The sequence below is a fragment of the Rubrivivax sp. JA1026 genome, assembly GCF_011065555.1.
Classification (GTDB): domain Bacteria; phylum Pseudomonadota; class Gammaproteobacteria; order Burkholderiales; family Burkholderiaceae_C; genus Rubrivivax; species Rubrivivax benzoatilyticus.
Genome location: NZ_JAALCQ010000004.1, coordinates 274,243 through 328,330 on the forward strand (window position 1 = coordinate 274,243; position 54,088 = coordinate 328,330).

Sequence of the window (54,088 nt, forward strand, 5' to 3'; positions counted from 1 at the left end):
ACGCCCGAGTTCGAGGACCGGCTGCGCGCCGCGGTGCGCGTGGCCAACGGCCAGTCGACGCTGGCGCTGGACCCGGCCGATGCCCAGGCGGCGATGCAGCGCCTGGCGCAGGCGGTGCGCACCAGCCGGCCGGCGGCGCTGCTGACCGCCGTCGACCTGCGCCGCCACGTGCGCAAGCTGGTCGAGGCCGAGTGCTTCGACACCCCCGTGCTGAGCTACCACGAGCTGATGCCGACGCTGCGCCTGGAGGTGCTGGCGCGTGTCGGCGACGAGCCCGCCGTGCAGCTCGAGGCAGCGTGAGCCGCCGCCCCCCGACGAGCCTCTCCCCCGATGAACCCCATTCCACGATCGCTGCCCGCCCGTCTCGCCGCGCTGCTGCTGGCCGGCACCTGCCTGGCCGCCCAGGCCGCGCCGATCCCGTTTGCCGAACGCCAGGTGCGGCTGACCGCGCGCGAGCAGCCGGTAGCGCAGTTCCTCGAGGACCTGTTCGGCCAGGTCGACGTGCCGGTGGCCGTCAGCGAGCAGGTGCGTGGTGCGGTCAACGGCGCCTTCGAAGGCGACGCCGAACGCGTCTGGGCCAAGGTCGCGCGCAGCTTCAACCTCGTCGGCTACTACGACGGCACGGTGGTGCACGTCTACGTGCCCGCGGAGCTGGGCACGCGCACGCTGCCGATGTCGCGCGAGGCCGCGGCGCGCGTGCGCCGCAGCGCGCAGGAGCTGAACATGCTGGACGCGCGCCACACGCTGCGCGCCACCGCCGAAGGCACGCTGGTGGCCGCCGGCACGCGGCGTTTCCTCGATCAGGTCGAGGAGCTGGCGCAGGGCCAGCGCGCCCAGGCCGCGGCGGCGGCGCCGCAGGGCTTCGAGGTGCACTTCCTGCGTTATGCCTGGGCGCACGACGTGGCGGTGAGCTTCGGCGGGCGCGACGTCGTCGTGCCCGGCGTCGCGTCGATCGTGCGCGCGCTGATGACCAGCCAGGCGCGCAGCCGCATCGAGATCAGCAGCCACGAGCGCCCGGCCCCGAGCACCGTGCCCAAGCTGCGCGGCCAGGGCCTGGCGGCGCACGCCGCGCCCGAGCCGCAGCCGCCTTCGGCCGCGGCGCTGCTGGCCGCCTACGGCGCGGCGCCGGGCACGCTGCCGGCCGCCGCCGCGGCCGAGCCCGCCGCGCTGCGCCTCGTCGACCCCTCGCTGGCGCGCGTCGAGGCCGACACGCGGCTCAACGCCGTCATCGTGCGCGACGACCCGCAGCGCCTGCCGCAGTACCGCCAGCTGATCAGCGCGCTCGACGTCGAGCCGCAGGCGCTGGAGATCGAGGCGCGCATCGTCGACATCGACACCGACCGGCTGCGCGAGCTGGGCATCAACTGGCGGCTGTCCAGCGGGCGCTCGTCGCTGCTGTTCGGCAACGGGACGAACAGCGACACGCTGCTGTCGGGTTCGCAGCGGCCCGAGGACATCACGCCGCAGGGCAAGGGCGGCTTCCTGTCGGCCGTGCTCGGCGGCGCCGACGAGCTGGCGCTGCGCATCAACGCGCTGCAGGACCAGGGCGCGGCCAAGGTCGTGTCCAGCCCGCAGGTGCTGACGCTGTCGGACGTCGAGGCGGTGTTCGACACCAGCCGCACCTTCTACGTGCGCGTCGCCGGGCGCGAGGACGTCGACCTGTTCTCGGTGTCGGCGGGCACCACGCTGCGCGTCACGCCGCACGTCTTCCGCGACGAGCACGGCGTGCGCATCAAGCTGCTGGTGGCGATCGAGGACGGCGCGCTGTCGCAGCAGCAGGTCGACCAGATCCCGGTCGTCGAGCGCGCCTCGATCAACACCCAGGCGCTGATCTTCGAGGGCGAGAGCCTGCTCGTCGGCGGCCTCACGCGCGAAGCCAGCAGCAACGGCGTCACCAAGGTGCCCTTTCTCGGCGACATCCCGGTGCTGGGCAACCTGTTCAAGAGCAGCGTCGACAGCCTGCGCCGCACCGAACGCCTGTTCCTGATCTCGCCGCGCCTGGTGCCGGCGCGGCGTGTCGCCGCCACTGCACCCGAGGGCGCCGCGCCGCCCGCCACGGAGAACCGCCGATGAACACGCCGCCCGCCCCCGCCGCCCACGAGCTGCGTGTCCTCGACGGCCCGCAGCGCGGCGCCTGCGTCGTGCTCGAGCCCGGCCGCGCCTACCGCGTCGGCCGGCGCTGGGGTTGCGACGTGCTGCTGCGCCCGCAGGCCGGCAACGACGGCGCCGAGCTGACGCTGACGCTGCAGCCCGACGGCCGGCTGCATCTCCAGGTGCAGGCCGGGCGCGTGCGCTGCGGCCGGCGCGAGCTGGAGCCCGGCCAGGCGCTGGCGCTGTCGGCGCTGCAGCCGCTGGAGATCGACGGCGTGCGCCTGGCCGCCGGCCCGCTGGGCAGCCCGGCGTGGGTGGCGCTTCTCGAAGGCGGCTTGCCGCCGCCGCCCGCGCCCGAACCGGCGCGCCCTGACGAACTCCGCCAGCGCCTGCACCGCTGGGGCCGCTGGCTGCGCCTGGGCGGCGCGGCGCTGGCCGCGACCTCGCTGTCGATGTTCGCGCTGGCGATGGTCGCCACGCCGGCGGCGCCGACGCCGGCGCAGCAGGCGCGCCAGGCGCAGGCCCTGCTCGCCTCGGCCGGCTTCACCGCCGTCGAGGTCGCGCCCGAGTCCGGCGGCCTGCTCGTCAAGGGTTACCTGGAGACCCAGGCCCAGCGCACACGCGCCGAGCAGTTGCTCGCCGGCCAGGGGCTGGCGGCGCGGCTGGACGTCTGGGTCAACGAGGCCATCGCGCACGCGATCGAGGACGTCTACCGCGTGCACGGCGTCAAGGCCGAGGTGCAGCCCAGCGGCGCCGGCGCGATGCGCGTGCACACCGCGCTCACCGACCCGGCGCCGCTGGCCGCCATCGAGCGCCTGGTGCGCCGCGACGTGCCCGGGCTGCACAGCCTGCAGCCCGTCAACGAGCCGCCGCAGCGCACGCCCAGCCCGGTGCCGGCGCTCGACGACCCCGGCAAACGGGTCGCCTCGATCGTCGCCGGGCCCGAACCCTATGTCGTCACGGTCGACGGCACGCGTTACTTCGTCGGCGCGATGCTGCCCACCGGACACCGCATCGAGCAGATCGACGGCAGCCGCGTCGAGCTCGAACGTGAAGGCGAGCGCTCGGCCATCGCCTTCTGATCCCCGTCCCCACCCAGGAGCCCACCATGTCGCAAACGATCCCGCCCACCTCCCTCGCCGCCAGCACCACCAGCACCGGCCAGGGCACCGGCAGCAAGTGGTACGAGCTGATGGCCGAGGCCTGGGGCAAGGCCCTGGACAGCAAGGCCACCGAGATGGAAGGCACGGCCGACCTGATCAACGGCGGTGACGACCGGCCGGCGACGATCACACAGCTGACGGCGCAGTCGCAGCAGATGGCCTTCCTGGCGCAGAGCGCGCACACCGCGATCTCGTCGGTGGGCACGGCGCTCGAGACCATGGCCCGCAAGCAGTGAGCCGCGGAGCACGCCGATGACGACGATCGCCGTCCTCCCGCCCGCCGCCGCCGCGGCGACCGGCGCCACGCCGCCGGTCCAGGCCGGCTACGGCGTCTCGCTGACCGACCTGTCGGCCTTCAACGCCTCGCTGGCACGCGCCGGGCAGCCGCTGCAGGCGCAGCCGGCGCAGGCCACCGGCGAAGGCATGAAGCTGCTGTTCCGGCCGCTGGAGCAGATCAACGGCGAGGCCGCCGCGCTGTCGCGCCACGCGCGCGTCGCGATGCAGGCCGGCGCCGACATGACGCCCGGCGAGATGGTGATGCTGACCGTGCGCTGCCAGGAGTTCCTGTTCCACAGCCAGCTCACGGCCAACGTCGCCAACCGCACCTCCGACGGGCTGCAGCAACTCTTCCGCCAGCAGGCCTGAGGCCGACGATGCCGCATCCCCCCTTCCCCGCCCGTACCCGCGCCCGGCTGCGCCGCCTGGCGCTGCTGCTGGCCGCCACCGCCGCGCTCGCCGGCTGCGGCCGCGAGGAGCTTTACGCCCAGCTCGACGAGCGCGAGGCCAACGAGATGGTCGCGCTGCTGACGCACGCCGGCATCGACGCCGCCAAGCAGCGTGTCGACGGCGGCCAGTTCGCGCTGCGTGTCGGCGGCGGCGAGTTCGCGCGGGCGGTGCAGGTGCTGCACGCCGCCGGCTACCCGCGCGAGGGCCACGAGAGCCTGGGCACGATGTTCAAGAAGGAAGGTTTCGTCACGACGCAACTCGAGGAGCGCGCGCGTTTCATGCATGCGCTGTCGCAGGAGCTGGCCGGCACGCTGCAGAACATCGACGGCGTCGTGCTCGCGCGGGTGCATCTGGCGGTGCCCGAGAAGCGGCGCTTCGCCGAGAAGCCCGAGCCGTCGGCGGCGGCGGTGTTCCTGAAGGTGCGCCCGGGCGTCGACCTGGCACCGCAGATCGGCTCGATCAAGGCGCTGGTCGTCAACGCGATCGAGGGCCTGCCTTACGAGCAGGTGACGGTCGTCACCTTCCCGGCCGAACCCTGGCCCGGGCCGGCGGCGCCGGCCGCCGCGACGGCGCTGGACGGGCTGGGCCGGCCGCTGCTGTGGGCCGCGGCGCTGGGCGGCAGCGCGCTGGCGATCGGCGGCGGGCTGTGGTTCTGGCAGCGCCGCCGCGGCGGCGCACGGCACGAGATCGCGCCGCTGCAGGCGGTGGCAGGCAGCCCGCATGACTGAAGCGCCCGTCTCCGCCGCGCTGGCCCGCGCCGCACGCGCTGCCGCGGCGGCCACGAAGCTGCCGCGCGGCGGCGCTGCGCCAGCCTGGGACACGCTCGCCGCCTGCCCCGACTGGGTTCTGGACCTGCCGGGCAGCCGCGCCACGCTGCGGCGCCTGGGCGCGCTGTGGCATGCCGGCGCGCTGCAGCGCTGCATCGACGGCCGCCAGCTGCAGGCCGCGCAAGACTGTCTCGGCGCCGCGCTGCTGCAGGCCCTGCTGGACGCCGAGCTCCCCGGGCCGGGCGCCGCGACGCTGCCCGCCGGCGAGGCGCTGGACGAAGCCTTCACCGAATGCGGCCGTGCGCTGGCCCGCGCCGCGCTGCCCGACGCGGCGCTACGGGCCGCACTCGCACCCGCCGAGGTGGGCGCGCTGGAACGCCTGCCGCAGCAGGCTGCCGCCGCCTGGGCCGAGGCCGCCGAGCGGCTGCCGGCAGCTCTGGAGCTGCCCCGATGAGCTGGATGGCCGTGCACCTGCAGCCGCGGCTGAGCCTGGCGACCGACGCCCTGCTGCTGCCGCCGCACGAGGCCGCCGCCTTCGCCGACGCGGTGGCGCTGGCCGAGTCGCTGGCGGCCTTGCACACCGCCGAGTCCGAGCGCATCGCCGCGGCCGAACACGCCGGCCATGCCGCCGGCTTCGCCGCCGGCCGCGCCGAAGCGCTGGCCCAGGTGCAGGAGCAGGCCGCGGCGCAGCTCGCCGGGCAGGCCCAGGCCCTGCTGCACCGCCACGACGAGACGATGGCCGCGCTGGAGCAGCGCGTCGTCGCGCTGGCGCTGCTGGTGCTGCGCCGCGTCGCCGCGTCGCTGCCGGCCGACGAAGTGGTCGCCGCGCTGGCGCGGCAGGTGCTGGCCCAGGCCGACGAGTCCGGCCGCGGCGAAGGCCATGTGCTGCGCCTGCACCCGACGCTGGTCGCGCCGGTGCAGGCGCGGCTGGACGCCGAGGGCGTCGCGCTGCGCTGCCGCGCCGACGATCGCCTGGCGCCGCTGGACTGCGAGCTCGACACCCCGGGCGGGCGCCTGCTCGCCGGGCTGGAGACGCAGCTGCAGCGGGTGCAGGCCGCGCTGCAGCAGGTGGTGGCACGATGAACGCGCCGCCCGCCTGGCCCGACGCCGGCCTGCAGCGTGCGCTGGCCGAGCTGCAGCCGGTGGCCGCACGTGGCCGCGTCGTGCAGGCCGTCGGCACCATGCTGCGCGCCACCGGGCTGCCGGCGCACCTGGGCCAGCAGTGCCGCATCGTCGACCCGCGCCACCCGCAGCTCGCGCCGCTGCGCGCCGAGGTCGTCGGCCTGGCCGACGGCTGCGCGATGCTGGCGCCCCTGGGCGAGCTGCGCGGCGTCGCGCTGGGCGCCGAGGTCGAGCTGCTGGAGCAGCAGGCGCGTGTGCCCTGCGGCCGCGGGCTGCTGGGCCGCGTGCTCGACGCCTTCGGCGAGCCGCTGGACGGCCGGTCGCTGCCGCCCGGCCTGGCCGGCTGGCCGCTGCGCAACGCCAGCCCCAACCCGCTGGCCCGGCGCCCGGTCGACCAGGCGCTGGCCACCGGCGTGCGCGCCATCGACCTCGCGCTGACCGTCGGCGTCGGCCAGCGCGTCGGCGTCTTCGCGATGGCCGGCGGCGGCAAGAGCACGCTGCTGGCGATGCTGGCGCGCGGCGCGCAGGCCGACCTGAACGTCATCGCGCTGGTCGGCGAACGCGGCCGCGAGGTACGCGAGTTCATCGACGACAGCCTGGGCGCCGAAGGTCTGGCGCGTTCGGTCGTCGTCGTCGCGACCTCCGACCGCCCGGCGATGGAACGCGCGCGCGCCGCCGAGACCGCGACCGCCATCGCCGAAGGTTTTCGGGCCGGCGGCGCTCACGTGCTGCTGATGATGGACAGCGTCACGCGCTACGCCCGCGCGCTGCGCGAGATCGGCCTGTCGGTCGGCGAGCCGGCGGTGCGCCGCGGCTACCCGCCCAGCGTCTTCGCCGAGTTGCCGCGGCTGTTCGAACGCGCCGGCCACGACGCCCAGGGCGCGATCACCGCCTTCTACACCGTGCTCGCCGAGGACGAGGACGGCAGCGACCCGGTGGCCGAAGAGGTGCGCTCCATCCTCGACGGCCACGTCGTGCTGAGCCGCGCGCTGGGTGCCGCCGGCCACTACCCGGCGATCGACCTGCTGGCCAGCGCCAGCCGCGTCTTCCCGCGTGTGACCGCCGCCGCGCACCAGGCCGCGGCGCGCGAGCTGCGAGCGCTGCTCGCGCGCCACGCCGAGATCCGCTTCCTGCTGCAGGTGGGCGAATACCAGGCCGGCAGCGACGCGCTCGCCGACCGCGCGATCGAGCGCATGCCGCGGCTCGAAGCGCTGCTGCGCCAGGCGCCCGACGAGCACACGCCGCCCGCCGAGGCGCTGGCCCGGCTGCAGGAGGTGCTGGCATGAACGACGAACGCCAACGCCGCGAGCAGGCGCGCCAGCTGCAGCGGCTGCGGGCGCTGCGCGCCGAACGTGCGCAGCGCGAACGCGCCGAGGCGCAGCGCGCCCAGCAGCAGGCGCTGGCCGCGGTGCGCGCCGCCGAAGCCGAGTTCGACGCCCGCCGCCAGGCACTGAAGGCGCTGCTGGCCGCGCGCAACGGCGGCGCCGTCGCGCCCCGCTGGCAGGCCTGCGCCGAAGCCCGGAGCGCAGCGCTGGACGAAGCCGCCGAACGCGCCGAGTACACGCTGCTCGACGAGCAGGAGGCGCTGGACGCGGCCGACCGCCGGCTCGACCGCGCCCGCGCCGCCTGGCGCGAGGCGCTGTCGCGGCGCCAGGCCGCCGACGAAGCCGGCCGCGACGCGCTGGCCGCCTGGCGGCGCGCGCTCGAAGCCGCCGCCGAACGCGAAGACCCCGCGCCCCGTATCCAGACCCCTTCGTTTCTTCCGGGAGCCCCACGATGACCCCACGTCCTGCCCGCACCGTCTATCTGGTCGACGACAACGCCGAGTTCCGCAGCAGCGCCCAGTGGTGGCTCAGCGGCGCCGGCTACCGCGTGCACGACTTCGGCGATGCGCAGACGGCGCTGGACGCGCTGGACCGCCTGGCCGCCGAGCGCCCCGACGAGCTGCACCGCGCCTGCCTGCTGCTGGACGTGCGCATGCCGGGCCTGAGCGGCCTGGACCTGCACGACCGCCTGGCCGACCGCGGCCTGACGCTGCGCCTGGACCCGGCGGCCGAGCCGCCCGCCGCGCCGCCGGCGGCGCCGCCGCTGCCGGTGGTCTACATGACCGGCCACGGCGACGTGCCGCTGGCCGTGGCCGCGATGCAGAAGGGTGCGGTGACGATGCTCGAGAAGCCGTTCGCCGACGACGCGCTGGAGCAGGCGCTGGAGCGTGCCTTCGCGCTCGCCGAGTCGGCCTGGGCGCGGTGCCAGGTGGCCGCGCTGTTCGCGCTGCCGCCGGGCGACGGCGCCGTGCCGCCGCCGACGCCGCGCCTGCCCGAGCCCGACCCGGCCGAGACCGGCCGGCGCGAGTACCAGCGCCGGCTGGAGTCGCTGTCGCCGCGCCAGCGCCAGGTGCTGCAGGGCATCGTCGCCGGCAAGCTGAGCAAGCAGATCGCCTGGGAGATCGGGCTCAGCGGCAAGACGGTGGAGTTCCACCGCAAGTGCCTGATGGAGCGCATGCAGGCACGCAACGCGATGCACCTGCTGCGCATGGCGGTGTCGCGCAGCGTCGACGTCGCGGACACGCTGGTGGCCTGAGGCGCCGGGGCCGTGCGCCCCGCTCCTGCGATGCAGAAGCCGCTGGCATGCGGCAGGACCAAACCCGCGTCACTCGAGGTAGAGCCCCTGCGGTCCCAGCCGAAGGCCCGCCGGATCGACTCCCAGCAAAGCCCGCAGGTTCGCTTCGCCGGCGGCGCGCATATTGGCTTCGACGCCAGGATCTGGCGTCCGCTTCAATGCCACCTGGGTGGCGGCCAGGAACATGCCCAAGGTCGCCAGCTGGTAATAAAGATCCTGGCGATCCGCCTCGGGGACACGCGCGAAGCCCTCGTTGCCGCTCAGAACAGTCCGCATTTGCCGGACCAGCGGCCCGAACTGGCGGTCAGGAAAGTCGGCATTGCGATACGCCATCAAGGAGCCTGCCAACATCGCGGCCACTGCACCGGCCGTGTCGCCACTCACCAGACCGAACCGTGACTCGATGTCGGCCTAGCGCCGAGAAAGGTCGTCGAACAGTTGCAAAGCCGCAGAGCGTTGCGCGACTGGGTAACTTGCAGCGAGCTTGGCGAGGCTGGCACGTCGAACCTGTTCAGACGGCCGCAGCACTGTGGTAGACCCGGCGACGGGCTGTTCGGCGGCCGAGGTCTGCTTCAGACCGCGGGCCAGACCTTCCTCATCCCCGGCCTGGCCCGTCGCTCTTTTCATCAGCAGCGAGTAATTGAGCCGACCGATCACCAAGTTGTTGGCATTCATCGCTCCGATCAGGGTCCAGCTGGGAATCGACCCCATGGTCGTCTGGGCCTGGGCTGACGGCTGGGCCAGCAAAAGCACGACGGAGATAAGAGCAAGCAGAGCAGGCTTGGAAATAGTGCTCAACCAACGGGGTCGTTGACCAGCGTCTGCGTCTGGTCGCCGGTGGAAAAGAGTGTTGGACACCGGCGCGGAGAAACGAGGCATGAGGCTGCTGTCAGGCATTGTTCTGTCTCCCTGGAGTGGCTGAACAGGCACACGCCGGCCACCCGCCTGACGGGGCGGGCTGCCACCGGCGTCACGGATCAGTCGAGTTGCAGCCCGCCCGGCCCGAAGGAGACGCGCTCGGCGTCGGCCTTGAAGAACTGGCGCAGATAACCCCGCGCGGCCTCGCGCAGGCGCTGCTCGGTGGCGGCGTCGGGCTGCTGCTGCAAGGCCATCTGCGTGCCGGCCATCAGCATGCCGAGGATGGCCATCTGCTCGTACATCTCGCGCCGGTCGAGCATCGGCGCGTCGGCGAGTTCGGGCTGGGCCGCCAGCAGCGAACGCATCTGCGCCACCACCGGCGGGAAACGCTCGTCAGGGAACGAGCGGTTGTGCAGCCCCATCCAGCTGGCGACGAGGAACGACGCGAGCGCGCCGCCCAGGTCGCCGTGCGGGATGTCGAACTGCTTCTCGATGCCGCGGTAGCGCACCAGCAGGTCCTCGAACAAGGCCTTCGCCTTCGCCTGCTGGCCCGCCGGGTAATGCGCCGCGAGCTTGGCCGGCATCGTCGCCGGGCCGCGCGTGGGCACCAGAAGCGCCGCGGCCGAGTCGGGCTCGCGCGCGGCTTTCGTCGCCGCCCGCAGGCGCTGCGGCGTGTGCAGGTCGTTGACCAGCGTCTGCGTCAGGTAGCTGGTAGACAGGAAGTTGGACATCGGCGCGCCGTAGTAGGCGTAGTCCGGGCTGTAGTACTGCGCGGCGGCGGGGGCAGCAGCAAGCGCCGCCACCCACGCCAGAACCACTCCGGCCCGCCAGGCCGCCGAGCCAAAGCGTGGCGCATCGCCAACCACCTTCGAGGCCCGCGCGCGGGCACGCTCGTGAAACATCGACACGCTCCTTGACGGAACCGGGAAGGCCGGGGCCGCCCTCACGACCGGTCCAGGGTTCAGTTCACTATCAGTCCCTCGGGGCCGAGTTGCACGCGCTCGGCGTCGACCGCCAGGAACTGTTCGAGATAGCGCTTGGCCGCCTGTCTGAGGTTCGCCGCCGCGACACGGTCGGGCCGGCGGTCCAGCGCCATCCGGGTCGTGGCCATGAACATGCCGAGGATCGCCAACTGCTCGTAGGTGTCCTGGCGGGCCGGGGCGGCGGCCTCGCGCAGCTGCGGCAACGAAGCGAGGATCCGGCGCGACTCATCGACGAGCGGCGGGAAGTCGCGGTCCGGAAAGGGCTCGCCTCGATACGCCATCCAGCTGCCGGCGATGAAGGCGGCCACGGCGCCGGCCAGGTCACGAGGCGGGATGCCGAACTGGCGTTCGATGCCGTGGTAGCCCGTCAGCAACTCGGCGAAGAAACGTTCGGCTTCGGCCCTGGCCTCGGACGGATAACTTTGCGACAGCTGGCGCGGCATCCTGCTGGGGCCATCGGGCACCACGGTCGAGACCTGAGCCGCTCGTTTGCTGTCCGCGGAAGGCCGCGCGCCGGGCACCGAGGCCTGCAGGATCTGCTGGTTCAGCACGCCGCCGGTGATCATCAGCGGCGTGCCGGTGTAGGTCGGGATGTGGATCTGCGCCGCCACGGGCGCGCAGCACAGCACCGAGACGAGCGACAAGGCCAAGGCCCACGAAGCCCGTGTCCAGCCCGTGCACGAGCGTAGGTGCCTCATCGTGTCCAGCCCCGCAGGTCGCAGCCCAGCACCTTGCGCCGCCCGTCTGCGCCGGTGACGGTGAACGAAGCCGCCGCCGCGCCGACGCGGCGCGAGGTCGACGGCGCGACGTAGAGGTCGCAATTGCCGATCGGGATGCCCGAGCAGCCGGTCGAGGTGCAGGCGTTGGCCGGGTCCATGTCGTACGCGAAGAAGGCGCCATCGGGAGACCAGACCCCGTACGAGCTCAGCCCGGTGTCGGTCAGCTGCTCGAGGCCGCTGCCGTCGATCGCGGAGATCCAGAGGTCGGTCGACCGGACGCCGCCGCCCTCCCAGAGCACGTTCCAGCGCGTGATGATGCGCTGTCCCGCGGGGTCGACCCAGAGGCCCGCCGGCGTGCGGCCGCTGACGCTCAGCTGCGCGACCGCGGTGTCCGGCAGCGCCGGCGTGCCGATGCGCAGGCGGCCGTCGGCGCCGAGGTGGAGCACACGTCCGTCGGGCAGCCAGTCGGCCGCCGCATGGACACCCGGATAACTGGCCAGCGTGACGCGGCCGTTGAAGTCGATCGCGATCAACACGACCTGATCCGAGCCGACGCCCCCGGCGGTCGGCGACCAGGTGAGGATCATGCGGCCCAGTTGCCCGGGCGACGGCCGCACGCGCCGGACGTAGCCGTCGAAGGTGGCGGCGTCGACGCGCTTGCCGTCGCGGGTGTAGATCGACACCGTCGAGAAGTCGTCGTCCAGGTCATACTCGTAGGTGATGAAGTGCTGGCCGTCAGGGGTCGGCACGGCGGTCTCGACTCCGGAGACACGGACCGTCTTCGCCCCCGACAAGTCGGAGACCTGCAGGCCGTTCACCGCGTCCAGGCCGAAGAAGTCGTGCCACAGCAGGCCCGACGTGGTGACCTCGCCGCCGGAGCCGTTGTCGGGGTCGTTCCCGCCGCCGCCTCCTCCGCCGCCACCGCAGCTGGCGAGGTGCAGAAGCGCCGCCACGGCGACGCCGCCCAGTGCGTAACGCAGGCGTCCAAGACCCTGAGACGCCTTCCGCCATTCACGGCTATCGCTCATCCGATGTCCTCGCGGGTTCCGGTTGATCGAACTGAGTCCGATGCCAGAGCGCGGCTGGCCCCAGCGACCGGCTGCTGCCGGCGGTCCCCTGCCGCGGAGCGGAGGCGACCGGGTGCCGCACCGTCTCAGCGCGTCCAGCCGAGCAGTTCGCAACCCAGCGTGTGGTCACGGGCGCTGCTGCTGCGGTTGCGGACCTTGAACATCGCCGCGGCGCCGGGCGCTGCCGGCAGCGGGTTCAGATTGCGGCCGCTGGCCGGCGCGTACCAGATCTCGCAGGTGCCCATGCACGCCGAGCCGCTGCACACCGTCCCGGTATCGACGTCGAAGGCGACACGCTCGCCGTCCGGCGACCAGCGGCCATAGGACGTCAAGCCGGTGGCTGTGAGCCGCTCGAGCGCGCTGCCGTCGACGCCGCCGACCCACAGGTCCAGATCGTCGACGTTGCCGGCGCCGGTGTAGGACACCAGCGTGACCAGGTAGCGCAGGCCCAACGGGTCGACGGCGAGGTCGACGAGGCTGCGGCCGCCGAGGTTCAGCTTCGCCACCGTGCTGCGGCTGCCGCCGACCTGGCCGACCGACAGCGTGCCGTCGGCCGCCAGATGCAGGTAGCGCCCGTCGGGCAGCCAGTCGACGACGGTGCCGACACCCGAGATGCGGTCGAGCTCGCGCAGGTTGGCCAGATCGACGAAGACGTAGTCGGTCGCGCTCAGCGAACTGGTGTAGTCCTCGGCCTGCGACACCAGCAGCACCGCCTTGTTGGCCGGCGACGGTCGCAGGTCGGCCGCGTAGCCGCTGATCACGGCCGAGTACAGCGTCGTGCCGTCGCTGGTGCGCTTGATGCGCAGGACGGTGTCGCCGTCGCGCTCGTCGTCGTAGTTGTAGATGGCGTACTGCGTGCCGTCGGGCCAGGGGCGGGCCACCTTGTCGGCGTCGACCAGCGTCGGCGCGGCGCCGCCCAGGTCGGCGATCTGGGTGCCGTCGAGGAAGTCCAGCGCGTAGTTGCTGTGCCAGAGGCGGCCGGAGAGTTCGGACGTGCCACCGGATCCACCGGAGCCGCTGTCGTCGTCGCCTCCCCCTCCGCCGCCGCCACCGCCGCAGGCGGCCAGCGCGGCCGTCAGGAGCACGGCGATCGCCAGGCGCCAACGGGCGCACCATGAGCGTCCGGTCGGCGCGGAGAAACGAGGCGTGAGGACGCTGTCAGACATCTTTGGGTCTCCCTGGGTATCAATAACGGGGCATGGGCGACGGGGGCGGCGTGTAACAGAGAAGCAGCGGCAAAATAGTTGACCGTGCTCGTCCGCCCATCAGGCGTCTGCATGGAAGGCGCTCCCGGCCCCGCTCCGCTGCGGGATGGCCAGTCCGACACCGGCAGCAACGCACCCCACAGCCACGGTCAAGGACTCGTCCTCCGGGGTTCGAACATCCCGCCGCCGACGAGCCAATGCTCATTCCAGGGACAGCCCCTTGGGACCGAGACTCACGCGGTCGGCGTCCACTGAGAGAAACTGCTCAAGATAGTCTTTGGCCGCCTGGCGGACTTTCGCTGCCGTGGCGCGGTCTGGTTGCCGGTCGAGCGCCATCTGCGTCGTGGCCATGAACATGCCAAGGATCGCCAACTGTTCGTAGGTCTCCTGGCGGGCCGGGGCGGTGGCCTCGCGCAACTGCGGCAACGAAGCCAGTATCCGGCGCGACTGCTCAACAAGCGGCGGGAAGTAGCGGTCGGGAAAGGGCCGGCCTCGATACGCCATCCAGCTGCCGGCAATGAAGGCGGCCACGGCGCCGGCCAGATCGCGGCGCGGGATCCCGAATCTTTGTTCGATGCTCTGGTAACCCGTTAGCAACTCTGCGAAGAATCGCTGGGCCTCGGACCTGGCCTCGGGCGGATAGCTTTGCGCAAGTTGGCGCGGGACCTGGCTTCGTCCTTCGGGAACGAGGGTCGAGACCGGGTCAGCCCGGTCCACGTGGGCCGACGGCCGCGCGCCGGGCACGGAGGCATGCAAGATCTGCTGGTTCAGCACACCGCCCGTAATCATCAGCGGCGTACCGGTGTAGGTCGGAATATGGATCTGGGCAACGGCCGGCCGGCAAACGAAGCTCATCGTGAGAGCGACGGCGGCCGTCGGCATGAAGTAAGTCCAGAACGACCTGTCGACGTTGCGCACCGCTTCCCTCCTCGGCTTTTCCACTCTGACAGGTGCGGGATTCTTCTGGCCATCTGGGACAGAGTCGACCCCAAGGAACGGAAACAGAGGCAACGACTCGCGTCGCTGCCTCTGCTGCTGCGAGCTCTGGGTCTGCGCCGCGCTCAGCCCTTGCGGCCCATTGCGGTGAGCCCTTCACCGATCGACTTAATCGCGTTGGCGAAGGTGTTCTGCAGGATGCTGAACTCTTGAGACGTTGCCTGGAACAGCGACTGCGTTTCCGAGAAGGCTCGGGCGTTCTCCTGCTGCGCGTTGGTGTCGTTCTTGCCGATCTTCTTGCCCGCAGCATTGAGGTCGGCCATCTTTTGGCTCAGCTCCACCATTTGCGCAGCTTTATCGCCAGCGATCGAACCCATCGCCATGGCAATCGCCTGCAACCAGCTGCCGGCGGTCCGCTTGCCTTCCTTGCCCCTCGCTTCCTTGCTGTCCAGCCCCTGACGCGCAGACTCGACGATGCTCGACGCGAGGTCCTCGACAAATTTGCCCATCCAGTCCTGGACACCCGGGTCACCGGCGACGGCAGCATCGACGTCCGGGCTGCTCGGCTTCATCTGGTTGCCCAGAGTCTCGCCCGCCAGGTTCTTCACCATCTCGCCGACGAACTTGGGCATGCCGAACTGCTGCACCAACGTGTCGATCGCCTTGTTGAAGGCCTGCCCGATGGACTGGCTCAGAAGATTGCTCAGGCTATTGGCCACAGCCAGCGGCGGGAAGGCCAGACTGACCATGTTCAGCGCCAAGCCGAGGATGTTGCCGCTACCGAAGACGTTGCTCAGAGCTCCACTCATGTTCGGAATCCTCCAGAAGTGTTGACGGGTTGCGGGTCGGGGCTCGGGTCCTGCGGCCCGCTCCCGCGGCATCGGTGCAAGGCTCGTGTGATGCCGTACACGATGGGGCGGATTCAATCGGAGCCCCGGGCGCCGCGTAACCTGTGATCGCTCCTAGCCGGGCCGGCACCGCAGGGCGCAAGGCGCCGGCGCATCCGGTGACAGACGCACTGGGGACGATCCCAGGTGCCGGTTGCGTCGTGCTGTCGGAAGCTCGGCCCATCAAGGGAGAAAGAGCCTGCGCTCGTGCGCTCAGCCGGCACGACGACGAGGCCCACACCGATGCACGGACGTTTCCTGATCGCGCTGGCTTGCGCAAGCCTCGTCGCCGCCGGGCCGGCCCAGGCCTACTGGGGCACGGCCGACGTCGGCAACCTCGCGGCGCTGGACTTCTCGTACAAGCTCAGCCGCATCCAGATGCGCAACGCCGAGCGCGCCGGCCAGCGCGCTCGGAAGTCAACGCCGGCACCGTTGCCGACCGAGGCGCGCGCCCGCCAGACGGCCGCCCGCGAGATGGCGCAGGCCTATCCGGCCGCACAGCGCGAACAGGCCGCCGCGCTGTTCGAGACTCTGCTCACGAAGTACGGCGAGATCGAGGATCGTTTCGGCATTCGCCGCGGCGACATCGGCGGCGCGCTCGCCGCCGATGTCGCCGGCAACCTGATGGCGATGCGCCAGCAGCCTTTTCCCGACGCCCACTTCGCGGCGCTCGTGCGCCAGATGCGCGAAGCCATCGCAAGCGACCCGGCCTACCGGCGCTTGGACCCGGTGGAGCTGCGCCGCAGCTACGAACAGCTGGCCATCGTCGGCATGTTCATGGCCGCCACGCAGATGGCCCTGGCGCAGCAGCCCGACGACGGCCTGCGCGAACGCAGCGTCACGGCCGCGCGCCGCTACCTCGCGACGGTGATCCCCGGCGACCTGGACCGCCTGCAGATCACGGCCGACGGTCTGTCCCAACGTTGAACGACCCCGTCGTGCCCATGCCGCTTTCCCCCCGACGATGGCTAGCGCACGCCGCCGCCTGCCCGCGGCCTGCATCCCTGAACGAACGACACCGAACGATGGCCAACGGAACCAGAACATACGGGTGCATTCTTCGCTGGGCGCTCGGCGCCACCCTCATCGCCATGGCCGGCTTGGCCGCCTGCGGAGACGGCGCAGGCTCTCACGACGGCGCCAACAGCGGAGGCGGCGGCGGAGGCGAGGCGGCGTCGGGTCACTTGTGGCACAACTTCTTCCCGCTCGGCGACGGCACGGGTCTGTACGTGTCGTCGCCGGACGGCGCGCGCACTCGGCACATCGATGAGGCCAAGGACGCGGTGCCGACGCCCGACGGTTCGCACTACGTGACACTCGAGCACGACCTCAGCGCCGACACCAGCCAAGTCTCGATCAAGTCGAACTCGGACGGCCGCGTCGTGCACCAGGCCGTGCTCAACGGCTACGTCAGCAAGGTCCGCCCGTCTCCCCTGCGGTTGGGCGACCTGCTGCTGGTGTGGGCGAGCAGCGCCATCGCGGGCGACGGCGTCGTCACGGCGATCGACTTGCCGGCGCGGCGGACCTTGCAGCGATGGCCCACCCGCGCCGCGGCCGACTGGCTGCCCGACGGCCGCGTGATCTCCGCGGAACCCACCGGCGCCGTCCACGTCGCCATCGTGGGCCAGCAGGACAGCGCTGTCGGCACACTGTCGGTGCCGGGGTGGACGCTGCGCGGACTGTGGAGCGACCCAACCGGCAGCCGCATCGTCACCCGCTGGATGCGCTTCAACGCCAGCGGCGATCCGGCGGAGACCGATCTGTGGATTGCCGGCGCCGACGGGACCGGACTCCAACGGCTGACCCGAACGGGCCTGACGTCCTACGCGGTGTGGGCGCCCGACGGCCGGTCTTTCGCCTTCGACTGGGACCCGGCCAACGTGTGCACCGGGACCGCCTGCGTCGGTGCCGGCGGCTGCGAACTGCACACGGCGCCGGCGACCGCGCGCGAGGTCACCCTTGATCACGCGTCGGTCCGACCGATCGCCGTCACCGACGACGAGGGCCAGGCGGCGACGCTCGGCTGCGACCTTCTAGGGTGGACGCGCTGAGCGCGCAGGTACCTCAAGCGACGCCGTCCACGGCACCGCTGTCTTCCGGGCACGCGCTGTGGCTTTTCGCACGACTGACACCCGAGACGACGAACCTCGGGCCCGGCAGAAGGCGGCTCGCCGCGAGCCCCTAGGACGCCAGACATGAGGAAGCAAATGGACTCTCTCAGCCGCGTGATCCGATGGGCGCTGGCCGCGGCTGCCTTGGTGGCGGCCAGTCTGGCCGCCCGATGGGCAGGCTTTCGCCTTCCATCAAGACAGGGCAAACGCCTGCACCGGAACGCGGTTACCAGTGCCGGAGGCAGTCGGAACATCCTCGGTCCCGGGCGGAACAGCGTCACATGAGCCTTCGAGCACTGGGTCACGCGCTATGCGCAGCCACCCTCTTCGTGGCCCAGTCCGCCCACGCCTACTGGTGCTGCTACGGCCTGGACAACCTCGCCGGGCTGGACTTCCAGTACCGGATGAACCGCATTCAGATGCAGCTCGTCGAGCAGTCCGCGAAGGCCAGGGCCAAGACCCCGGCACCGCTGCCAACCGTCGAGCGCGCCAGCACGACGGCCGCCCGCGAGATGGCGCAGGCCTATCCAGCAGCACAGCGCGAACAGGCCGCACGAACCTTCGAGACACTGCTCGCGAAGTACCGGGAGATCGAGGATCGTTTCGGCATTCGCCGCGGCGACATCGGTGGCGCGCTCGCCGCCTTCATCGCCGGCAACCTGATGGCGATGCGCCAGCAGCCTTTTCCCGACGCCCACTTCGCGGCACTCGTGCGCCAGATGCGCGAAGCCGTCGCAAGCGACCCGGCCTACCGGCGCCTGGACCCGATGGAGCTGCGCCGCAGCTACGAACAGCTGGCCATCGTCGGCATGTTCATGGCCGCCACGCAGATGGCCCTGGCGCAGCAGCCCGACGACGGCCTGCGCGAACGCAGCGTCGCCGCCGCACGCCGCTACCTCGCGACGGTGATCCCGGGCGACCTGGACCGCCTGCAGATCACGGCCGACGGTCTGTCCCAGCGTTGAACGACCCCGTCATGCCCATGCCGCTTTCCCCCCGACGATGGCTCGCGTACGCCGCCGCCTGCCTCGTGCTGGCCTGGCCGGCTTTCGCGGCCGCCTACGGCCCGATGTACAACATCGGCAACCTCGGCGTGCTGGACTCGTCCTGGTACTACCAGTCGATCCAGTACCGCATCGTCGAGAACGCACGCCAGCGCAATGCGGCCGCCAAGGCCGCCGACACGCCGCCCGCACCCAGCCGCGACGCCGTCGTCAACCTCGTCACCCGGGCCGACGGTCCGACCCGGGTCCCCAGCCTGCTGGCCGCCGGCTACCCGCCCGCCGGGCGGGCGCAGGCCGAGTCGACGTTCGCGACGCTGCTGCGGTCCTATGGCGACATCGAACGCCGCTTCGGCATCGAGCCGGGCGACCTCGGCGGCGCCGCCGCGGCCTTCGTCGCCGGCTGCTGGATGGCGATGCGCGGCGAGGACTTCCCCGACCGCCATTTCGCCACCCTGGTCGCGCAGATGCGCCGGGTGATGGCCTCGCAGCCGGGCTTCGCCTCGGTGCCGGCGCGCGAGCGGCGCGAAGCCTACGAACAGCTGGCCATCATCGGCATGTTCATGGCGACGACGCAGATGGGGCTGAAGACCAAGCCCGACGCCGCACTCGCGAAAAGCAGCCGCGACGCGGCGCGAGGCTATCTGCAGCAGTTCCTGAAGGGCGACGTCGATCGGCTGACGCTGGGCGACGACGGCCTGGCGCTGCGCTGACGGCCTCCCCCTGGTCACGATCCCAGGTGGCGAGCGCGACGCCGCCTGCCTAAGCTGAGCCGCGATCGGAGGACCGCCCATGAACGACATCGGCCGCCAACCCGCACGCGCACCGTCCCCGCCGCCCTCGCCGGTGGTGGACACGGCGCTGCGCCGGCTCGACCGCCTGCTCGACGCCTCGGGCCTGGGCTGGGTCAGCCGCGACGAGGTACGCGAGGCCACCGAGCTGATCGGGGCGCTGCCGGCGCACGACGCCGACGCCGTCGTCGACCGCATGGCCGCCACGGGCCGGCTGTACCGGCTGGCGCAGGAGGTGATGGACCGCTCCTGGGTCGGCCCCGGGCTGACGGCCGACCAGCGTGCCGACTTCTTCCAGACCATGGCGCAAGACCTGGACGGCGACTCGCTGGCCGCGCTGTCGCAGGCCCTGGCCGGCACGGATGCGGCCAGCGGCGGCTTCGAGCCGGTAAGCGAACTGGGCGCGGCGGTGGCCCGCCACGCCTCGCCACAAGCCAAGCTGGACTACGTGCAGGCGCTGGCCGGCCAGACGACCGACAAGCCGCAGCACGCGGCCGGCGGCCTGCTGGAGTTCGACGGTCAGCGCCGCCTGGGCGACGCCGAGGCGCGCGCCATCGCCTCGGTCGTCGCGTCCTTGGGCGACGCCCCGGCCTCGGCGCGTGCCGCCTTCGAGACCCTGGCGCGCGCGCCCGGTGCACTCGACGCCGTGATGCTCGCCGCCACCGACACCGAGCAGGACTGGGGCTTGATCAACGGCTGGCACACGGCAAAGTCGGACCACGGCACGTTCCGCGCGCTGATGCAGACCGCCGCGCGCATGGAACAAGGCTTCGCCGGCGGTGCCGACGGCGCCACCGTGCGCGCGCTCGGCGACCGCGTGTTCGACGCCGCGGTGCGCGCCGTCGCCCCGGGCGACGTGCAGGCCGCCGACCTGGTGTTCCGCGCCACGCCGATGGACGCACACGCCACGCGCATGGCCGAGCTGTCGCAGGCCGTCTACGACCGCAGCAGCGCACCGGCCGGCGCCACGCGGCTGGACGACGCGCAGCTGCAGGCGCTGGGGCTGGACCCGGCGCTGCTGCACAAGCCGGCGATCGGCTTCGAGGCGGCGCTGTTCCGCCTGGACGACGGCGGCTGGGTGCTGGCCTTCCGCGGCACCGACGACTGGGCGCTGGCGCGTGCGGGCGATGCCGACGACAACCTGGCCCAGGGCCTGGGGCTGGGCTCGCTGCAGCACTCGGCGGCGGCGATCGCGGCGATGGAGGTGGCGCGCGTCGTGCCCGCCGGCCGTCTGGAGACCACCGGCCACTCGCTGGGCGGCGGCCTGGCGGCCACGGCCGCCGGTCGCGCCGGCGTGCCGGCCACGACCTTCAACGCCGCCGGCGTCGCCGACGAGACACGCGAAGGTTATTCGCTGCACTTCGCCGAGGGCCAGGTCACCAACTACCGCACGACGGGTGACATCATGAGCTTCCTGAACGGAGGGCCGGTGCCGACACGTTATGCCGACGCGCTGGGGCTGGACCGGCTGCGCCAGTTCCCGGCGTCGGTCGGCCGCTCCGTGGACCTGGGCAACCCGCTGGCGCGTGTTTACCTCGGCGCGCGCCTGGACTGCTGGAACCCGGGCACGATCGCCGAGGGAGGCCGGTTCGGCACGCAACAACATGGCATGGCGGAAGTTCTGCGGCATCGTGCGCCGGCGCCCTAGCGGCGTCGGCGTGGTGCTGGCCACGGGCCTCGCGGCCCTGGGTTTCGCCGCCTGCTCGCCGGCCGCCGCACCGAAGGAGGAACCCGTGTCCATCGACGTCTCCGCCGTCTTCGGCGCCACCGACCAGCGCGATCGCGCCCAGGCCCGTTTCGCCGACGAGCCCAGCCGCCGTTTCCTGCGCCTGGCCGAAAGCGGCGACCTGGCCGCGATGACGGCCCAGGTGCGCGCGGGCTACGCCGTCGACACGCCCGGCGAGCAGGGCGTGACGCCGCTGCTGGCCTACGTCGCCTACGTGCGCCCGGTGCGTGCCGACGTCGTCGCCCACCTGCTGGCGCTGGGTGCCGACCCGACACGCACGCTGACCAACGGCATGTCGCTGCTCAACGCCGCCGCGCGTGCGCGCGACCCGCAGCTGCTGCCGGTGCTGCTGAAGGCCGGCGTGTCGCCCGATGCGCGTCTGCCGGAGCAAGGCGAGACCTTTCTGTCGCTGGCGATCCGCGAAGGCAACACCGATCTCGCGCTGGCGTTGCTGCAGGCCGGCGCACGCGCCGAGCTGCCGACCGAGGACGGCAGCCTGCCGCTGCTGCTGGCCACCGGCATGGGCAACTGGATCGTCGCCGACGCGCTGCTGCAGGCCGGCGCACGCATCGACCCGCCACGCCTGGCGCACGCGCTGAAACTGAACCCGCCGGCCGCTGACACGGCGCAGGGCCGCGCGCACGCCGCGGTGGCGGCGCGGCTGTCGCGCTGACCCTGGGATCGGCCCCAGCCTGGGAGCGCTCCCGGCTGGCGGCGCGGTCGCCCCGCGGCATCGAATCGGGCTTCAGCCGCAGGAGAGCCGCCCGATGAATGCCACCGATTCCGTCTCGCGCTGCGATGCCGCCGGCAGCGCGTCGCGCCCCGAAACCTCCAGCCCGGCACGCGAGCTGATCGGCGCTGCGCGCGACCCGCGCAGCGGCAGCCTGGACACCGCACGCCTCGGCGCCTGGGTCGCCGACGCCGCGCGCCAGGATCCGGGCCGCGCCGCCCAGGCCTATGCGGCGATCGAGGACGAGCTGACGGCGCAAGGCCGGGTCGGCGAGCTCGCACGCTTGAACGCCGACGTCGTCGCCGCCGCTGGCGGCGGGCTGCAGGCCCCCGGCGGCCTCTGGGGCGCCGGCCAGGGCATGCTGCAGGCCGGGCGGCAGGTGCTGGTCGACAACCCGATCCTCGTTAAGCAGTGGGAGTAGACGACCAGCGCCTGGACGCTTCGCGGCGGCACCACACAGGGGCTGGTGGACTTGCTTCGAAGCCACGGCATCACGATGAACGTGGCAGTGAATCCGGCTCCACCCGGTTCGCTCAAGCCATCGGACGGCACGCCCCGGGCCATCGCCAACAACATCAACGGCTCCGTGGCCCGCGATGCCATCGCCGAGCGTTGGCGCGCCGCCGGCCACGAGGTGCGGACCGAAGTGCCAACCCATGGCGGCGCCCGCGTCGTCGATGTCGTGGTCGACATCCGCAAACCAGACCCGCGCATCAACGAGCGGCTTGAGATCGAGAGCAAAGTCGGCGTGGTGGGCCTGGACGGACGGGTCCGCGCCCAAGCGGCGCTGGACGGGCAGGCCTTGCGCGCCAACGCTGCTCTACGCCAGTCGGGCCGGGTGCTCGAAGGCGTCGGCCGCGTGGCCCGGCCGGTCGGTCTGGTGGTCGACGCGATCCAGGTCGGCCAGGCTTTCCGCGCCGACGGCAACCAGGTCGGCACGAACACCGGGCGTGCGGCCTCGGGCCTGGCCGGCGGCGCACTTGGCGGCTGGGGCGGCGCGGCCGCCGGCGCGGCGCTGGGCACGGCGATCTTTCCGGGCGTCGGCACCGTCGTGGGCGGCCTCATCGGCGGCATCGGTGGTGCGCTGGCGGGCGACGCCGCCGGCCGCGGCGTGTTCGATACAGTGCGCAGCTGGTTCTGACCGGAGGCGGGCCGCCAGCGGCCCGGACGCGCATGTTCGACTGGCTCACGCGCCGCCGCGAAGCCCGGCCGGGCGACACGCTCGGCGCACGGCTGCGCGACTACCCGCCCTACGAGGCGCCGCACGCCGGCCGCGGCTCGGCACTGCGCCCCGACCAGGCGGCGGAGAACCTCGCCTGCTTCGAACAGGTCCTGCCGCAACGGCTGCAGCAGGTCTCGGCGCTGCTGCGGGAGGTCGCCGGCATCGACACCCGGGCGGCGCTGGCCGACCCGTCGGCGCACGCCGCGGCGTTCGCCGACGAGTTGCAGCGCTGGGCACTCGCCCAGTGGCCCGCGCTGCCGGCCGAGGGTGGCCTCGCACGCTGGCTGGACAGCCGCCGCAGCGGCGACGACATCGTCTTCTCGATGCTGCTGGACCTGGCGATCCTGCTCGGCGAGTTGGTCCGCCGTGGCAACCCGGACTGGCACTGGGGCCTGGATCTGGACGCGAAGAACCTCGCCGACGGCATGCTCAGCGCACGCCGCATCGTGCTGCTGGCCGACCCGGTGGGCACGCACACGACGCCTTTCGTGCTCGACGTCGAGGACATCGTCGTGCACCGCTTCCTGCATGGCGACGACCCGGCGCAGCGCCTGCTGAACCCGCTGCGTCGTCTGGTCGAGGAAGGCCTGCGCGGCGATGCGATGGCTCACTGGCGGCAGGCCGGGCCGGCACCGCGCTGAGACCATGACGGGCTGGCTGAAGACCATTTTCGGTCCACGCGAACGCGAGGGCGCGCTGGGTGCCCGGCTGCGCCAGTACCCGCCGTTCGTGCTGCCCCACCCGGGCTCGGGCGGCGAGCTGTCGGACGACCAGGCGCGCGAGAACCTGGCGAACTGGCTGCAGCAGCGCGAGCCGCGCCTGGCGACGATCACGCGGCTGCTGCACGACGACGCCGGCCTCGACACCGCGCCGGCGCTGGCCGCGCCACGGCAGCACGCCGCCGCTCTGTGCAGCGCGCTGCAGCAATGGGCAACCGAGGCCTGGCCGGCGCTGCCGCCGCATCCGCGGCCGGCGTATTCGCACTGGCTGCACAGCCGCCGCGACGGCGACGGGCTCGTCTACTCGATGCTCGCCGACCTGGCGCTGCTGCTCGGTGAACTCGTCTGCCGCGGCAACCCGGCCTGGCGCTGGGGCGTCGACCTGGACCCGCAGAACATCGCCGACGGGCTGCTGACGGCGCGCCGCATCGTGCTGCTGGCCGACGTCGGCGGCCACCGTTTCGTGCTCGACGTCGAAGCCGTCGTCGTCGCCCGCTTTCTCGACGCCGAAGCCCCGGCGCAGCGCCTGCTCGATCCGCTGCGTCAGCTGGTCGAACGCGGGCTGCGCGGCGACGACTTCGTGGTGCTGGGCGGCAGCGGCTGAAAGCTCCGCCCGTCCCAGGTCCAGCGCCGCCCGTCGGCACAGGCGACGGTGAGGCCGCGCCGCGGCAGCGTGCAGTCGTCGCTGTCGCGCCAGCCGGGCAGCAGCGCGGCCGTGAGGTCGTTCCAGCCCGCGCCGTCGCGGCGCAGCAGCCGCGTGCGCTGCGCGTCCGGCCAGCGCTGTTGCACGGCGACGACGGCGCCGCCGTCGGCCTGGCGGAACAGCGCCGCGACATAACCCGGCCGGCCGCCGTCGCCACGCAGCGCGAGATAGCCGTTGGCGGCGTCGTCCACCTCGTACAGCGGGTGGCCGGGCTGCAGGCGCTGCAATCGTTCCAGCCGCGTCAGGTCGACGACGTCGACCGGCAACGAGGCGAAAGCCGCCGCCAGTTCGCCCTTCACCTTCGGCAGCAGCCGTTCGTAGGCCGGCGCCAGGCGGCGACGCGCCTCGGCGGCGTCGCTCACACCGTCGAGTAGCGATTCCAGCTCGGGCACGGCGCGCACGCCGTCGCCGTCGCGGCGCAGCACACGCGCGCTGTCGTGGCGCTCGCCGCCGGCCGGCGCGGCGCGGGTGTAGCGCTCGAGCAGCACGAGGTCGCGTGCGCCCTCGGGCCCGGTGGCGAAGGCGGCGCGCAGTTCGATGTCGAAGAAGGCGTCGGCCGGCTCGGGGTCGCGCAGGCGCAGCAGCCGCCAGTGCGCGGCGTCGCCGGGGCGCGGTGCCAGGTACCAGACGGCGACGCCGGCCTCGGGCTCGGGCGCGCGCCAGGCCAGCAGCCAGCCACGTTCGTGGGCGCCGAAGGGCAGCACCAACGGGCCGTGTATCAGGCGGGACCCGGCGGGCAGCAGCGTTCGCAGCGCGGCCTCGTCGGCGGCGGCCGCGGCGGGCACTTCGTAGGGGGGGTCGTCAGCCGCGGCCGCGGCGGTGCCGGTCAGCACCGCGAGCAGCGCCGCGCACAGCCTTTGCAGCAGCGTCATGCGGCGACGATAGCGCCGGCCGCGGCAGCCACCGGCATCCGGTTGCAACGGCCTCAGTGGGAGGAGAACCGCGCCCAGGCCTCGGCCATGCGCGTGTCGTACTGGTTGGCGGCGTAGCCCTCGCCGTTGTAGCGCCGCGCGAAGCCGGCCCAGTCGTGGTCGCGCAGCGCCTGGTGCATCGCCGGGTCAGCCTGGATGAAGCTGACGAAGGCGTCGAGCTGGCGGCCTTCGCCCTGCTGCATCGCCTGCACGAAGCTCTCGACGTCGGCGTAGCCGGCGGCCTGGTGGTTGAAGCCCATGATCTGGAAACGGCCCCAGGAGGCCGACTCCAGCGCCGCCGTGCGGTCCAGCGCCATCGCCTGCTCCAGCCGCGGGTACTCGCCGGCGCCGCCGACGTAGAGGCTGCGGTTCCAGCGCGCGCTGGAGATGTCGGGGTGGCTGGCGTTGTAGGCGCCGCCGGTGCGGCGGCCGAAGACGTGGGCCTCGAACAGGATCTTCGGTCGCCCGTCGGCGAGGAAACCGCTGCCCGGCGCCTCGACCTGCGCGACGGCGCGGATCGCGGCGACGTCGACACCCAGCGTCGTCGCGGCGCGCTGCCAGTCGGCGTCGCTCAGCGTGCGCTGCGGTGTCGCCGCGGGAGCGGCCGGCGCCGCAGCGGCCTCGGTGCCCAGCCGCTGCGTGTCGACGAGCACGGTGCGCACGCTGTTCTGCGTGCCCAGCGCGTCGAACAGCCGGGCGTGTTCGGCCGGCGGCAGCGTCAGGCAGCCGGCCGAGCCGGTGTTGTTCTGGCCGCCGACGTGGATGTGCATGCCGTAACCGCCACGCGCGGTGCGCACGCCTTCGTCGAAGCGGCCGTCGTGGTTGGTGTCGCGCTCGGTGACCTGGTCGTTGCCGGCCATCAGCGCGCGGGCGCCGAGGAAGCTGCCGCGCGTGTGGCTGTAGGTGCCTTCGGCCAGGCGGCCCTGGTCGCCGCGGCCGTCGCCGTTGTAGTCACCGCCGACGGCGCGGCGTGCGTACGGGCCGCCGGGTTCGTACTGGCCCGAGGGGTCGGTGTTGGCGCGCAGCTCGACGGCGTGGCGCGTGCCGTCGGCGCCCTGCCAGAGCACGACCATGCGGTCGTCGTAGACGCCGCGGCCTTCGGCAGCGCGGGCGTTCGTGTCCTGGCGCAGCGCGAGGATCACGCGGCGGCCGTCGGCCAGGTCCTGGCGCGCCGCGGCGTCGCCGAAACGTTCGACCTGTGCGGCGTAGAGCTCGCAACGCGCGGCTTCGTCCAGGCCGGTGGTGTCGGGCAGACGGCCGGCGGCGAGCGCCGGCGCGGCCGGGGCGGCGGGGGTGGCTGGTGCCGCAGCGCGCGGCGCGCTGCTCGGCAGCCGCAGCACGTCGCCGGGGAAGATCAGGTTCGGGTTGGTGATGCCGTTGGCTTGCACGAGAGCGGCTACGCTGCTGCCGTGGCGCGCCGCGATCGCCGCCAGCGTGTCGCCCGGCTTCACGGTGACGCTGCGTTCGGCCGCCGGCAGCGCCAGCCATTCGCCGGGATGGATGACGTCGGGGTTGCGCAGCTGCGGGTTGGCGGCGATCAGCGCCTGCAGGTCGACGCCGTGGCGCTGCGCGATCGCCGCCAGCGTGTCGCCGCGCCGCACCTGCACGCCGGCGGCGTCGCCCGATGCGGCCGGCCGGTGGCTCGTGGCGGCGAGGCTGATGCGGGTCGTGCTGAGGTCCATGCGGGCGGCTCCTGCGGGCGATCGGATGCCGGGCATGCTCCGGCCGGCACGCGCCGCCCGCCAGTGCGGATCGCTCCTCACGGGCGCGCACCGGCTGCAGACGTTTACGTTCGCCCCGGGATCGAACCCAGGGGCGGCGGCGGGACCACGCTGCCTAGACTGCGCCGTGGCCCCCTTCCCGCCCCTGCTGCAGACGGCACGTCTTCGCCTGCGCCGCTTCACGCCCGCCGACGTGCCGGCCCTCGTCGCGATGCACCGCGAGCCGCGTGTGCGCGAGCTGCTCGTCGACGACCAGCCGCTGGACGATCCCGCCGTGGCCGCCGACTTCGTGCGCCGCATGCAGGCCTGGTATCACGATCACCCGGGGCTCGGCATCTGGCACGCCGAACGCCTGCAGCCGGCCGACGCCGCGGCGCTGGCCGAAGCCCGGGCGGCCGTCGCCGCCGGCGAACTCGACGCCGCGGCGCTGGCCTGGCTGGACCGCCCGGGCTGGCAGTTCTGCGGCTGGTTCAACCTGATGCCGATGAGCGGCCAGCCGCCGCGCATCGAACTCGGCTGCCGGCTGCGCCCCGAGGCCTGGGGCGGCGGGCTGGCGCTCGAAGGCGGCGAAGCGCTGCTGGCCCAGGCTTTCGGCCCGCTGGCACTGGGCGAGGTCTGGGCCGTCTGCCACCCGCAGCACCGCTCGGTCGACGTGGTGCTGCGCACGCTGGGTTTCGACGCGCTGGGCACGGCGGCTTACGACGGCCGGCCGGCCGCGCACTACCGGCTGGACCGCGCCGGCTGGCAGGCGGCGCAGCGCCACGGCTTGCGCGAGCGCCGGCGCCACGCCGTCGCGGCGGTTCGTGCGCTCGCCGCCTGATCGTGCAGACGATGAACACCCCCGCTGCGCCCGTGCGCCCGCCCGCAACACCCCGCAGCGACGGCGAGCCGGCGCGGCCGTCGGACGCACGCGCCGAGGACTTCGCCGCCGCGGTGCAGCGCGCCGCGCGGCGCGGCCCGAAGACGCCGGACGAACCCGCGGCCAGGATGGCGCCGCCGCAGGACGCCGGCCCGCCGGCCGTCGGCGCGCTGCTGGCCGCCCTGCCGCCGCCGGCCTTCGCCAGCGCCACCGCCGCCGCAGCGCCGGCCGCACGCGGCGACGTCGCGGCGGCCGAGGTCGGCGCGGCGCTGAGCGGCCTGCTCGCGCCCGCCGACGCCGAGGGTCTGCAGCACTGGCAGTTCAGCTTCGCCCAGGCCGGGCTGCCGCTGTCGGCGGTGGCGCTGACGCTGCCGGCCGTGCCCGGCGGCACGATGCAGCTGCAGCTGCGCCTGCCGGCGCACAGCCGCGAACGCCCGGCGCTGGCCGCCGGGCTGGACAGCCTGCGCGAACGCCTGGCCGCGCGTGGCGCTTCGGGCGCGGAGATCACCCTGCACGACGACGAGAGCCCCGCCCGATGAACGCCCCGCCCCGAGCCGACGCCGGCGCACGCCTGGCCGCCGAACTGCCCGCCCTCGTCGAGCGTGCGCTCGCCCGCCTGCTCGACAGCCCCGACGTCGGCCCCGATCCGGCGCCGCTGCACGTGCCGCGCAGCGTGCGCTCGGCCGGCGCCGCGGCACTGGCCGCGCGCCACGGCGGCGGCCCGGCCGCACGCACCCAGGCGCTGGCGCTGTACACACGCTGCCTGCAGCACTACCGCCAGAGCGTGCAGGCGCGGCTGCAGCCCGGGCTGCGCGAGGACGATGCCGGGCTGGCGGCGGCCTTCTTCACGCTGGCCAACCTCGCCGCCTTCGACGGGCAGGCGCCCGAACCCGAGCGGCTGGAGGCCGTCGAGCGCCAGTTCCGCCGCCTGCTGGGCGCCTGCGGCACCTGGGTGCAGTGCAGCACCGCCGAACGCCAGTCCTTCGTCGAGCAGCTCGCCGCCATCGGCGTGCTGGTCAACGAGTCGCGCCTGACCGCGGCCACGCAGGGCGAAGCGGCGCAGGCGCACCTGCGCGAGGCGGCACGCGGCTACCTCGTGCAGCTGCTGGGTCTGGCGCCCGAACGCCTGGCGCTCGGCGACAACGGGCTGGTGCTGAAGGCGGCCTGATGTCGCTGCAGGTCACGCCGAGCCCGCTGGCCGGGCTGGCCGCCTGGTTCGGCGGCGACGGCGCGGCCGCCGGCATGGTGCCGGGTCCGAACGCCCCGCCGGCAGCCGGCCAAACGCAGGCCGCGGCCGCCACGCTGGCCGCACCGACGCCAGCCGCACTGCCGACGGCGCCCGGCGCCCCGGCCACTGCGGCACCGCCGGCCTGGGGCCGCACCGAGCCCGGCGAGCTGAGCCAGCCGATGCCGCTGGCGGCGGCGCCGGCTTCGTCGCCGGCCCCCGACGTCGCCGCGCCGCCGCTGACGCCGGCCTGGGTGGGCAGCCTGCAGACGCCGTCGGCCTTCGCGCCCGGCTGGCCGCGTGCGCCACGCCCCGAACGCGAGGCGCGCCGCCCACGCCCGGCGGTGGACGATCCCTGGGACGACGCCGAGGCACCCGAGACGCCCCCGACGGCCCGGCCCGACGAAGCGCCCGCCGCGCGCCCGGTCACGCCGCTGCCCGCCGGCCTGCCCGAACGGGTTCGCGCCGAACTGCTGCGCCGGCGCAGCGTGCTGCTGCTCGCGCCGCTGCGCGCGGCCCGCGGCCCGGCGCCGCTGGCCGGCTGGTGGCTGGGCGTCGACGCCCAGGGCCAGGCGCGCGTGCGGCGCTGCGCGCTGATCGGCGAAGCGCCGCCGGCCGACGGCTGGCGCTTCTGGCACGCACACCGCGACGACGAACACAGCGCCGCGCGCCTGGCCGCGCGTGCCGACGCCCCGGGCCAGCCGGCGTTGCAGCTGCGACTGGCCGGCGAGGGCCTGCCGCCAGCGCTGCGCGGCCCGGCCGAGGCCTGGGCCGATCTGCTCGAACCCGGCCTGGCGCGGCGCTGCCTGGGCCTGCAATGGACCTGGCTGGTGGCCTGCGCGCCGTCGCCGCCGCCCTGGGCATGACATCTGATGCCTGCCCCGTGAACACCGAACCCGACAACGCCACGTTGCTCGCCGCGCTGGGCCAGGCGGCGCTGCGCCTGCGCATGGCGCCGGCCGGCGTCGTCTGGCGCACGCCGGCCTGGGCCGAACGCCATGCCGGCTGGCCCGATGCCGCGCTGCACGCGGCGCTGCAGCCCGCCTGGCAGGCGCGCGGCGAGCCCGGCTCGGCCGGCTCGGGCAGCGTCGCCGCGCCGGGCGGCACGATGGTCGCGCTGCACTGGGTCGTGCTGGCCGACGGCCTGCTGCTGCACGAGCCGGCGCCGCCGCACGACACCGCGCTGGCGCTGCAGCGCCATCTGCGCGACCGCGAACGGCTGCTGTTCACCTCGCGCAGCGTCAGCGTCGGCGAGATGGCGAGCACGCTGGCGCACGAGATCAACCAGCCGATCGGCACGATCGCCAACGTGCTGCGCGGCGTCGGCGCGCGGCTGGCGCGGCTGGCCGTGCCGGCGCACGAGCAGGCGGCGCTGGAAGACCTGCGCCACGGCCTGAAGCTGGCGCTGGACCAGGCGCAGTTCGCCGGCCGCATCGTCGGCCGCATCCGCGAATACACGCCCTCGCGCCAGCCGCGGCGCGAGCGCCTGGACCTGCGCGCGCTGGCCAGCGAGTGCGTGTCGCTGCTGGACTGGGAGTTCGCACGCGACGGCGTGCCGGTGCAGACGGACATGCCGCAGGAGGCCTGGATCGAGGGCGACGCGCTGATGCTGCAGCAGGTGATCGTCAACCTGATGCGCAACGCGCTCGAGGCCCAGCGCGAGGCGCCGGGGCCGCAGGCGCGTGTGCTGCTGCGCCTGCAGCGCGTGCCGGGGCTGGCCGGCGTGCCCGACGAGCAGCAGCTGGACATCGTCGACCACGGCTGCGGCATCCCCGAGGACGGCGAGAGCCGGCTCTTCGTGCCCTTCGAGTCGAGCAAGCCCGACGGCATGGGCATCGGGCTGAAGATCTGCCGCAGCTTCGTCGAGCTGCACCAGGGCCGGCTGTGGTTCACCCGCCATGCGCCGCCGGACGCCGGCTGCAGCTTCCACATCGCGCTGCGTGCGGCGCCGCCGCAGCCGTCAGCGCCCGGGCGGACCGAGCGCGCCGAAGCCCGAGAGCCCGGACCAGCCGCCGCCTGAACCGGCGCGCGCGGCCTGCAGAAAGGCGTCGACGGCCGCCCCGGGCGCGGCCCCCGGCACCCAGGCCGCGGCCAGCGCGCGCAGCGCGGCGCGGTCGGCCCGCGACCATGCGCCTTCCAGCGGGTCGGCGGCGGCGGCGTCGAGCCGGGCACGGTAGCGGGCGTGCGCCTCCCGGTCCTGCGCCATCAGTCCGAGCAGCGCCCGCGCCGTGCGGTCGAAGGCGCTGGCCGACAGCGGCAGCGCGCCCTGCGGGTGCAGAAAGGCGGCGCAGAGGAACTCGATCGGCCCCTGGCGCCGCGAGGCGCCCGCCAGCGCGCCCCAGGCGGCCTGCGGCCCGGCCGGCAGCCGGCCGCTGGCCAGCGCGTCGTTGAGCGTGGCCGCCACGGCACGCTGCGCCAGCGGCTCGCCGTGTTCGCCGACGAGGCACAGCACACGCAGGAACGCCGGGTACAGCGGGTCGCCGATCGCGCGGCACAGCTGCTCCAGCCAGGGCACACGCTCGGCGGGCGAGAGCAGGCAGCAGCCGTCGACGAGGGTCTGGGCGGCCTCGTGCCAGTCGGGGTCGGCGCGCAGCGCCTTCACGGGATCAGGCGCCGACGTCGCCGGCGAGCAGGCTGGCCAGGAAACGCGCCGTCAGCGCCTGTGGCGTGGCCGAACCGTCGGCCGGGGCGCGCAGCACGCGCGAGGCGGCGTCGGCACCGCCGTCGGTGCCGAGATCGGCCCAGCCCGCGGCCTCGGCGGCACGCGGCGCGGCGGCCGGAGCGAACGACGGCGACGGGGGCCAGGCGGGCAGCGAGGTCATGGCGGCAGCTTAAGAGGCCCGCCCGGGGCCGCGCCACTGAGGATCGCCCCCAGGGTCAGGGTGCCCAGATGCGCAGCGCCGGCAGCAGGCCGGCGACGCCATCGTCGATGCGGGCGACGATCGCGTCGACCAGCACCGTGAACATCAGCACCCAGACCAGCGTGGCGGCCACCGACTTCAGCGACATCGAGATCGAGATCAGGTTGAGCTGCGGCGCGAAGCGGTTGACCAGGCCCAGTGCCAGGTCCAGCGCGTAGAGCACGACCAGCGCCGGCGCGGCGAGCAGGAAGGCCAGCACCATCAGCTGCGCGAAGGCCGACTCGAAGATCCGGACGTCGGCGGCGTCGAAGTTCAGGCCCGGCTGGGCCAGCGGCCACATCGCGAAGCTCTGCACCGCGACGGCCACCAGGGCCAGGAAACCGCCGCCGGCCATGAACAGGAACATCGCCAGCCGCGACAGCAGCGCACCCGACAACGAGGTCTGGTGGCCGGACAGCGGGTCGGCCACCTGCGCCAGCGTGGCGCCGACCTTGGCGTCGACGATCTGCCCGGCGGCCTCGAAGGCCCAGAGCACGGCGCCCAGCAGCACGCCCACGCCGATGCCCAGCAGCGCCTCGCGGCCGAAGAGCAGCATCCAGTGCCCGGCCGTCCAGCCCTGCACCGGCACCGCCGGCTGCACCGCCAGCGTGATCAGGCCCAGCCCGACGAAGATCGCGTTGCGCACCAGCGCCGGCACGGTCTCGGAAGCGAAGATCGGCAGCAGCAGGAAGGCGACGGCGAAACGCGTGCTGGCCAGCGCGACGAGCAGCGCGCCGTCGGCCAGCGAGTCGACGAAACGCAGCGCCTCCATCGTGCGGCGCGGCTCAGGGCCGCGAGACGATCTCCGGGAACTCGCTGAACAGCCGGTCGCCGAACGCGTACAGCGTGCCGCCGAGCAGCGCCGCGGTGACGAAGATCGTCAGCACGATCGCGAACAGCTTGGCCGCGTACTGGAAGGTCTGCTCCTGGATCTGCGTCGCGGCCTGGACGATGGCGATCAGCAGCCCGACGACCGCGGCCACCAGCACCGGCGGCGCCGACAGCAGCAGCACCAGCCACAGGGCCTGCAGCGTCAGTTGCATCGCTTCGCTGCCCGACATCGCGGCCTCAGTACGACAGCACGAGGCCGTGCGAGAGCTTGACCCAGCCGTCGACGAGCACGAACAGCAGCAGCTTGAACGGCAGCGAGACGGTGGTCGGCGACAGCATCATCATGCCCAGCGCCATCAGGATGTTGGAGACGACGAGGTCGATGACCAGAAAGGGCAGGAAGATCAGGAAACCGATCTGGAACGCCACCGACAGCTCGTTGACGACGAAGGCCGGCACGACGACGACGAGATCGCGTTCGCTCAGCGCCTGCTGTTGCGCCGGAGACAGGTTGCGGCGCAGCGTCTCCAGGAAGAAGCGCCGTTCGTCCGGGTTGGAATGCTGGATCAGGAACTCGCGCAGCGGCTCCTTGGCGGCGTCGGCGGCGGCCAGCAGGGCCTCGGTGCCGCGGCCGGCGGCCTGGCTCTGGCTCTGGCTCTGGCCGACACGCTCGGCCATCTGCAGCCCGACCGGGTACATGACGTAGATCGACAGCACCAGCGCCATGCCGTTGAGCACGACGTTGGGCGGCACCTGCTGCAGGCCGAGCGCGTTGCGCAGCAGGCTGAGCACGACGACGATCTTCGTGAACGAGGTCACCATCACGCCGACGAAGGGCGCCAGCGCCAGCAGGACGACGGTGATCAGCGCCGAGGACGGCGTGAACTGGCTCAGGTCCATGCGAGCGCCCGGTCCTCGCGCGGCGCCGGCGGGGCGCCGGCGACGTCGAGCAGCAAGCCCCAGCCCTGGCCGGCCGGCACCAGCGTGCCGCGGGCCCCGAGCGGGCCGGCGTGCAGCCGCGCGACGCCGGCCGAAAGCGCCGCCGTGACGTCCTCGGCGCCGAACCAGGCGCGCGAGTCGACGGCCACGGCCGCGTCGAGCCAGACCCGGGCCTCGCCCGGTCCGGCCGCGGGGGCGTCGCCGGCCACGGCACACAGCCGCCCGGCGCGCGGCTGCCAGAGGCCGGCGCGGGCCGGCAGCGGCTCGTCGGGCTGCAGCACGACCGGCAAGACCTCGCCGGCGAAGCTGGCCGGAAGCAGCAGCAGCGCGCCCGGCACCAGCGCCGCCGGCGGAACCCGCCCGGCGGGCAGCGTCTGCACGCACACGCGCACGGTCCACACCGGCCAGGCCAGCCGCAGCGCGGCCGATGGCGCCCGTCCCCAGGGCAGCAGCGCGGGCGGCAGCAGCAGCCGGCCGCCCTCGCCCCAGCCGAGGCCGACGGCACCGGCGGCTGCCGGCGCGCGGGCGGGCCGCAGATCGTCCAGCGGCGTGCCGATCCAGCGCTCCAGCGCCGCCAGCGCGTCCAGCGCCGAGGCCAGCGCACGCGCGGCGTCGAGGTCGGAATCGGGGTCGCCGGCCCCCGGCAGCTCGAGGCGGGCGCGGCCCTGGGGCCAGACGAGGTCGAAGCGGAACGGCGGCGGGGACATGCGACAGGGGACCGGAGCGAACCCCGGACTTCATCAGAAGCCCCGCGTGCCGCCACCCTGGGATCGCGCCCGGGGCGGCGGCAACAGCCTGTGTCAGCCGCCCAGGCGCGCCAGCATCAGCGTCAGGCGCAGCAGCGGGAAGGCCGGGCCGGTCTCGTCGAAGCGGCGCGACGGCGTGCCGCCGGCCCAGGTGTCGGTGCCGCCGGTGTCGGGCAGTCGCGGCCGCGGGTCGTGGCGGCCTTCGGCGTTCGACGCGTTCGACAGGGCCGCCAGCGTGCCGAGGAAGGCGCCGACGAAGCTGATCGTCATCAGCCCGCCCAGCGCGCGGAAGGCGTCGCGGTACTGCTCGGTCAGGCGGCCGCCCTTCATCAGGTCGGTCTCGTTGATGAAGCTCTGGTCGACCTGGCGGATGCGGCCCTGGTCGTCGATGCCGACGAAGCCCTTGCCGAAGGCGTTCTCGTAGAGCGTGTTGCCGTCGTCGACCGCCCAGTCGACGGCACGGCCCCAGCCGCGGCCTTCGTCGATCGCGAGATCGCCGCGGGTGTTGGTGTCGACGCCGGTGATCTGCACGCCGTAGTCGCCGTTGGTGATCGTCACCTTGGACGACAGCGTCATCGCCGGGTTGGCGGCCCAGGGCGTGGTCTCGATCGTGACCTTGGTGCCGTCGTCGAGCACGAAGCTGGTCGTGCCCCAGAAGTCGAAGGCCTGCTTGCCGTCGATCTCCATGTGCGGGTCACCCCAGGCACGGTAGGTCTCACCGGTCACCTTGTTCTGGATGAGAACCTGGTTGTCGTCGCCGGCGGTGATGCGGTAGTTGTCGTTCTCGAAGACGGCGACGCCGTTTTCGAGCCGCGTGCTGGCGTTGCTCGGGTTGGAGGGGTCGACACGCGGCGGCATGCAGCCGCCGGCGGCGATGCCGGCGCCTGCCGGCAGGGTGTTCAGCGACATCGTTCAAGCTCCTGGACGGCCCGGACCTCCGGGCTCGGTGTCGTGATTGCAGCCCGAGTGCGCGTCGAGCGCAGCCTGGGATCGGTCCTCAAGACCTGCCCGAAGCCGGCAGCGGCACCCGCGGGCAGGCGCACGTCGCCAGGGCCGGAATTGCGGGGTCTTCGCCGGCCATCTCCGGAAGGCAAGCGCGGGGTGCGCTGCCCAGAATCGGTGTCTCGCCCCGCCGCCCCTTGCATGCCCTGCGACGGAGGGCGGCCTTCGCCCGGTCGCGCCTATCGACGACGCCGGCGGCGGCGCCCCTCACTTCTTCATCGGTCCGTGGACGGCATCCTGAGCGAGTTCGAGATCTGGTTGGCGCTGGTCGGCCTCGGCAGCGGCTCCTGGCTCGGCTACGTGATCGTCGACGGCGTCAGCGAGAAGCTGCTGACGCTGTCCGAGCGCCGCCGGGCGGCCGAACCCGAGGTGCCGACCCAGCCGCCAACGTTGCCGGCGCCCCGTTTGGACGAACACGCGTTCGAGGTTCTGGCCGCAGGCATCGTCGAGCGCTACCTGGAGATCTGGGAACACGGCGAAGAAGGCCGTGAGCTCGCAGCGGCGCTGCATGCCGCGCTGGCGGCGCAGGAACCGCCGACGACGCTGCAGCAGGCCATCGAGTGCCAGCTGCGCCAGGGCATCGCGACGCTGCTCGACGACGAGGACGGCGTGCAGCGTGCGCAGCTGATCGGCGCGCAGTTGCTCGGTACCGCGGTGATGCGCCACGTCTTGCGCGCCGAACCACTGGCCAGCCTGCCGACGCCACGCCTGGTCGAGGCCCTGACCCCGACGCTCGGCCGCAGCCTGGCCGAGGCCTTCGCCGCGCTCGACGCTCAGCGCCAGACGTTCAGGCCCAGCGTCAGGTAACGGCGCCAATAGCCGCCGGCCGAGTCGCCGGTGGCCATGCGCTGGCCGCTGCCGCCCATCGCCAGACGCAGCCGCGCCGACGGCGACAGGTCCCAACCCAGCGCCAGTTCCCAGAAGTTCGGATGCACGGTGCTGCGATTGCCGGCGGTATCCGTCTCGTGGGCCATGCCCAGGCCGGCGCGCAGTTCCAGGTCGACCGGGCGCCATTCGCGCGACCACGCGAGATAGGCGCGCAGTTCCCGGTAGCGGTCGGGGTTCCAGTAGCCGCGGTCGACGTCGTCGTCGCCGGCGCTGCGCTCGATGAGGTTGGCCTCGACGCCGGCGGACAGGCCGCGCAGCGGCAGCGTGCGTTCGGCGCGGCCGCGCAGGCGCAGCCGCGTCGTGCCGTCGTCGAAACGCTGCACCGCACCCGAGCCGGCATAGGACCAGGGCCCGGTCGGGCGGAAGTCGACGCCGAGCGCCAGCGAGTCCACCGTGACCCGGTTGGCGACGGCACGCGGGGCCTCGACGAGTTCACGCGCGGCCTGGGCGTCGACGCGCCAGTGGTCGGCGGGCACACCGGTCAGGCGCAGGGTCGGCAGCACCGGATGCCAGCCGTCGAAGTTGGCCGCCCGCAGCGCGATCGACGGCCACCAGGTGCCCGCCGGGCTGCCCGGTTCGCCGACGCGCCAGCGCAGCGAGGCCGCGACCTGGTTGGCCGCCGGGTCGCCGTTGGCGTCGTCCAGCGTCAGCCGGCGGGTCTGCAGGTCGACGGTCGCACCGGGCGCCGGATGCCAGCCGCCGCCGACGGTCCAGGCCCGCGTGTCGAGCTCGTCCTTGTCTTCGGAGGCCTCGAAGCCGGCGTAGCCGAAAGGCCGCAGCTCGCGGCCGATGCGCCAGTCGCGCAGCCAGGCCGACTCGGCGTCGGTCGGCTCGGCCAGCAGCGGCCAGGCGCGGTCTTCGTAGCCGGCCCACCACCAGGCGCGGGCGAGGTCGGCCCGTTCGCCCGGGTGCACCGGCGCCGGCTGCGCCAGGAAGCCGGCGAGCGCCGCGCGGGGCGCACCGGCGAAGTTGCGGGCGTTGGCCAGCGCCCAGGCCAGGTCGCGGTCGGCCGGGAAACGGCGGGCGAGTGTCTCGAGTTCGCGCACGGCGCCGGCTTCGTCGCCGCTCCACAGCCGAGCGGTCGCCAGCCGGCGCTGCAGCCGCACGTCGTCGGGCGCGAGGGCCTGCGCCTCGGTGAAGGCGGCGACGGCCCCGGCGGCGTCACCCCCGGCCTGGCGCGCCTGGCCCAGGCCGTCGAGCAGCGCGGCCCGCGTGGCGCCGGCGGTGCCCGGCACGAGTTCGGCGAACAGCGCCGCAGCCTCGGCCGCGCGGCCGCTCCACAGGCTCTGCCAGGCCAGCGACGGCACGATGTCGGCGCGCCGCTGCGGCGCCTGGGCCAGCGCGCGCCGGTACAGCGCCGCGGCCTCGGCATTGCGGTCGGCGAAGCCGTGCACGCGCGCCGCCTCGATCAGCAGGTCGACGTCGTCGCCGTGGGCGGCGACGAGCTGCACGTACAGCGGCAGCGCCTGCGCCCAGTCGCGCTGCTCGGCGGCGGCGCGGGCCTCGGCGCGGCCCGCGGCGGCCACCGGCGCGGCGGCGAAAGCGGCGGCCAGCGCCAGCAGCAGCGGTGCCAGACGCGGGCTCACGAGCCCCTCCCGACACGCGCGGTGCTCCAGCGCACGGCCTGGGTCGCCGGGCGGCGGAACAAGGTCGGCAGCGCGACGACGGTCGTGACGGCCAGGAAGGCCCAGTAGATCAGCGGATACCACACGGCGTAAGGCAGGAAGCGGGTGATGCCGGGGTCGTAGCGGCGGTCGATCCAGACGCCGACCGTCAGCTGCAGCATGCACAGCGTCGCGATCGCCATGCCCCAGAGGTTGGGGATCGGCGAGGCGCCGACCGGCGGCAGGCCGACCGCCCAGGACAGCGTCCACAGCGTCGCCAGCAGCACGAAACACACCGACCACAGGATGGACAGCGAGGACTCGACGAACACCGGCCACAGCCGCCGGCTGCGCCACGTGACCAGCACGTCGGCATGCTTGCGCAGCACCTGGATCAGCCCGCGCGCCCAGCGCAGGCGCTGGCGCCACAGGCCGCGGTAGGACAGCGGCACCGTCATCCAGCACAGCGCACGCGGCTCGTAGCGCACGTCGTAATGGCGCTTCTGCAGCCGCCAGGTGAGTTCGATGTCCTCGGTGGGCATGTCGGGGCTGTAGCCGCCGACGTCGAGCACGGCGCTGCGGCGCAGCGCCGCGACGACGCCCGAGACGGTGACGATGCGGCCCCAGACGCGCTGCGCACGGCGCAGCAGGCTGACGATCGACGAGAACTCCACCGCCTGCAGCCGCGCCAGGAAGCTGCCGGTGTTGCGCACACGCGGATTGCCGGTGACGGCGGCCACGCGTGGCGAGTCGAAGTGCGGGACGATGTAGCGCAGCATGCGCGCGTCGGGCTCGGCGTCGGCGTCCAGGCCCATCAGGATCTCGCCGCGCGCCAGCGCGATGGCGTCGTTGAGCGCCATCGCCTTGCCTTCGTTGTTCGCCTTGTGCACCAGGCGCAGCCGCGGGTCGGCCGTCAACGGCTCCAGCGCCGCCAGCGTGCCGTCGGTCGAGCCGTCGTCGACGACGATGACCTCGTAATGCGGGTAGTCCATGCGCAGCATCGACTCGACCGAACGGCGGATCACCGCCTCCTCGTTGTGCGCCGGCACCAGCACGCTGACGAAAGGCAGGTCGGCGTCGGATCGTTTCGGGTCGGGACCGACGGTCTCCTCCCAGCGCACGCGGAAGATCAGCGCGGTGACGATCCACATCAGGCTGGTGACGATCGGGTAGATCGCGAAGAAGGCCAGCACCCAGCCGTACCAGGCCGTGGTCTGCACGGCCAGCAGCCACGCTTCCATCAGAGCACCTCCTGGCGCTGCTCGCGCCGCGGCGGCACGGCGGCCGCCGGCGCGCTGCGCTCTGCGGGCGGCTCGACGAGCTCGAAGCGCTTGTGCGCGCCGTCGTTGCGGATGCACACCCGGCGGGCGCCGGCCAGCATGGCCCAGTCGGCGTCGATGTGGCGGCCGTTGAAGTCGTGGCGGTAGTCCAGCGCCACCCGCGCGCTGCTGCGCCGCGGCCCCTTGCGGCGGTAGATGCCGACGTTGTGCAGCACCCACGACAGCGTCAGCACCGGCACCAGCACCAGCGCACCGCCGATCAGCAGCAGCAGTTCGGAGAAGTCGGGTCGCCCCGCGAGGACCCGCTCCCAGCCCCAGACGAACAGCACCCAGCCGGCGAGCACGACCAGCGCATGCAGCAGGCGACGCGCCGCCGTCAGCCGCTCGGGCCGAGCGGCTGTGTGCGGGAGCGGGGGGGTCATGCGCGGCGGCCGATCGTGCGGCGCAGCCCCAGCATCGCCAGGGCCGGCAGCAGCAGCGCCAGCGTCGAAGGTTCAGGCACCGCCGAGGTCGGCAGCAGGTTCTGCGGGTCGACCAGCGTCCAGTCGCTGCCCTGGTAGCTGTAGCGCAGGTCGACGACGCCGGCCTGCAGCCGGTTCCAGCTGCCGAGCTCGAAGCCGTACAGGCCCGGGGTCAGGAACAGGTCCTCGGCGAAACCCAGGCGGTCACGCGGGTTCAGGAAGTCCTTGCCGATCTCCAGCGTCTCCTCCAGGCCCAGCAGGCGGAAGAAGAAGCCGTCGTCGTAGAGCACCGAGAAGTTGTAGAGGCCGGCCTCGGTGATGCGGATGAAGCCCTCGAAGTGCGAGGTCCAGTTGCCGTTGGCGTCGTCGCCGCAGACACCGCTGTCCTGGCTCAGCGGCACCGGGGTCGCCGGGCCCCATTGCGCCGAATGGGCGCCGTTGTAGCAGCCGTTGCCGTAGTTGATCGCCGAGGACAGGCCGCTCCAGCTGGAGATGATGTCCGGCGCGCCGGCACCGCCGCCGCCGGCCGCCGCGGCCTGCACCGCCTGCCAGTCGGCGCGGCCCCACAGGCCGGTGCCCCAGCCGTAGCTGCCGATCGCGCTGCCGCTGCCGTAGCTCTGCGTGGCCTCGTTCCAGAGCACGGTGCTGCCCTGCCAGTTGCCGTCGATCTGCACGAAGCTGGCGTCGGCGCCGCTGCCGCTGGCGTAGCTGCCGGCGTACAGCGGCGTCAGGTTCAGCGGGCTCGCCAGTGCCGCCGGGGCGGCGGCGACGAGGAGGCCGGCGGCACAGGCCAGCACACTGAGCTTCAGGCGGGAGATTCGGGTGTCGGACATGGTGATCGGGGCGGTGCGACCGCAGGCGCCGGGGTGTTCGAAGGCACCGTTTGCGCGGCGCCTTTATAGGCCACAAAAACTGCAGTCAATCCTGACATTGCGTTGTTTGAAACAATGTCAAACAAATCCGGCCGGCTGTGCACCCCGATTCAGGTGGTTGAACCACAGCTTCGGCCCTGTTTCAGGGCCTGGGCGTGCAATACGACACGCCGCCGAAGGCTCGGCTTTGATCTTCCGCAGCGATCACCGGCAGCGAAGATGGTTTGGCGACCCCTCGCCCTCCGCGCTGCGGCGGATCAGCGGCGGGCCCGCCAACCCGGCTGACCCCGGGCCGCGGCGCCGCGCTGTGGCAGCATCGGCGCGTCGTCCCGAGCCCCGCACCGTGACCACCGCCCGCACCAGCCACAGCCACCCGCTGCAGATCGCCGCGGTGCGCGCCAGTCCCGCGCACGGGCGCATCGGCATCACCTTCTGCCCCGGCAAGCACGACCGCAGCGCCGCCACCGGCGCCTGGGCGCGCGACCTGGGCATGGACCTGGACACGATCGCCGCCTGGGGCGCGAAGCTGGTGCTGACGCTGGTCGAGCCGGCGGAGCTGTCGGCGCTGAAGGTGCCGCAGCTCGGCCACGAGGTCAGACGCCGCGGCATCGCCTGGCAGCACCTGCCGATTCCCGACTTCGGCGTGCCCGGCGAACATTTCGAGCGCCAGTGGGTGCAGGCCGGAGCCGAGATCCGCGCCCTGCTGCGCGCCGGCGACGACGTGCTCGTGCACTGCAAGGGCGGCCTGGGCCGCGCCGGCATGATCGCCGCGCGGCTGCTGGCCGAGCTCGGCGTCGCCCCCGAGCAGGCCATCCGCGACGTGCGCCGCGCGCGCCACGGGGCCATCGAGACACCGGCCCAGATGATGCTGGTGCAGCGCACGCGCCCGCTGCCATGAGCCCTCGGGAGTCGGGACGCATTCCCGCTCGGCGGGGCCGGCCGCCCGGCCGAAGGGGGCCCTGGTGAACCCGTTCGTGCGTCCCGAACCGCCGGAACCCGCGCCCGATGCCGGCGCGCGTGTGCTCGACACCGCCACGCTGCAGCGCGTCGGCGGCCGCCTGGGCAGCAACCCGGCCGGTGTCTACCGCGACGAGGCTGGGCGCCGCTACTACGTGAAGGAGCTGGAGAGCCCGGCGCTGGCGCGCAACGAGTGGCTCGCGGCCCAGCTCTACCGCCTGGCCGGCGCGCCGACGCTGCGCTACCTGCGCACGCGGGCCGCCGACCAGGTGGCCACCGAGTTCGTCGTGCTCGACAAGAAGAACGTCGGCCAGCTCGACGAGGCCGAACGCCGCCAGGCCCGGCGCTGGCTGGGCGTGCACGCCTGGACTGCCAACTGGGACGCCGCCGGCTACGACGGCGACAACCAGGGCGTGACCGGCGGCACGGTGCTGACGCTGGACGTCGGCGGCGCGCTCGAGTTCCGCGCCCAGGGCAGCCCCAAGGGCCGCGCCTTCGGCCACGAGGTCGGCGAACTCGACCGCCTGCGCCACGACCCCGACAACCGGCACGCAAGCCGCCTCTTCGGCGAGATCGGCGAGGCCGAGCTGCACGAGGCGATCTCGATCGTCACGCGGCTGGACGACGCCGCGGTGCGCGCCTGCGTGCTCGGCCACGGCGGCAGTGCGGCGCTGGCCGAGAAGATGCTCGCGCGCAAGGCAGACATGGCGCGGCGCCTCGGCGGCTGACGCGCCGCCGCTGCGCGGCCCTCAGGCCACCGCAGCCCAGCGCGTGTAGACCGCCTCCACGTCGCCGGCGAAGTAGTCGGGGTTGAGTTCGCGGATCGTCGCCAGGCTGGCGGTCAGCCCTTCGAGATGCGCGCTGACCCGCGCCACCGCGGTGTCGCCGTCGTGCGCGGCGATGGCGTCGACCAGCGCCGCATGTTCGTCCAGCGCCAGCTCCATGCGGTGCGGCTGCGGCAGCGTCAGGCGGCGGAAGCGGTCGAGCTGGACCTTGATCTGCTGCACCATCTCCCAGATGCCGGGCAGGCCGGCGGCCTCGGCGATGGCGCGGTGCATGGTCTCGTCGGCGGCGTGGAAGCCGGCCTGGTCGCCGGCTTCGAGCGTTTCGCGCTGCAGTTCGATCAGCGCGCGCAGCCCGGCGATGTCGGAGCCGCGTGCGCGTTCGGCGGCGGCACGCACGGTGATCGTCTCCAGCGCGGTGCGCGCCAGGATGATCTCCGGCAGCTTGGCCACCGGGATGCGCGCGACGATGGTGCCCGACTTGGGCACGATCTCGACCAGCTTCTCGTCGGCCAGGCGCAGCAGCGCCTCGCGCACCGGGGTGCGGCTGACCTGCGCTTCCTGCGCGATCTCCTTCTCGTAGATCACGTCGCCGGGGCGGCGCTGCAGCGACACGATCTCGTCGCGCAGGCGCTCGTGCACCAGCTGCGCGGCCGTGAGGCTCGCGCCGTTCGCAGCGGCCACGCGCCGTGCGTCGCCACCGATGGTCCAGTCCGCCATGGGATCCCTTCCTGGGCCCGCGAAACGCGGCCGCCGCATGGCGCCCGCTCCGGCGAGCAGTTCTCGCATATTACATATATGGCCACCCCGACAGGGGCTTGGCCGCGTCAGAGGGCTCGCCAGCCGGGCTGCCGAGCCCGGTCACCGCCGACGACGGGCCGCCGAAACGGCGCCGGGATCGCGCCGCACCGCACGTCAAGTCCGGTCGTCATGGAATCAGTGAAAACACTAGGTCAAACGCCTCAAAGATCGCTATGTATACCAAATACTCCTTGTATATCATGCATACAGACCGCCCCACCTGACCCGCAAGACGGCGCACAGACGCCCTGACGGCAGGCCCGATGCGAGCGGCGCAACAACCGGCGACCGGCCCACGAGGCTGGCGACCGGGAGACCGCTGGCAAGGACCGAGAGATGGACAAGAGCCCCGTGCTGCGCGTCGCCGCGATCGGCGAGTGCATGGTCGAACTGCAAGAGCGTGCCGACGGCAGCGTCAGCCAGGCGTTCGGCGGCGACACGCTGAACACCGCGGTCTACATGGCCCGCCTGGGACAGCGCCTCGGCCGCTTCGTGCACTACGTCAGCGCGATCGGCGACGACCCGTTCAGCAGCGCGATGGCCGAGTTCTGGCGCGCCCAGGGTGTCGACGACAGCCTGACGATGCGCCGCACCGGCCGCCGCCCGGGGCTGTACTTCATCAAGACCGACGCCGCCGGCGAGCGCCGCTTCTTCTACTGGCGCGGCGAGGCCGCGGTGCGCGAGGCCTTCGAGTGCGAAGGCTCGGACGCGCTGCTCGAGTCGCTCGCCGGCTTCGACGCGATCTACCTGTCGGGCATCAGCCTGGCGGTGCTGCGCCCGGCCAGCCGCGAGCGCCTGCTGGTGCGCCTGGCCGAACTGGCCGCCACCGGCAAGACGATCGACTTCGATTGCAACTACCGCCCGCTGCTGTGGGAGGACGTGGCGACGACACGCGCCGTCTACGAACGTGTCTTCGGCTTCGCCCGCCGCGTGCTGGTGACGGTCGAGGAACTGGAGGTGCTGGGCGTGGCCCCGCACCCGGCGGCCGGCGCGGCGCACTTCCGCCCGCTGACGCAGCTGGAAGTTGTCATCAAGGACGGCGCCAAGCCCTGCACGCTGATCCACGGCGGCCAGGTCGAATCGATCGCCGCGACCTGCATCCCGCAGGTCGTCGACACCACCGCCGCCGGCGACAGCTTCTCCGGCGCCTATCTCCTCGGACGCATGCTGGGCCTGGCCCCAGCCGAAAGCGCCCGCCGGGCCCACCGGGTGGCCGGCGCCGTGGTCCAGCACCGCGGCGCCATCATCGCGGCCGAGGCCACCCCCGACGTCTACGCCACGGAAACGGCCGCAGACCGCCCGTAGCGCTCCACCCTGCCGGCCCCACCGGCTTTCTCTGCACACAAGGGGTACGTCCATGAACATCAAGAAGGCAATCGACCGGATCCCCGGTGGCCTGATGCTGGTGCCGCTGATCCTCGGCGCGCTGACCAAGACCTTCTTCCCGGACGCCGGCAAGTACTTCGGCTCGTTCACCAACGGGCTGATCACGGGCACGGTGCCGATCCTGGCAGTGTGGTTCTTCTGCATGGGCGCGACGATCGACTTGCGCGCCACCGGCACGGTGCTGCGCAAGTCGGGCAACCTCGTCGTCGTCAAGACGCTGGTCGCCTGGGCCGCCACCTGGATGGCCGCGCAGTGGCTGCCGATGGACGGCGTCCAGGCGGGCCTCTTCGCCGGCTTCTCCGCGCTGGCCATCTGCGCCGCGATGGACATGACCAACGGCGGCCTCTACGCCGCGGTGATGCAGCAGTACGGCACCAAGGAGGAGGCGGGCGCCTTCGTCCTGATGTCGGTCGAGTCGGGCCCGCTGGTGTCGATGCTGATCCTGGGCGCCGCCGGCGTCGCCAGCTTCGAGCCGCGGCTGTTCGCCGGCGCGGTGCTGCCCTTCCTGATCGGCTTCGCGCTGGGCAACCTCGACAAGGACCTGAAGGAGTTCTTCGGCAAGTGCGTGCACGTGCTGATCCCGTTCTTCGGCTTCGCGCTGGGCAACGGCATCAACCTGAACGTGATCGCGCAGACCGGCCTCGGCGGCATCCTGCTGGGCCTGATGGTGATCGTCGTCACCGGCATCCCGCTGATGATCGCCGACAAGCTGATCGGCGGCGGCAACGGCACCGCCGGCCTCGCCGCCTCGTCGACCGCCGGCGCCGCCGTGGCCAACCCGATGATCATCGCGGAGATGGTGCCGGCCTTCAAACCGGCCGCCGCCGCCGCGACCTCGCTGGTCGCCGCCGCCTGCCTGACCACCGCCATCCTGGTGCCCGTGCTGACCGGCCTGTGGGCCAAGCGCATGGCCGCTCGCGGCGACACCAAGACCCAGCCGGCCACGGCCTGAGCCCGACCACGTCGCCCCGCGCGTGAGGTGCCGGTTCTGGCCGCACGCGCCGGGCGCCCCCGGCCGGAAGCACGCCGGCCGGCCACTCCGAACCCCAGGACCGCAGCGGAATCCGCCATGTTCCTCAGCCACATCTCCCTGCTCGACCGCGAGGCCGACCAGTTGCCCGCCGCGCTGGTGCGCGGCCTTCGTTTTCTCGCCGAGACCGACATCGAGAGCCTGCCCGCCGGGCGTTTCGACCTCGACGGCGACCGCCTGTTCGCGCTGGTCCAGGACTACGACACCGAACCCAAGGCCCACAAGCGCGCCGAATCGCACGCCCGCTACATCGACATCCAGTACGTCGCGCGCGGGCTGGAGGTCATCGGCTACGCGCCGCTGAACCACGGCGGCGCCGTCGAGGAAGACCTGCTCGCCGAACGCGACGTGCAGTTCTTCGCCTCGGTCGCCGACGAGACCGACCTGCTGCTGGGCCCCGGCAGCTACGCCATCTTCCACCCCACCGACATCCACCGCCCGGGCTGCTGCGACGACCGCAGCCGCAAGGTGCGCAAGGTCGTGGTCAAGGTCCTCGCCTGACCCACGCCACCGACACGAGAACCATCATGGACATCCGCTATTCCACCAACCAGCGGGACTTCAAGCGCTACACGACCGAAGAGACGCGCCGCGAGTTCCTGATCCAGAACCTGTACCTGCCCGACACCGTGCAGGCCGTCTACAGCCACGTCGACCGGATGGTGACCTTCGGCTGCATGCCGGTCGACGAGGCGGTGCCGCTGGACAAGGGCATCGCCTGCATGAAGACCTTCGGCACGAACTACGTGCTCGAGCGCCGCGAGCTCGGTATTTTCAACATCGGCGGCGCCGGCTCGGTCGAGGCCGACGGCGTGCGCTACCAGCTCGGTTTCCAGGACTGCCTGTACGTCAGCCAAGGCACGCGCGAAGTCGTCTTCCGCAGCGCCGACCCGTCGCGGCCGGCCAAGTTCTACATGGTCAGCGCGCCGGCCCACAAAGCCTGCAAGACGACCTTCATCTCGATCGCCGACGCGAAGAAGAAGCCGGTGGGCGACACCGCGACGGCGAACAAGCGTGTCATCAACCAGTTCATCCACCCCGACGTGCTGGAGACCTGTCAGCTGTCGATGGGCCTCACGCAGCTGGAGCCCGGCAACGTCTGGAACACGATGCCGGCGCACACGCACGAGCGCCGCATGGAGATCTACACCTACTTCGGCATCCCCGAAGGCCAGGCCGTGTTCCACATGATGGGCGAGGGCCAGGAGACGCGCCACATCCTCGTGCACAACGAGGAGGCGGTGATCTCGCCGTCGTGGTCGATCCACTCGGGCTGCGGCACCGCGGCCTACACCTTCATCTGGGCCATGGGCGGCGAGAACCAGACCTTCGACGACATGGACCACATCGCGATCGGCGACCTGCGCTGACGCCGCCGAACAAGGACAGACCATGAGCTTCTACCCCGACGCCTTCTCCCTGAAGGGCAAGGTCGCGCTCGTCACCGGCGCCAGCTACGGCATCGGCTTCGCGCTGGCCAGCGCGCTGGCCGAGGCCGGCGCGACGATCGCCTTCAACGACATCAACGAGGACTTCCTCGCCCAGGGCCTGGCGGCCTACGAGGCCGCCGGCATCAAGGCGCACGGCTACCTGTGCGACGTCACCGACGAGCCGGCGGTGCAGAAGATGGTCGCGCAGATCGAGCGCGAGGTCGGCACGATCGACATCCTGGTGAACAACGCCGGCATCATCAAGCGCGTGCCGATGCACGAGATGGCCGCCAGCGAGTTCCGCCAGGTCATCGACATCGACCTGACGGCGCCGTTCATCCTCGCCAAGGCGGTGATCCCGGCGATGATCGCCAAGGGCGGCGGCAAGATCATCAACATCTGCTCGATGATGAGCGAGCTGGGCCGCGAGACCGTCTCGGCCTACGCCGCCGCCAAGGGCGGGCTGAAGATGCTGACGCGCAACATCGCCTCGGAGTACGGCGCGCACAACATCCAGTGCAACGGCATCGGCCCGGGCTACATCGAGACGCCGCAGACCGCGCCGCTGCGCACGCCCGGCCACCCGTTCAACAGCTTCATCCTCGCCAAGACCCCGGCCAACCGCTGGGGCCGCACCGAGGACCTGAAGGGCCCGGCGGTGTTCCTGGCGTCCAGCGCCTCGGACTTCGTCAACGGCCACGTGCTGTACGTGGACGGTGGCATCCTGGCGTACATCGGCAAGCAGCCTTAAGGCTCCAGGTCTCCTGCGCACGCCCCCGGCGCCGCACACGCGGTTCCGGGGGCGTTCTTCATCACGCGTCGGCGATGAACCTGCACACATCGGCGGGCCAGAGGATTCAAGATCCCGGCAGCGCACAGGCCAGTTTTTGTAGCGCAAGAATTCGCTCTAAGATGTTGTCAATCAACAGATCCTGAGCCGTCAATCAAGATCCATCGGAAGACGGATTCAAGATCCCGCAACACCGTGCCCCAGTTCCATCACCACGATCTGCGACTGCTGAACCCGCGGTTCGACTCGCCCTTGCTGGACGTGCTGACCGACCTGGAGCACCTGCGCCGGCTGGAGATCCGCGGCAGCACGCCAGCGCCGGTCTTCATGCAGCTCAAGCAGGTGTTCCACCTGCTCGAAAGCCTGGCGTCGGCGCGCATCGAAGGCAACCACACGACGCTGGCCGACTATGTCGAAGCCAAGGTGGTGCCGGGACGACCCGACGGCGAGCCGCTGCGCGAGATCGAGAACATCGAGGCCGCGATGCGCCAGCTGGAAGAGACCGTGGAACCCGGCTCGGCGCTGAGCGAGCACCTGCTGCGCGGCCTGCACACGACCACGGTCCAGGGCCTCGAACGCGAGGGCGACCGCACGCCAGGCTGCTATCGCGGCGGCCCGGTGCGCATCGCCCAAGCCGAGCACCAGCCGCCCGAAGCCGTGCAGGTGCCCGGCTACATGAGCGAGCTGGTGGACTTCGTCAACCGGCCCGACGCGCCCAAGTACGACCTGATGAAGGTCGCGCTGGCGCACCACCGCTTCGCCTGGATCCACCCGTTCAGCAACGGCAACGGCCGCGTCGTGCGGCTGCTGACCTACGCGATGCTGGTCAAGTACGGCTTCCAGGTCAGCGCCGCCGGCCGGCTGCTGAACCCCGCGGCCGTGTTCTGCGCCGACCGTCAGCGCTATTACTCGATGCTGGCGCAGGCCGACAGCGGCCAGGACGCGGCGCTGGAATCGTGGTGCACCTACGTGCTCGGCGGCATCCGCGACGAACTCGAGAAGGTCGCCCGCCTGGCCGACTATGCGCACCTGCAGAAGGTGGTGCTGCTGCCCGCACTGGCCCACGCGCGCGAACGCCAGCTGATCACCGCCCAGGAGGAAGCCGTGCTGCAGCTGGCGATCCACGCCGGCACGCTGAAGGCCGGCGACCTCGACGCCGCGCTGCCCGGCCTCAACGCCAACCAGCGCACCTACCAGATCCGCAAGCTGCTCGACAGCGGCATGCTGCAGCCGGTGCGGCCGGGGGCACGCCAGTACACGCTGGGCTTCATGCACAGCACGCTGCTGCGCGGCGTCGTCAAGGCGCTGACCGATCAGGGGTTCGTGCCGCCGGCGCTGGCCCGGCCGGGCTGAAACCAAGCCGAGCGATGAAACCCCGCATCCTGCTGCTGGAAGACGACCACGCGATCGCCGGCACCGTGGCCTTCGCGCTGGAGCGCGAGGGCTTCGCCGTCGAGGCCGTGACACTGCTGCGCGACGCCGACGCGGCACTGCGCCGCGCCACGCCCGCGGCCGCGGTGCTCGACGTCGCGCTGCCCGACGGCAACGGGCTGGACCTGCTGCGGCGCTGGCGCGCCGACGGCGACGCCCGCGTCGCGACGCTGCCGCTGCTGGTGCTGACGGCACGCGGCGAGGAGATCGACCGCGTGCTCGGCCTGGAAGCCGGCGCCGACGACTACCTGCCCAAGCCCTTCAGCCCGCGCGAGCTGGTGGCCCGTGTGCGCGCGCTGCTGCGGCGCGCCGCGATGCCGCGTGCCGCGCCGCAGGTCTTCGAGCTCGACGAGCCCGGCCAGCGCATCCGCTACCGCGGCGCCGTGCTGGCGCTGACGCGGCTGGAGTACGGCCTGCTGCGCGAGCTGATCCTGGCGCGCGGTCGCATCCTGTCGCGCGAGGCGCTGTTCGACCGCGTCTGGGGCACCCAGGCCGAAGCCGCCGACCGCACCGTCGACACCCACGTCAAGACGCTGCGCGCCAAGCTGCGCGAGGTGCATGCCGGCGCCGACCCGATCGCCACCCACCGCGGCCTGGGCTACACGCTGGCCGACGGCGAGGGCTGAATGCACATCGGCCTGCGGCTGTTCTTCGCCTTCGCCGCGATCACCGGGCTGGCGGCCTTCTTCGTGCTGCGTGTCTTCGTCACCGAGATCAAGCCCAGCGTGCGCGAGGTGATGGAAGACGTGATGGTCGACAGCGCCAACCTGCTGGCCGAGGTCGCCGCGCCCGAACTCGCGGCGCTGCCGGCCGGTGGCACGCTGGGCGACGGGCCCTTCGCCGGCGCGGTGCGCGAGTACGCGGCGCGCGAGGTCGACGTGAAGATCTGGGGGCTGCACAAGACGACGCTGGACCTGCGTGTCGTCGTCACCGACGCCGGCGGCCGCGTGGTCTTCGACTCCGGCACGCCGCCGGCCGTGGGCCAGGACTACTCGCGCTGGCGCGACGTGCTGCTGACGCTGCGCGGCGAGTACGGCGCGCGCACCACGCGCAACGGTGCCGGCGACGAGAGCTCGGTGATGCACGTCGCCGCGCCGGTGCGCAGCGGCGGCCGCACCGTCGGCGTGCTCGTCGTCGCCAAGCCGCTGGCGAGCATCATGCCCTTCGTCGAACGTGCCGAACGCAAGGTGCTGTGGGCCGGCGTGCTGCTGCTCGGGCTGTCGCTGGCGATCGGCGTGGTGGTCACGCTGTGGGCGGTGCACGCGGTGCGCCGGCTGCGCGCCTACGCGCAGGCCGTCGGCGAGAGGCCCGAAGGCCCGCGCCGCACGCCGCCGGCGCCGCCCGCACTCGGCGGCGAACTCGGCGAGCTGGCGCAGGCCATGGACCGCATGCGCCAGCGCCTGGAAGGCCGCGAGCAGCTCGAACACCAGGTACGTGCGCTGACCCACGAGCTGAAGACGCCGCTGGCCGGCATCCGCGGCGCCGCCGAGCTGCTGCACGAGGACCTGCCCGAGGCCGACCGCCGGCGTTTCGTGCAGCAGGTCGACACGCAGGCGCGGCGGCTGCAGGCCATCGTCGAGCAGATGCTCGAGCTGTCCAAGCTGGAGAGCCTGCAGGCGCTGCCGGCGCGCGTGCCGGTGGACCTGAACGTGCTGGCGCGGGAGGTCGCCCAGGCCCACGGCGCCGGCGACCGCCTGCGGCTGCCGGCCGAGGTCGCCGTCGTGATGGGCGACGCCGAGCGGCTGCGGCTGGCGATCTCCAACGTGCTCGCCAACGCCATCACCCATGCGCCGGCCGGCACGCCGCTGGAGGTGCAAGTGCGGCACGACGGCGGCACGCTGGAATGGTCGCTGCGCGACCACGGCCCCGGCGTGCCCGACTACGCGCTGGCGCGCCTGGGCGAACGTTTCTTCAGCACCGGCGAGGGCCGCGGCAGCGGCCTGGGCCTGGCCATCGTGCGCCAGGTGCTGTGGCTGCACGGCGGCAGCGTCGGCTTCGAGCCGGCCGCGCCGGGGCTGCGCGTCGTGTTCCGCTTCCCCTGACTTCACGCCCGCTTCACGCAGCCCATCGCCGCTTCACCGCCGCTGGCCAGACTGCGGCGCATCGTGAAACAACGGAGCGAGGAACGATGCGAAACCCGGTGGTGGTGAAGGTGATGGCCGTGCTGGCCACGGTGCTGCTGATCTCGGTGGTGCTGGCGCGCATCGGCTGGCTGGTCGACGAGCGCCAGGTCTACCAGCACGAGGCGGTCGACAGCGTGCAGCAGTCGTACGCCGGCGCGCAGACGCTGATGGGGCCGGTGCTGCAGCGCCAGTGCGTCGAGGAATGGGAGGTCGTGCAGGGCAGCCGCACCGAGGTCGCGCGCCGCGGCTTCGCGCTGCAGGCGGTGCCTGCCGAGCTGGTGGCCAGCACGAAGACCCAGGCCGACGCACGCTACCGCGGCCTGTTCAAGGTGAACGGCTACAACGCCCGGCTGGAACTGCAGGCGCGCTGGCCGCAGCTGGCGGTGCTGCAGCCCAGGGCCGAGAACGCCGGCGGCCGCGTCAGCTGCCAGGCACCGACGGTCTGGGTGGCGGTGTCCGACCCGCGCGGGCTGCGCAGCGCGCGCATCGAGCTCGCCGGCCGCACGCTGGAGCTGCAGCCGGGCACCGGCCACAAGACCTGGAAGGACGGCTTGCACGCCGGGCTGCCGGCCGCGCCGGCCGACGGCGGCGCGCTGGAACTGAACGTGACGCTGGACCTCGTCGGCACCGCCGAGCTGGCCGTCGTGCCCGCCGCCCGCAGCGTGCAGTGGACGCTGGCCGCCGACTGGCCGCACCCGTCCTTCGGCGGCCGTTTCCTGCCGGTGACCCGCGAGGTGCGCGACGACGGCTTCGACGCCCGCTGGTCGGTCAGCGCGCTGGCCAGCAACGCGGCGCAGATCGTCGAGCAGGCCGGCGGCGAGAAGCCGCGCCTGGGCTCGCTGGACACGCTGGCCGTGACCTTCACCGACCCGGTGAACCCGTACGTGCTGGCCGACCGCGCGATCAAGTACGGCCTGCTGTTCGTCGTGCTCACCTTCGCCGCGGTGGCGCTGGCCGAGACGCTGGCGCGCCGGCGCGTGCGCCGCGTGCACCCGGTGCAGTACGCGCTGGTCGGGCTGGCGCTGGCGCTGTTCTTCCTGCTGCTGCTGGCGCTGTCGGAGCAACTTCCCTTTGCCGCCGCCTACGGCCTCGCCGCGGCCGCCTGCGTGCTGCTGCTGGGCAGCTACGGCCGCCACATGCTGGGCGGCGTGCGCGACGGCTGGCTGTTCGGCGCCGGCATGGCGCTGCTCTACGGCCTCTTGTACCTGCTGCTGCTGCGCGAGCAGACGGCGCTGCTCGTCGGCTCGCTGGGCCTGTTCGCGGCGCTGGCGGCGGTGATGCTGCTGACGCGGCGGCTGGACTGGTACCGGCTGGGGGCGGCCCCGGCGGCGCCGGAGGTCTGAGCCGGGCGGGCGGCACGACCGCCGCCCGCCCGCCGCTCGTTCAGGGCAGCACCACCCCCGCCGCCGTCCTCACCTGCTGGTGCGAGTAGTCCGCCCGCGCCGGGCGCGCCACCGTGCCCTGGGCCTTCACGTAGTCGGCGAAGGTCTGGGTGTAGAGCAGGTAGGTGTTCACCCAGGCGCCGGTGGCGTAGACCGTGCCCAGCGTGCGGTAACCGTCCTGGCCGGCGGCGATGAAGTCGTTGGTCACCAGCGTGTAGGTCCGCGCCGGGTCGATCGCCGACCAGGCACCGGTGACACGGTCCTTCACCTGCACCTGGCTGAAGCGGCTGCCCTTGGGCTGGCTCATGTCCAGGTTCCAGCGCAGACCGGCGGCGTACGGATGCGAGCCGCTGGACTGGCCGTTGTCGAGGTGGTTGGCGACGGCGTCCTCCAGCGCCGCGACCATCTGCGCACCGGTGACGTCGATCTCGACGAGCACGTTGGTGAACGGCAGCAGCGTGAACGCGTCGTTCATCGTCAGCGTGCCGGCCCTCAGCGGCACGCGCACGCCACCGGCGTTCTGCAGCGCGAAGTGCGCGCGCCGGCTGGCCGCCAGGAAGGCCTCGGCGACGATCTGCGCCGCGTCGCTGCCGCGCGCCTGCAGGTTGGCTTGCGCCCCCGCCTCGATGCAGCCGGCGACCCCCGACGAGCGGTTGGTCGACTCGCCCGGCACACGCACCAGGCACAGCGCCTCGCTCGCCGAGCCGATGGTCTTGGTCTTCTCGGCCGCCACCTGCGAGGTGTAGGTCGCCAGCAGCGCCGCCGCGTCGGCATCGGGCGTCGTGACCTTGACGCGCGGCTCGTTGGCCAGGCCGGCGACGATGTTCGCCTGGGTGACCTCGTCCACCGCGACGAAGCTGCCCGAGCCGTTCTTGCGCGCGAAGCGGTCGCCGATCACCAGCGAGGCATTGCCGCCGCAGCTGGCGACCGCGCCCCGGTCGTCGAACTTCACGTTCATCAGCGCGAAGACCTTGGCGTACTCCCAGGCCTGGCCGATGCAGACCTTGGCGCCGTCCTTGTTCGTGACCTGCGTCGGGTAGGCGCCCGAGCTGGCGACGCCGAAGGCGCTGAAGTCGCCGAGCAGCGTGTGCGAGTCTCCGCCGACGATGACGTCGACGTCGCTCAGCTGCGCGGCCATCGCCTTGTCGGCCTCGTAGCCCTGGTGCGTCAGCAGCACGATGTGGCGGATGCCCTGGCGCTTGAGCTCGTCGATGGTTTTCTGAGCGGTCGTCACCTCGTCGAGGAACTGCGTCGTCGACAGCGGGCGCGAGGAGTTCGTCGTCTTGCCGGCGATGTCGATGCCGACGATGCCGACCCTGACGCCGTCGTAGGTCTTGATCGTGTACGGCTGGACGAGCGGGCTGCCCGACGGGTTCAGCGGCGTGCCGCTGGCGGGCACGACGTTGGCGCCGAGCACCGGGGTCTTGCAGCTGCCGGCATGCAGCATGTCGATGAAGTTGCGCGCCGCCTGGTCGCCGTCGTCGAACTCGTGGTTGCCGAGCTCGAACGCGTCGAAGCAGACGGTGTTCATCATCTTCGCGTCGGCCTCGCCCTTGAAGAAGGTGTAGTACAGCGTGCCGGTGACGGCGTC

At 72.9% G+C, this 54,088-nt stretch carries 61 protein-coding genes (2 of these 61 running past the window's edge); 38 read left to right on the forward strand and 23 right to left on the reverse strand.

Annotated features, from left to right (window positions below; all coding sequences use genetic code 11):
* The 11 genes in view from G5B56_RS09630 to G5B56_RS09680 are tightly spaced (at most 30 nt apart) and all read left to right on the forward strand, a layout consistent with a single transcriptional unit that may run on beyond the window.
* Positions 1–300, forward strand: the 3' portion of a protein-coding gene (locus tag G5B56_RS09630) for a flagellar biosynthesis protein FlhA (protein WP_009857455.1). 1,677 nt of this gene lie to the left of the window's left edge; only the last 300 of its 1,977 coding nucleotides appear in the window; the start codon falls outside the window, past its left edge; its stop codon occupies positions 298–300.
* Between the two features lie 30 nt (positions 301–330).
* Positions 331–2,073 (forward strand): type III secretion system outer membrane ring subunit SctC, encoded by a 1,743-nt coding sequence (sctC, locus tag G5B56_RS09635; RefSeq protein WP_164963052.1) that lies wholly within the window; start codon positions 331–333, stop codon positions 2,071–2,073.
* Positions 2,070–3,173: a type III secretion system inner membrane ring subunit SctD gene (sctD, locus tag G5B56_RS09640; protein ID WP_009857264.1), complete on the forward strand. Its 1,104-nt coding sequence runs from the start codon at positions 2,070–2,072 to the stop codon at positions 3,171–3,173. Before sctC ends, sctD begins: the two co-directional genes overlap by 4 nt.
* 26 nt (positions 3,174–3,199) lie before the next feature.
* Entirely contained in the window at positions 3,200–3,490 is a 291-nt protein-coding gene (locus G5B56_RS09645; protein ID WP_009857263.1) for a hypothetical protein, read from the forward strand.
* Positions 3,491–3,506: 16 nt separating this feature from the next.
* A complete protein-coding gene (locus tag G5B56_RS09650; RefSeq protein ID WP_009857262.1) occupies positions 3,507–3,899 on the forward strand; it encodes a hypothetical protein in 393 nt (130 codons plus the stop codon).
* An 8-nt stretch (positions 3,900–3,907) separates the two neighbouring features.
* Positions 3,908–4,708, forward strand: coding sequence for a type III secretion system inner membrane ring lipoprotein SctJ (gene sctJ / locus G5B56_RS09655; RefSeq protein ID WP_051141723.1), 801 nt, complete (start codon positions 3,908–3,910; stop codon positions 4,706–4,708).
* Positions 4,701–5,201, forward strand: coding sequence for a hypothetical protein (locus tag G5B56_RS09660; RefSeq protein ID WP_029718945.1), 501 nt, complete (start codon positions 4,701–4,703; stop codon positions 5,199–5,201). The genes sctJ and G5B56_RS09660 overlap by 8 nt, the downstream gene beginning before the upstream one ends.
* Positions 5,198–5,830 carry an HrpE/YscL family type III secretion apparatus protein gene (locus tag G5B56_RS09665; protein WP_009857258.1) on the forward strand — a complete coding sequence of 211 codons (633 nt, stop codon included), beginning with the start codon at positions 5,198–5,200 and terminating at the stop codon, positions 5,828–5,830. The genes G5B56_RS09660 and G5B56_RS09665 overlap by 4 nt, the downstream gene beginning before the upstream one ends.
* A complete protein-coding gene (locus G5B56_RS09670) occupies positions 5,827–7,155 on the forward strand; it encodes a FliI/YscN family ATPase (protein ID WP_009857257.1) in 1,329 nt (442 codons plus the stop codon). Before G5B56_RS09665 ends, G5B56_RS09670 begins: the two co-directional genes overlap by 4 nt.
* Positions 7,152–7,649 carry a hypothetical protein gene (locus G5B56_RS09675; RefSeq protein ID WP_009857256.1) on the forward strand — a complete coding sequence of 166 codons (498 nt, stop codon included), beginning with the start codon at positions 7,152–7,154 and terminating at the stop codon, positions 7,647–7,649. The genes G5B56_RS09670 and G5B56_RS09675 overlap by 4 nt, the downstream gene beginning before the upstream one ends.
* On the forward strand, positions 7,646–8,449 hold the full coding sequence (locus G5B56_RS09680) for a response regulator transcription factor (protein ID WP_009857255.1): 804 nt from the start codon (positions 7,646–7,648) through the stop codon (positions 8,447–8,449). Before G5B56_RS09675 ends, G5B56_RS09680 begins: the two co-directional genes overlap by 4 nt.
* A 69-nt stretch (positions 8,450–8,518) precedes the next feature.
* Here G5B56_RS09680 and G5B56_RS09685 read toward each other — a convergent pair whose 3' ends face one another.
* The 8 genes from G5B56_RS09685 to G5B56_RS09720 all read right to left on the reverse strand — a co-directional run bounded on the left by G5B56_RS09685 (position 8,519) and on the right by G5B56_RS09720 (position 15,065).
* Positions 8,519–8,872, reverse strand: coding sequence for a DUF6683 family protein (locus G5B56_RS09685; RefSeq protein ID WP_138938839.1), 354 nt, complete (start codon positions 8,870–8,872; stop codon positions 8,519–8,521).
* A 27-nt stretch (positions 8,873–8,899) separates the two neighbouring features.
* Positions 8,900–9,286 (reverse strand): hypothetical protein, encoded by a 387-nt coding sequence (locus G5B56_RS09690; protein ID WP_138938838.1) that lies wholly within the window; start codon positions 9,284–9,286, stop codon positions 8,900–8,902.
* A 179-nt stretch (positions 9,287–9,465) separates the two neighbouring features.
* Positions 9,466–10,248 carry a DUF6683 family protein gene (locus tag G5B56_RS09695; protein WP_310731948.1) on the reverse strand — a complete coding sequence of 261 codons (783 nt, stop codon included), beginning with the start codon at positions 10,246–10,248 and terminating at the stop codon, positions 9,466–9,468.
* A 59-nt stretch (positions 10,249–10,307) separates the two neighbouring features.
* Positions 10,308–11,027, reverse strand: a complete 720-nt coding sequence (locus tag G5B56_RS09700; RefSeq protein WP_240920683.1) for a DUF6683 family protein — start codon at positions 11,025–11,027, stop codon at positions 10,308–10,310.
* Positions 11,024–12,076 (reverse strand): six-bladed beta-propeller, TolB-like protein, encoded by a 1,053-nt coding sequence (locus G5B56_RS09705; RefSeq protein WP_240920684.1) that lies wholly within the window; start codon positions 12,074–12,076, stop codon positions 11,024–11,026. The genes G5B56_RS09700 and G5B56_RS09705 overlap by 4 nt, the downstream gene beginning before the upstream one ends.
* Positions 12,077–12,201: 125 nt before the next feature.
* Positions 12,202–13,200, reverse strand: coding sequence for a six-bladed beta-propeller, TolB-like protein (locus G5B56_RS09710; protein WP_164963053.1), 999 nt, complete (start codon positions 13,198–13,200; stop codon positions 12,202–12,204).
* A 321-nt stretch (positions 13,201–13,521) separates the two neighbouring features.
* Complete coding sequence (locus tag G5B56_RS09715; RefSeq protein WP_240920685.1) at positions 13,522–14,238, reverse strand: DUF6683 family protein; 717 nt, start codon at positions 14,236–14,238, stop codon at positions 13,522–13,524.
* 143 nt (positions 14,239–14,381) lie between these two features.
* Complete coding sequence (locus tag G5B56_RS09720) at positions 14,382–15,065, reverse strand: hypothetical protein (protein ID WP_164963054.1); 684 nt, start codon at positions 15,063–15,065, stop codon at positions 14,382–14,384.
* 321 nt (positions 15,066–15,386) lie between these two features.
* On the opposite strand from G5B56_RS09720, the gene G5B56_RS09725 reads away from it, so the two are divergent.
* The 10 genes from G5B56_RS09725 to G5B56_RS09770 all read left to right on the forward strand — a co-directional run bounded on the left by G5B56_RS09725 (position 15,387) and on the right by G5B56_RS09770 (position 24,047).
* The gene (locus G5B56_RS09725; RefSeq protein ID WP_009857247.1) at positions 15,387–16,070 is read left to right on the forward strand and encodes a DUF6683 family protein; all 684 of its coding nucleotides are present in this window, start codon (positions 15,387–15,389) and stop codon (positions 16,068–16,070) included.
* A 98-nt stretch (positions 16,071–16,168) separates the two neighbouring features.
* The gene (locus G5B56_RS09730) at positions 16,169–17,194 is read left to right on the forward strand and encodes a six-bladed beta-propeller, TolB-like protein (protein WP_164963055.1); all 1,026 of its coding nucleotides are present in this window, start codon (positions 16,169–16,171) and stop codon (positions 17,192–17,194) included.
* Positions 17,195–17,583: 389 nt separating this feature from the next.
* Entirely contained in the window at positions 17,584–18,219 is a 636-nt protein-coding gene (locus G5B56_RS09735) for a DUF6683 family protein (RefSeq protein ID WP_240920686.1), read from the forward strand.
* A 17-nt stretch (positions 18,220–18,236) separates the two neighbouring features.
* Positions 18,237–18,968 carry a DUF6683 family protein gene (locus G5B56_RS09740; RefSeq protein WP_240920687.1) on the forward strand — a complete coding sequence of 244 codons (732 nt, stop codon included), beginning with the start codon at positions 18,237–18,239 and terminating at the stop codon, positions 18,966–18,968.
* A 79-nt stretch (positions 18,969–19,047) separates the two neighbouring features.
* Positions 19,048–20,694, forward strand: coding sequence for a DUF2974 domain-containing protein (locus tag G5B56_RS09745; protein ID WP_164963057.1), 1,647 nt, complete (start codon positions 19,048–19,050; stop codon positions 20,692–20,694).
* An 85-nt stretch (positions 20,695–20,779) separates the two neighbouring features.
* A complete protein-coding gene (locus G5B56_RS09750; RefSeq protein ID WP_240920688.1) occupies positions 20,780–21,445 on the forward strand; it encodes an ankyrin repeat domain-containing protein in 666 nt (221 codons plus the stop codon).
* Positions 21,446–21,539: 94 nt separating this feature from the next.
* Positions 21,540–21,923, forward strand: coding sequence for a hypothetical protein (locus tag G5B56_RS09755; RefSeq protein WP_164963058.1), 384 nt, complete (start codon positions 21,540–21,542; stop codon positions 21,921–21,923).
* 75 nt (positions 21,924–21,998) lie between these two features.
* Positions 21,999–22,643 (forward strand): hypothetical protein, encoded by a 645-nt coding sequence (locus G5B56_RS09760; RefSeq protein WP_164963059.1) that lies wholly within the window; start codon positions 21,999–22,001, stop codon positions 22,641–22,643.
* Between the two features lie 32 nt (positions 22,644–22,675).
* Entirely contained in the window at positions 22,676–23,365 is a 690-nt protein-coding gene (locus G5B56_RS09765; RefSeq protein ID WP_164963060.1) for a hypothetical protein, read from the forward strand.
* A 4-nt stretch (positions 23,366–23,369) separates the two neighbouring features.
* Positions 23,370–24,047 (forward strand): hypothetical protein, encoded by a 678-nt coding sequence (locus tag G5B56_RS09770; RefSeq protein ID WP_009857239.1) that lies wholly within the window; start codon positions 23,370–23,372, stop codon positions 24,045–24,047.
* Here G5B56_RS09770 and G5B56_RS09775 read toward each other — a convergent pair.
* Positions 23,987–25,018, reverse strand: coding sequence for a hypothetical protein (locus G5B56_RS09775; RefSeq protein ID WP_081666907.1), 1,032 nt, complete (start codon positions 25,016–25,018; stop codon positions 23,987–23,989). The two genes, G5B56_RS09770 and G5B56_RS09775, sit on opposite strands and share 61 nt — an antisense overlap.
* A gap of 53 nt (positions 25,019–25,071) precedes the next feature.
* A complete protein-coding gene (locus G5B56_RS09780) occupies positions 25,072–26,739 on the reverse strand; it encodes an N-acetylmuramidase domain-containing protein (protein ID WP_009857237.1) in 1,668 nt (555 codons plus the stop codon).
* 166 nt (positions 26,740–26,905) lie between these two features.
* Between G5B56_RS09780 and G5B56_RS09785 the strand changes: the two genes are divergently transcribed.
* Genes G5B56_RS09785 through G5B56_RS09805 form a run of 5 tightly spaced genes read left to right on the forward strand, consistent with a single transcriptional unit; the run spans position 26,906 to position 30,882 of the window.
* On the forward strand, positions 26,906–27,598 hold the full coding sequence (locus G5B56_RS09785) for a GNAT family N-acetyltransferase (RefSeq protein ID WP_164963061.1): 693 nt from the start codon (positions 26,906–26,908) through the stop codon (positions 27,596–27,598).
* 11 nt (positions 27,599–27,609) lie between these two features.
* Complete coding sequence (locus G5B56_RS09790; RefSeq protein ID WP_155983601.1) at positions 27,610–28,176, forward strand: hypothetical protein; 567 nt, start codon at positions 27,610–27,612, stop codon at positions 28,174–28,176.
* Positions 28,173–28,805, forward strand: a complete 633-nt coding sequence (locus G5B56_RS09795; protein WP_009857857.1) for a DUF6683 family protein — start codon at positions 28,173–28,175, stop codon at positions 28,803–28,805. The genes G5B56_RS09790 and G5B56_RS09795 overlap by 4 nt, the downstream gene beginning before the upstream one ends.
* The gene (locus G5B56_RS09800) at positions 28,805–29,728 is read left to right on the forward strand and encodes a hypothetical protein (RefSeq protein ID WP_029719013.1); all 924 of its coding nucleotides are present in this window, start codon (positions 28,805–28,807) and stop codon (positions 29,726–29,728) included. The genes G5B56_RS09795 and G5B56_RS09800 overlap by 1 nt, the downstream gene beginning before the upstream one ends.
* 17 nt (positions 29,729–29,745) lie before the next feature.
* Entirely contained in the window at positions 29,746–30,882 is a 1,137-nt protein-coding gene (locus tag G5B56_RS09805) for a sensor histidine kinase (RefSeq protein ID WP_164963062.1), read from the forward strand.
* Here G5B56_RS09805 and G5B56_RS09810 read toward each other — a convergent pair.
* The 7 genes from G5B56_RS09810 to G5B56_RS09840 all read right to left on the reverse strand — a co-directional run bounded on the left by G5B56_RS09810 (position 30,823) and on the right by G5B56_RS09840 (position 35,187).
* Positions 30,823–31,464, reverse strand: a complete 642-nt coding sequence (locus G5B56_RS09810; protein ID WP_164963063.1) for a hypothetical protein — start codon at positions 31,462–31,464, stop codon at positions 30,823–30,825. The genes G5B56_RS09805 and G5B56_RS09810 overlap by 60 nt on opposite strands.
* Before the next feature lie 4 nt (positions 31,465–31,468).
* Positions 31,469–31,684, reverse strand: a complete 216-nt coding sequence (locus G5B56_RS09815) for a hypothetical protein (protein WP_164963064.1) — start codon at positions 31,682–31,684, stop codon at positions 31,469–31,471.
* Between the two features lie 55 nt (positions 31,685–31,739).
* Positions 31,740–32,534: a type III secretion system export apparatus subunit SctT gene (gene sctT, locus G5B56_RS09820; RefSeq protein WP_009857356.1), complete on the reverse strand. Its 795-nt coding sequence runs from the start codon at positions 32,532–32,534 to the stop codon at positions 31,740–31,742.
* 13 nt (positions 32,535–32,547) lie between these two features.
* Positions 32,548–32,823, reverse strand: coding sequence for a type III secretion system export apparatus subunit SctS (gene sctS / locus G5B56_RS09825; protein WP_009857357.1), 276 nt, complete (start codon positions 32,821–32,823; stop codon positions 32,548–32,550).
* A gap of 7 nt (positions 32,824–32,830) precedes the next feature.
* Positions 32,831–33,493, reverse strand: a complete 663-nt coding sequence (gene sctR / locus G5B56_RS09830) for a type III secretion system export apparatus subunit SctR (protein WP_009857358.1) — start codon at positions 33,491–33,493, stop codon at positions 32,831–32,833.
* Complete coding sequence (locus G5B56_RS09835; RefSeq protein WP_037290944.1) at positions 33,484–34,239, reverse strand: hypothetical protein; 756 nt, start codon at positions 34,237–34,239, stop codon at positions 33,484–33,486. The genes sctR and G5B56_RS09835 overlap by 10 nt, the downstream gene beginning before the upstream one ends.
* 93 nt (positions 34,240–34,332) lie before the next feature.
* On the reverse strand, positions 34,333–35,187 hold the full coding sequence (locus G5B56_RS09840; RefSeq protein ID WP_009855516.1) for a DUF1521 domain-containing protein: 855 nt from the start codon (positions 35,185–35,187) through the stop codon (positions 34,333–34,335).
* A gap of 318 nt (positions 35,188–35,505) precedes the next feature.
* Between G5B56_RS09840 and G5B56_RS09845 the strand changes: the two genes are divergently transcribed.
* Positions 35,506–36,087 (forward strand): hypothetical protein, encoded by a 582-nt coding sequence (locus tag G5B56_RS09845; protein ID WP_009855515.1) that lies wholly within the window; start codon positions 35,506–35,508, stop codon positions 36,085–36,087.
* Here G5B56_RS09845 and G5B56_RS09850 read toward each other — a convergent pair.
* From G5B56_RS09850 to G5B56_RS09865, 4 genes are read right to left on the reverse strand one after another with little or no spacing between them, the layout of a single operon-like run.
* The gene (locus G5B56_RS09850) at positions 36,054–37,754 is read right to left on the reverse strand and encodes a tetratricopeptide repeat protein (RefSeq protein WP_164963065.1); all 1,701 of its coding nucleotides are present in this window, start codon (positions 37,752–37,754) and stop codon (positions 36,054–36,056) included. The two genes, G5B56_RS09845 and G5B56_RS09850, sit on opposite strands and share 34 nt — an antisense overlap.
* Entirely contained in the window at positions 37,751–39,013 is a 1,263-nt protein-coding gene (gene pgaC / locus G5B56_RS09855) for a poly-beta-1,6-N-acetyl-D-glucosamine synthase (protein ID WP_009855513.1), read from the reverse strand. The genes G5B56_RS09850 and pgaC overlap by 4 nt, the downstream gene beginning before the upstream one ends.
* Entirely contained in the window at positions 39,013–39,474 is a 462-nt protein-coding gene (locus tag G5B56_RS09860; protein ID WP_164963066.1) for a hypothetical protein, read from the reverse strand. Before G5B56_RS09860 ends, pgaC begins: the two co-directional genes overlap by 1 nt.
* Positions 39,471–40,346: a PEP-CTERM sorting domain-containing protein gene (locus tag G5B56_RS09865; RefSeq protein WP_240920689.1), complete on the reverse strand. Its 876-nt coding sequence runs from the start codon at positions 40,344–40,346 to the stop codon at positions 39,471–39,473. The genes G5B56_RS09860 and G5B56_RS09865 overlap by 4 nt, the downstream gene beginning before the upstream one ends.
* A gap of 382 nt (positions 40,347–40,728) precedes the next feature.
* Between G5B56_RS09865 and G5B56_RS09870 the strand changes: the two genes are divergently transcribed.
* Both G5B56_RS09870 and G5B56_RS09875 read left to right on the forward strand, forming a co-directional pair.
* Positions 40,729–41,283: a cyclin-dependent kinase inhibitor 3 family protein gene (locus tag G5B56_RS09870; RefSeq protein WP_164963067.1), complete on the forward strand. Its 555-nt coding sequence runs from the start codon at positions 40,729–40,731 to the stop codon at positions 41,281–41,283.
* A gap of 64 nt (positions 41,284–41,347) precedes the next feature.
* Entirely contained in the window at positions 41,348–42,070 is a 723-nt protein-coding gene (locus tag G5B56_RS09875) for a hypothetical protein (RefSeq protein WP_164963068.1), read from the forward strand.
* 21 nt (positions 42,071–42,091) lie between these two features.
* Here G5B56_RS09875 and G5B56_RS09880 read toward each other — a convergent pair whose 3' ends face one another.
* Positions 42,092–42,844, reverse strand: coding sequence for a GntR family transcriptional regulator (locus G5B56_RS09880; RefSeq protein ID WP_164963069.1), 753 nt, complete (start codon positions 42,842–42,844; stop codon positions 42,092–42,094).
* 417 nt (positions 42,845–43,261) lie between these two features.
* Between G5B56_RS09880 and G5B56_RS09885 the strand changes: the two genes are divergently transcribed.
* From G5B56_RS09885 to creD, 9 genes are all read left to right on the forward strand, one after another.
* Positions 43,262–44,230 carry a sugar kinase gene (locus G5B56_RS09885; protein WP_164963070.1) on the forward strand — a complete coding sequence of 323 codons (969 nt, stop codon included), beginning with the start codon at positions 43,262–43,264 and terminating at the stop codon, positions 44,228–44,230.
* A gap of 52 nt (positions 44,231–44,282) precedes the next feature.
* The gene (kdgT, locus tag G5B56_RS09890) at positions 44,283–45,263 is read left to right on the forward strand and encodes a 2-keto-3-deoxygluconate transporter (RefSeq protein ID WP_009855504.1); all 981 of its coding nucleotides are present in this window, start codon (positions 44,283–44,285) and stop codon (positions 45,261–45,263) included.
* A gap of 117 nt (positions 45,264–45,380) precedes the next feature.
* Positions 45,381–45,842, forward strand: coding sequence for a YhcH/YjgK/YiaL family protein (locus G5B56_RS09895; protein ID WP_009855503.1), 462 nt, complete (start codon positions 45,381–45,383; stop codon positions 45,840–45,842).
* 26 nt (positions 45,843–45,868) lie between these two features.
* Positions 45,869–46,711, forward strand: a complete 843-nt coding sequence (gene kduI, locus G5B56_RS09900) for a 5-dehydro-4-deoxy-D-glucuronate isomerase (RefSeq protein ID WP_164963071.1) — start codon at positions 45,869–45,871, stop codon at positions 46,709–46,711.
* Positions 46,712–46,733: 22 nt separating this feature from the next.
* Positions 46,734–47,522 carry a gluconate 5-dehydrogenase gene (locus G5B56_RS09905; protein WP_164963072.1) on the forward strand — a complete coding sequence of 263 codons (789 nt, stop codon included), beginning with the start codon at positions 46,734–46,736 and terminating at the stop codon, positions 47,520–47,522.
* A gap of 234 nt (positions 47,523–47,756) precedes the next feature.
* Complete coding sequence (locus G5B56_RS09910) at positions 47,757–48,914, forward strand: Fic family protein (RefSeq protein ID WP_164963073.1); 1,158 nt, start codon at positions 47,757–47,759, stop codon at positions 48,912–48,914.
* 14 nt (positions 48,915–48,928) lie between these two features.
* On the forward strand, positions 48,929–49,618 hold the full coding sequence (locus tag G5B56_RS09915; RefSeq protein ID WP_164963074.1) for a winged helix-turn-helix domain-containing protein: 690 nt from the start codon (positions 48,929–48,931) through the stop codon (positions 49,616–49,618).
* Positions 49,619–51,034, forward strand: a complete 1,416-nt coding sequence (creC, locus tag G5B56_RS09920; RefSeq protein WP_009855498.1) for a two-component system sensor histidine kinase CreC — start codon at positions 49,619–49,621, stop codon at positions 51,032–51,034. It abuts the gene before it with no gap.
* A gap of 86 nt (positions 51,035–51,120) precedes the next feature.
* Positions 51,121–52,458: a cell envelope integrity protein CreD gene (gene creD, locus G5B56_RS09925; RefSeq protein ID WP_164963075.1), complete on the forward strand. Its 1,338-nt coding sequence runs from the start codon at positions 51,121–51,123 to the stop codon at positions 52,456–52,458.
* Positions 52,459–52,498: 40 nt separating this feature from the next.
* On the opposite strand, the gene G5B56_RS09930 is transcribed toward creD, so the two are convergent.
* Positions 52,499–54,088 carry the 3' portion of a bifunctional UDP-sugar hydrolase/5'-nucleotidase gene (locus G5B56_RS09930; protein WP_009855496.1) on the reverse strand. The gene runs 300 nt beyond the window's last position, so only the last 1,590 of its 1,890 coding nucleotides appear in the window; its start codon lies off the right edge, out of view — the gene reads right to left on this strand; it ends in the stop codon at positions 52,499–52,501.

Excerpts from the sequence above, each read along its gene's own strand:
- sctC (WP_164963052.1), top strand. The coding sequence starts at position 331 with ATGAACCCCATTCCACGATCGCTGCCCGCCCGTCTCGCCGCGCTGCTG.
- G5B56_RS09815 (WP_164963064.1), bottom strand. The coding sequence starts at position 31,684 with ATGACCTCGCTGCCCGCCTGGCCCCCGTCGCCGTCGTTCGCTCCGGCC.
- G5B56_RS09780 (WP_009857237.1), bottom strand. The coding sequence starts at position 26,739 with ATGGACCTCAGCACGACCCGCATCAGCCTCGCCGCCACGAGCCACCGG.
- G5B56_RS09670 (WP_009857257.1), top strand. The coding sequence starts at position 5,827 with ATGAACGCGCCGCCCGCCTGGCCCGACGCCGGCCTGCAGCGTGCGCTG.
- G5B56_RS09915 (WP_164963074.1), top strand. The coding sequence starts at position 48,929 with ATGAAACCCCGCATCCTGCTGCTGGAAGACGACCACGCGATCGCCGGC.
- G5B56_RS09700 (WP_240920683.1), bottom strand. The coding sequence starts at position 11,027 with ATGAGGCACCTACGCTCGTGCACGGGCTGGACACGGGCTTCGTGGGCC.
- G5B56_RS09720 (WP_164963054.1), bottom strand. The coding sequence starts at position 15,065 with ATGAGTGGAGCTCTGAGCAACGTCTTCGGTAGCGGCAACATCCTCGGC.
- G5B56_RS09865 (WP_240920689.1), bottom strand. The coding sequence starts at position 40,346 with ATGTCCGACACCCGAATCTCCCGCCTGAAGCTCAGTGTGCTGGCCTGT.
- G5B56_RS09680 (WP_009857255.1), top strand. The coding sequence starts at position 7,646 with ATGACCCCACGTCCTGCCCGCACCGTCTATCTGGTCGACGACAACGCC.
- G5B56_RS09905 (WP_164963072.1), top strand. The coding sequence starts at position 46,734 with ATGAGCTTCTACCCCGACGCCTTCTCCCTGAAGGGCAAGGTCGCGCTC.
- G5B56_RS09800 (WP_029719013.1), top strand. The coding sequence starts at position 28,805 with ATGTCGCTGCAGGTCACGCCGAGCCCGCTGGCCGGGCTGGCCGCCTGG.
- sctS (WP_009857357.1), bottom strand. The coding sequence starts at position 32,823 with ATGTCGGGCAGCGAAGCGATGCAACTGACGCTGCAGGCCCTGTGGCTG.
- G5B56_RS09755 (WP_164963058.1), top strand. The coding sequence starts at position 21,540 with ATGAATGCCACCGATTCCGTCTCGCGCTGCGATGCCGCCGGCAGCGCG.
- G5B56_RS09895 (WP_009855503.1), top strand. The coding sequence starts at position 45,381 with ATGTTCCTCAGCCACATCTCCCTGCTCGACCGCGAGGCCGACCAGTTG.
- G5B56_RS09795 (WP_009857857.1), top strand. The coding sequence starts at position 28,173 with ATGAACGCCCCGCCCCGAGCCGACGCCGGCGCACGCCTGGCCGCCGAA.
- G5B56_RS09705 (WP_240920684.1), bottom strand. The coding sequence starts at position 12,076 with ATGAGCGATAGCCGTGAATGGCGGAAGGCGTCTCAGGGTCTTGGACGC.
- sctD (WP_009857264.1), top strand. The coding sequence starts at position 2,070 with ATGAACACGCCGCCCGCCCCCGCCGCCCACGAGCTGCGTGTCCTCGAC.
- G5B56_RS09660 (WP_029718945.1), top strand. The coding sequence starts at position 4,701 with ATGACTGAAGCGCCCGTCTCCGCCGCGCTGGCCCGCGCCGCACGCGCT.
- pgaC (WP_009855513.1), bottom strand. The coding sequence starts at position 39,013 with ATGGAAGCGTGGCTGCTGGCCGTGCAGACCACGGCCTGGTACGGCTGG.
- G5B56_RS09745 (WP_164963057.1), top strand. The coding sequence starts at position 19,048 with ATGAACGACATCGGCCGCCAACCCGCACGCGCACCGTCCCCGCCGCCC.
- kdgT (WP_009855504.1), top strand. The coding sequence starts at position 44,283 with ATGAACATCAAGAAGGCAATCGACCGGATCCCCGGTGGCCTGATGCTG.
- G5B56_RS09835 (WP_037290944.1), bottom strand. The coding sequence starts at position 34,239 with ATGTCCCCGCCGCCGTTCCGCTTCGACCTCGTCTGGCCCCAGGGCCGC.
- G5B56_RS09860 (WP_164963066.1), bottom strand. The coding sequence starts at position 39,474 with ATGACCCCCCCGCTCCCGCACACAGCCGCTCGGCCCGAGCGGCTGACG.
- G5B56_RS09740 (WP_240920687.1), top strand. The coding sequence starts at position 18,237 with ATGCCGCTTTCCCCCCGACGATGGCTCGCGTACGCCGCCGCCTGCCTC.
- sctR (WP_009857358.1), bottom strand. The coding sequence starts at position 33,493 with ATGGACCTGAGCCAGTTCACGCCGTCCTCGGCGCTGATCACCGTCGTC.
- G5B56_RS09675 (WP_009857256.1), top strand. The coding sequence starts at position 7,152 with ATGAACGACGAACGCCAACGCCGCGAGCAGGCGCGCCAGCTGCAGCGG.
- G5B56_RS09665 (WP_009857258.1), top strand. The coding sequence starts at position 5,198 with ATGAGCTGGATGGCCGTGCACCTGCAGCCGCGGCTGAGCCTGGCGACC.
- G5B56_RS09885 (WP_164963070.1), top strand. The coding sequence starts at position 43,262 with ATGGACAAGAGCCCCGTGCTGCGCGTCGCCGCGATCGGCGAGTGCATG.
- sctT (WP_009857356.1), bottom strand. The coding sequence starts at position 32,534 with ATGGAGGCGCTGCGTTTCGTCGACTCGCTGGCCGACGGCGCGCTGCTC.
- G5B56_RS09770 (WP_009857239.1), top strand. The coding sequence starts at position 23,370 with ATGACGGGCTGGCTGAAGACCATTTTCGGTCCACGCGAACGCGAGGGC.
- G5B56_RS09840 (WP_009855516.1), bottom strand. The coding sequence starts at position 35,187 with ATGTCGCTGAACACCCTGCCGGCAGGCGCCGGCATCGCCGCCGGCGGC.
- sctJ (WP_051141723.1), top strand. The coding sequence starts at position 3,908 with ATGCCGCATCCCCCCTTCCCCGCCCGTACCCGCGCCCGGCTGCGCCGC.
- creC (WP_009855498.1), top strand. The coding sequence starts at position 49,619 with ATGCACATCGGCCTGCGGCTGTTCTTCGCCTTCGCCGCGATCACCGGG.
- G5B56_RS09695 (WP_310731948.1), bottom strand. The coding sequence starts at position 10,248 with ATGTTTCACGAGCGTGCCCGCGCGCGGGCCTCGAAGGTGGTTGGCGAT.
- G5B56_RS09645 (WP_009857263.1), top strand. The coding sequence starts at position 3,200 with ATGTCGCAAACGATCCCGCCCACCTCCCTCGCCGCCAGCACCACCAGC.
- creD (WP_164963075.1), top strand. The coding sequence starts at position 51,121 with ATGCGAAACCCGGTGGTGGTGAAGGTGATGGCCGTGCTGGCCACGGTG.
- kduI (WP_164963071.1), top strand. The coding sequence starts at position 45,869 with ATGGACATCCGCTATTCCACCAACCAGCGGGACTTCAAGCGCTACACG.
- G5B56_RS09725 (WP_009857247.1), top strand. The coding sequence starts at position 15,387 with ATGCACGGACGTTTCCTGATCGCGCTGGCTTGCGCAAGCCTCGTCGCC.
- G5B56_RS09765 (WP_164963060.1), top strand. The coding sequence starts at position 22,676 with ATGTTCGACTGGCTCACGCGCCGCCGCGAAGCCCGGCCGGGCGACACG.
- G5B56_RS09880 (WP_164963069.1), bottom strand. The coding sequence starts at position 42,844 with ATGGCGGACTGGACCATCGGTGGCGACGCACGGCGCGTGGCCGCTGCG.
- G5B56_RS09650 (WP_009857262.1), top strand. The coding sequence starts at position 3,507 with ATGACGACGATCGCCGTCCTCCCGCCCGCCGCCGCCGCGGCGACCGGC.
- G5B56_RS09790 (WP_155983601.1), top strand. The coding sequence starts at position 27,610 with ATGAACACCCCCGCTGCGCCCGTGCGCCCGCCCGCAACACCCCGCAGC.
- G5B56_RS09730 (WP_164963055.1), top strand. The coding sequence starts at position 16,169 with ATGGCCAACGGAACCAGAACATACGGGTGCATTCTTCGCTGGGCGCTC.
- G5B56_RS09760 (WP_164963059.1), top strand. The coding sequence starts at position 21,999 with ATGAACGTGGCAGTGAATCCGGCTCCACCCGGTTCGCTCAAGCCATCG.
- G5B56_RS09775 (WP_081666907.1), bottom strand. The coding sequence starts at position 25,018 with ATGACGCTGCTGCAAAGGCTGTGCGCGGCGCTGCTCGCGGTGCTGACC.